This window comes from Chengkuizengella marina, assembly GCF_009910845.1.
GTDB classification, from domain to species: Bacteria; Bacillota; Bacilli; order Paenibacillales; family KCTC-33759; genus Chengkuizengella; species Chengkuizengella marina.
Window position 1 is genome coordinate 1 of record NZ_SIJB01000031.1, and the last position, 56,043, is coordinate 56,043.

Genomic DNA, 56,043 nt, shown 5'->3' on the forward strand with positions numbered 1-56,043 from the left:
CGAGGGCTTATCCAATGTATACCCCAAAAAGTGACGAAAAGGGTTGGAGTAAAATCTGATTACTTTCCGGGGACCCCATAACCAATAGGGTTCATAACACAAGTAGGGAAAACATTCCATAACTAATCTTTGTTTCGCATCTAGTTTTCAAGGAATATCCTTGAATGTTTGGTGATGATGGCGGAGGGGTACCACGCGTTCCCATACCGAACACGACCGTTAAGCCCTCCAGCGCCGATGGTACTTGGACCGCAAGGTCCTGGGAGAGTAGGACGTTGCCAAGCGAAACCAAAGACACTGTAGTGAACTTGATCACTATGGTGTCTTTTTTGTTTTTGTGGGACGTAACTCTCAAGCAACTTGATTTGATTGTTTCTCTAAATGGGCTTTGCACTCACAGTATCTGTGTTGAATATTTCAAATTCTTTTTTGTAAATTAAACTATTTTTATTCAAAATTTCAGTATAAAAAATAAATTTTTTTTAATAACCTATAATTGGTCATGAATTTTGCTATTTTTGTAAATAATAGTACACTGTGATAGAAAAAATGAACGATACATTTGCAAAATAACCATAATTGGGTATAATAGTTATAAGGTCAAAGAAAGTCAAAGTCAGTCAAACTGGAGAAGTCAAACAATGTAAATGCTTGGGGGAACTCATATATGCGTAATATTTCCGATATTATTGAACAATATCTGAAACATATTTTGCATGAAAGCGAAGAGAAGGTCGTTGAAATTCAACGGAACGATTTAGCAGATCAGTTTAATTGTGTTCCTTCTCAAATCAATTACGTCATAAGTACTCGTTTCACTTTGGAGAAAGGTTATTTAGTTCAGAGTAAACGAGGTGGTGGCGGATACATTCGAATACAAAAGGTAATGTTCCCATCTAATTCATCTCTTCAGAATCATATTTTTCAAACGATTGGTCAACAAATCGATCAATCTGCCGCGGAAGGGCTTATTTATCAACTTGAAGATACGGGCATGATTAACACCAGTGAAGCCAATTTGTTTAGAGCAGCGATAGCAAGAGATGTATTAACATTAAAGTTACCCTTAAGAGATGAAATAAGAGCAAAAATTTTAAAAGCTATGCTCATTTCTTTAATTAGTAAATAAGGGAGGTTTGGTCGTGTGATATGTCAAGAGTGCGGTAACAAACCAGCAGCATTACATTTCACTAAAATTGTAAATGGTGAAAAAACAGAGTTTCATTTATGCGAATCTTGTGCTAGAGAAAAGGGTGATTCTATACCTGGTGCTCCAAATGGATTTTCAATACACAATTTATTATCAGGCATTTTGGAATTTGAACCATCCATGGGTCAAAATGTCAAACAACAAAAAAATGTGATTCGATGTGAAAATTGTGGTTTAACTTATTCTCAGTTTAGAAAAATAGGTCGTTTTGGTTGTAGCTCCTGTTATAATCACTTTTCAGATCAATTAAACCCACTGCTTAAAAGAGTACATGGTACTTCAGTTCATGTTGGTAAAATTCCAAAGAAATCTGGTGGGAAAATAAAATATAAACGTCAAATCAAAGATCTCAAAAAAGAACTGCAATCTAAAATAGACCATGAAGAATTTGAAGAGGCCGCAAAACTTCGTGATGAAATTCGCAACTTAGAACAAAAAATATCAGAGGCATAATATAAATAAGTTCAACCTTAATTTTAGGGGGGATTAGGATTGTCTTTAGAACGATTTATTGATGATGCATTAAGTGAATGGATGAAGGGTGAAGGAGCAGACTCTGACATCGTAATTAGTAGTAGAATTCGTTTGGCTAGGAACTTAACTCAATATTCATTTCCAATGCTTTCTACCAATCAACAATCTGAAGAAGTATTAGAAAAAGTATCTGATGTAGTCCATGATGAAGATCTAAAAATGATTAGTAATTTTGAACGAATCCCGCTTTCTGAAATGAACAGTTTAGAAAGTAAAGTTTTAGTGGAGAAACACTTAATTAGTCCAAATTTAGCAGAGGAATCACGTAATGGTGCAGTGATTCTCAGTGAAAATGAGTCCATTAGTATTATGATTAATGAGGAAGACCATATTCGCATTCAATGTTTATTCCCAGGTTTTCAAATTAATGAAGCATGGGAACTAGCTAATCAAATTGATGATATTTTTGAAGCGAAGTTGAATTATGCTTTTGATGAAAAAAGAGGGTATTTGACAAGTTGTCCAACTAATGTTGGAACAGGCATCAGAGCCTCTGTTATGCTACACCTTCCTGCGTTAGTACTTACACAGCAAATTAATCGAATACTTACAGCAGTTAGTCAAGTTGGTTTGGCTGTAAGGGGATTATATGGTGAAGGAAGTGATTCATTAGGAAATCTCTTTCAGATATCTAATCAAATTACTTTGGGGCAGTCAGAGTCAGAGATTATTCACAATTTATATAGTGTAGTAAAACAAATCATTGAACACGAAAGAACAGCAAGAGCGAAGATGTTGTCTGAATCGAAAACATTTTTACTAGATCGAGTTAATCGTTCCTATGGCATTTTGTCTTATGCACAAATTATGGATTCGAATGAAGCTGCTCAGCGGCTTTCAGATGTTAGATTAGGGATAGATTTAGGTTTAATATCTAATGTATCAGCAAATGTTTTAAATGAATTAATGATTATGACTCAGCCAGGATTTTTACAACAATATGCAAGTAAGAAGCTTTCTCCTGACGAAAGAGACGTATTAAGAGCTGAGATGATTAGAGAGAGAATTACAAATTAAATAAATGAACTAAATTATATGGAGGTGTATGTCATTATGATGTTTGGTAGATTTACAGAACGAGCACAAAAAGTGCTTGCATTAGCACAGGAAGAAGCAGTTCGTTTAGGTCATAACAATATTGGTACTGAACATATTTTACTAGGTTTAATTCGAGAAGGTGAAGGGATTGCTGCTAAAGCCATTGTTTCATTAAGTTTAAGTTTGGAAAAAATACAGGATGAAGTAGAAAGCTTAATCGGTAGAGGGAAGGAGCAACCTTCAAACATAGCTTACACACCAAGAGCTAAAAAGGTGATTGAACTCTCTATGGATGAAGCAAGAAAATTAGGTCATACGTATGTAGGAACTGAACATATTTTATTAGGTTTAATCCGTGAGGGTGAAGGTGTTGCAGCAAGGGTATTAAGTAATTTAGGAATTAATTTAAATAAAGCTCGTCAAAAAGTATTACAATTGCTAGGAAGCAGTGAGAGCTCATCATCCAGTCATAATACGTCAACAAATGCAAATACACCTACACTGGATGGATTAGCTAGAGACTTAACTGCTATTGCTAAAGAGGATAATTTGGACCCTGTCATAGGGAGAAATAAAGAAATCGAACGTGTCATTCAGGTACTAAGCAGAAGAACAAAAAATAATCCAGTATTAATTGGTGAGCCAGGTGTTGGTAAAACCGCGATTGCAGAAGGGCTTGCACAAAAAATTATTCAGAATGAGATTCCTGAAACGCTTCGTGATAAAAGAGTGATGACACTAGATATGGGTTCAGTTGTAGCTGGGACCAAATACCGTGGTGAGTTTGAAGATCGATTGAAAAAAATTATGGAAGAGATTCGTCAAGCAGGCAATATTATTTTATTTATAGATGAGCTTCACACACTGATCGGAGCAGGAGGTGCTGAAGGAGCTATTGATGCATCCAACATTTTAAAGCCATCTCTAGCTAGAGGTGAATTGCAATGTATCGGTGCTACGACATTAGATGAGTATAGAAAATATATTGAAAAGGATGCTGCTTTAGAAAGACGTTTTCAGCCAATTACAGTAGATCAACCTTCACCAGAAGAAGCCATTCAAATTTTATACGGTTTACGTGATCGTTATGAAGCACATCACCGTGTAAAAATAACTGATGATGCGATTGAAGAAGCTGTTAAACTTTCAGACCGATATATTACAGATCGATTTTTACCTGATAAAGCCATTGATTTAATCGATGAAGCTGGATCCAAAGTAAGACTTCGCTCCTATACAGTTCCACCTGATTTAAAACAACTAGAAAGCAAATTAGAAGATATTCGAAAAGAAAAAGATGCAGCAGTACAAAGTCAAGAATTTGAAAAAGCAGCTGGTTTAAGAGATACAGAGCAAAAGCTACGCGAGGAATTAGATTCAACGAAAAAAGAATGGAAAGAAGAACAAAGCAGTACGGATTCTGAAGTTACTCCGGAGGATATTGCTCAGGTTGTAGCTAGCTGGACAGGAATACCTGTTAGTAAACTTGCCGAAGAAGAAACAGAACGCTTATTAAAAATGGAATCCATTTTACATGAGAGAGTGATAGGGCAAGATGAAGCAGTCAAATCAGTCAGTCGATCTATTCGTAGAGCAAGAGCAGGGTTAAAAGATCCAAAAAGACCGATGGGTTCATTCATTTTCCTAGGTCCAACAGGAGTTGGAAAAACCGAATTAGCTAGAGCATTGGCAGAAGCGTTATTTGGTGATGAAAATGCGATTCTACGAATTGATATGTCAGAATATATGGAGAAACATTCTACCTCTAGATTAGTTGGAGCACCTCCAGGATATGTTGGTTATGATGAAGGTGGTCAATTAACAGAAATGGTACGCCGTAAACCTTATTCTGTTGTATTACTTGATGAAATAGAAAAAGCACACCCAGAAGTATTTAATGTTTTATTACAAGTTTTAGAAGATGGACGTTTAACAGATTCTAAAGGTCGCGTAGTTGATTTTAGAAATACTTTAATCATTATGACTTCAAACGTAGGTGCAGATATGATTAAGAAAAATTCTTCATTAGGATTTACAGCTGCAAGTGATGCAGGTAGAGATTATAATAATATGAAGGACAAAGTGATCGAAGAATTGAAAAAAAGCTTCCGTCCTGAGTTTTTAAATCGTATTGATGAAACGATCGTGTTCCATTCACTTGAAGAAAAACACATTGCAGAAATTGTAACACTTATGGCAGAAGAACTCCGTAAACGTCTGAAAGAGCAGGAAGTAGACTTTAAATTAACAGATTCAGCCAAAGCCTTCCTTGCTAAAGAAGGGTACGATCCAACCTACGGCGCTAGACCTTTGCGTAGAGCTATTCAAAAACATATTGAGGATAGATTATCGGAAGAGCTTCTAAAAGGGAATATCACTAAAGGTGGCGCGATTGTAATAGATGAAAAAGATGGAGAGTTATTAGTTCAGAAATAAAGATGAATATGATGATTTAATTAGAACAACACAAAGTGAAACCTGAATTTTGGTCTATTTATCAATAAATTCGGGTTTCTTTCTTTTAACAATATATGATGCTTATAAGCTCAAAATCTATCGTTATAAAGTATTTGACTGTTATAAAAAAAGGTAAGCACTATCATCTATATGAGATGTGCATACCTTTTTTATTTGGGCTCAAATTTACTTACTTTGTGTAATGTTTTGGGGTATTGGATCTACTTCTGCATCATAATCCACCCCATCGAATGCAAAACCAAAAATTTGTAAAAATTCTTTGCGATAACCTTCTATATCTGAAAGCTGCTCTAGGTTTTCAGTATCAATGTCTTTCCAGAGGACAGCAACTTCTTGTTGAACCTCTTCTTTCATTTCCCAATCGTCTATACGAATACGGCCGTTTTCATCTAAAGGTTTTGGGGATGATGTATAAAGATTTTCATTATACAGTCTATACATTTGCTCAATACATCCTTCATGAAGTCCTTTTTCTTTCATTACTTTATATAAAAGAGAGATATATAATGGAACGACAGGAATGGCAGAGCTAGATTGTGTTACTAATGCTTTGTTGACGGATACAAATGCTCTTCCATTGATGGATTTAAGTTGTTCATTTAAATGATGAGCAGTCTGGTCTAAGTGTTCTTTAGCTTTACCGATTGTCCCCTTTTTATAAATGGCATGAGTAACCTCTGGACCTATGTAATTAAATGCCACAGTTTTAAATCCTTCTGCTAAGACCCCAGCAATGTCTAAGGCTTCAATCCACAGCTGCCAGTCTTCCCCACCCATGACTTTGATTGTTTGTTCTATTTCTTCTTCTGTTGCTGGATTAACTGTAATTTCAGACACGACCCCTTTTTGGGTATTTACAGTTTTATTTGTATATGCATCTTTAGTCGGTTTAATTACTGAACTGTATACCTCACCAGTTTTGGGATCAACTCTTCGAGGTGCTGCTAAACTGTATATCACTAAATCTACTTTTCCAAAATCTTTTTTAATAAGATCTATTGTTTCTTTTTTAATCTCATCAGAAAATGCATCTCCATTAAAGCTCTTAGCATAGTAACCGGCTTGACTAGCTTCATGTTCAAAAGCGATATTATTGTACCATCCAGCTGATGCTGTTTTATTTTCAGAAGCGGGTTTTTCAAAATATACACCAATCGTGTCTGCTCCGGCTCCAAAAGTTGAAACTATACGTGATGATAAACCAAAACCTTGGGATGAGCCTATGACAAGCACTTTTTTTGGTCCTTCTATTTTAGGTTGTTGTTTTACGTAATTGATTTGATTTAAAACATTTTTTTCACATCCTGTAAGGTGTGCGGTTGTACAAATGAAACCTCTAATTTTTGGTTTTACGATCATATTAAATTTCCCTCCATATACTTGCATATAATTATTATTATAATTCATTTGAAAAATAAGTCACCCTTTACTTTAATCAAATGCTCTTTTCAGTTTTTGAACAAAATGGTAAACTTTGAAGTAATATTCACTTTCTATACAAAGTGCACACGATGAATTACATTTAAGGATTGGTTTACAAAATGGCAAAAAACAAAGTGAAATATACATGTCAGCATTGCGGTTATGAATCTCCTAAATGGATGGGTAAATGTCCAGGCTGTTCTTCATGGAATAGTCTTGTTGAAGAAACAGTAAAACAAATTAAAACCAAAGGGATGAAAGAATCTAATTATAAATCACAGGAAAAAGCCACATCCATTTTAGAAATTGAAGGTGCAAAGGAGCCAAGGATATTAACAGAATTTAAAGAATTAGACCGTGTGTTTGGAGGAGGGGTTGTACCAGGTTCACTTATATTAGTAGGTGGTGATCCAGGGATAGGTAAATCCACTCTTTTATTGCAAATATCTCATGCTTTAGTGCAAAAAAAATGTAAGGTACTTTATATTTCCGGTGAAGAATCCGTGAAACAATTAAAACTTCGAGCAGATCGATTAGGTGTTCTATCCGCAGATTTATATGTTCTTTGTGAGACAAACATGGATTCAATTGAAGAAGCGGTACAACATGTGGAACCTGATTTTTTAGTTATTGATTCGATTCAGACCGTATATCAGCCTATGTTAGAATCAGCACCAGGAAGTGTTTCACAAGTTCGTGAATGTACAAGTGCATTTATGAGAATAGCTAAGAATAAAGGTATTGCAACTGTACTAGTAGGTCACGTAACAAAAGAAGGAGCTATTGCAGGTCCTAGAATGCTTGAACATATGGTGGATTGTGTGCTTTATTTTGAAGGTGAAAAACAGCACACTTTTCGAATCTTAAGAGCTGTAAAAAACCGTTTTGGTTCTACAAATGAGATGGGTATATTTGAAATGAAGGAATTGGGGCTAGTTGAGGTTAACAATCCTTCTGAGTTGTTTTTATCTGAAAGACCATTAGGTGTATCTGGCTCAATTGTGGTTTCAAGCATGGAAGGTACTCGACCTATTTTAGTTGAAATACAGGCTTTAATCTCATCAACTAATTTTCCAGCACCTCGCAGAATGACCACGGGGGTCGATCATAATAGGCTTTCACTTATTATGGCAGTTTTAGAAAAAAGAATGGGATTATTTTTGCAAAACCAAGATGCTTTTTTAAATGTAGCAGGTGGAGTGAAATTGGATGAGCCAGCCATTGACTTGGCACTCGCTGTTAGTATTGTTTCAAGCTTTAAAGATCAACCAACACGTCCATATGATGTTGTATGTGGTGAGATTGGTTTAACAGGTGAAGTAAGGGCTGTTTCTAGAATCGAAGAACGTGTGAAGGAAGCTCAAAAATTAGGTTTTAAACGAATGATTGCACCAGAAAATAGTTTGAAAGGATGGACGCCTCCTGTAAATATTGAGATAATAGGCGTTCGTAATGTGTCACAGGCACTTGAAGTAGCTTTACAATAACCAACAGTTTAGAATAGACAGAATAAGATTGCAAGGATAAGTAAGGGGGTGCGTCGTCTTATGCAAGAAGAGAAACAACTAGATGTCGTTAGCCAAATCCTAAGGTTAGTCGCTCCTGGTACTCCTTTTAGGGATGGATTAGAAAATGTGCTACGTGCAAAAACAGGTGCATTGATTGTAGTAGGTTGTACTCCCGAGATTATGGAGTTAGTAGATGGAGGATTTTCCATAAATAGTGACTTTTCGCCAAACAATTTATATGAGCTTGCAAAAATGGATGGGGCGATTATCTTAAGTGAGGATATCAAGCGGATATTATATGCAAATACACAATTAAATCCTGATCCTTCCATTCCATCAACTGAAACTGGTATTCGACATCGAACGGCGGAGAGAGTTGCGAATCAAACAAGAAAACTAGTCATATCAATATCACAAAGAAGAAACATAATCACCTTATATCAAGGGAAATTAAGATATTCCTTAAAGGATATAGGAGTGATTTTAACTAAAGCAAATCAGGCTATTCAAACGCTAGAAAAATATAAAGCAGTATTGGATCAGTCATTAACAAATTTGAGTGCTTTAGAATTTGAGGAGTTAGTGACTTTACATGATGTCACCAATGTTATTCAACGATTAGAAATGGTACTGAGAATCAAAGCAGAAATCAAAAAATATATTGTTGAATTAGGTACTGAAGGGCGTTTAATTAGCATGCAGTTGGATGAGCTGGTTGCAACGGTAGATGATGAAGCTTATTTATTGTTGAAAGATTATTGTAAAGAGATAGATGAAGATTTCATTCAAGATGTCAAACAGAATTTAAAAAAATTGACGGATGATGATTTATTAGAACACCAAAACATTTTACGTATTATAGGAACATTTAAATCCAATGTTTCTTTAGAAGAAACCATTTCTCCAAGAGGATTCCGTATGTTAAACAAAATTCCGAGAATACCACCTGTCATAGTAATGAACCTAATTAAAAATTTTAATAGTTTGCCTTATATACTAATGGCTACAATTGAGGAATTGGATGAAGTTGATGGTATTGGAGAAGTGCGTGCAAGAGCCATTAAAGAAGGTTTGAAAAGAATTCAAGAACAAGTCTTTATTGACAGACATATTTAATTTCAATACAATCACAGATGATTAGAAATTATTTTTTGAGTCCTAAAGATCTTTTTATAATGTTATTTGTCCCTGTTCGTTCCCTTACTTAGGGTAATTTAATTAGAGGTGGAAAAAGATGTTTACAAAATCACTTCCAAGTGTATTTACAGTTGCAAATTTATTTATCGGAATAACTTCCATCATTTTTGTGTTTAATGACCAACCTCAGATTGCTGCGCTCCTGGTAATCATAGCGATACTAACAGATGGAATTGATGGTCGTGTAGCAAGGGCTTTAAATGTACAAAGTGAGTTCGGTAAAGAATTAGATTCTTTATCAGATGTTATTTCCTTTGGAGTTGCGCCAGCTTTCTTGATGTATGTTGTAGCTTTCCAAGAAATGAATGCCATTGGATGGATTGCAACTGCTATTTTTCCTATCTGTGGTGCGCTTCGTTTAGCACGTTTTAATGTGGTGACAAATGATGTTAAGGAACATTTTATCGGTTTACCTATTCCAGCAGCAGGTGGAATTATGAGCTCGTTAGCATTATTTCACGAAGGGATTCATCCCATTATATTGGTCATCATTACGATTGTTTTATCTTTATTAATGGTTAGCAATGTGAAATATCCTAGCTTAAAAACAGTAGGGATTTCTAAATATACACTATTAGTGGCTATGTTTTTAGTCGTATCTGTAGTAATATTAGTGATTTTATTCCCTGAACAATTCGGAGGGTATACGAAATACTTATTCCTCCCACTGATTTTTTACGCAGTTTATGGCTTAAAAAAAAACGTTAGTGATCTTATTAAAACCGTATTAAACAAATATAAAGAAGCAAGAAATAACTCATCATAAAGAACCTTATTTAAAATGAAATAGGTTCTTTTTTTTTGAGGTCTTTAGTAAAGAATATATTAAAAAAATACCGTCCAATGTTTATGGACGGCATTCCTTTTAAGATAAATTAAAAAAACCAAGTGTCGCACATTTTTTAGATTCTTTACTTACCGTATCTTCAAGATCAATATCTAACAGATTACAAAGTGAAGACATGTAAAATAAATTTTTGCCAAGCTCTGAAACCACGGCTTCCTTACATTGATCGCACATTTGTCCCTGTAGATGGTTCTCAAGTAATTCCTTTGCCTGTTCTAGTGTCATTTCTGTAGAATAGGTTTGTTTTTGTGCCTGTATTTCAATACAGCCACATTCTGTGACTGCTTTTACAACGGCACGATGTATGGATGCATTAGATTGATCGAACTTTGACAATACATCCATAAGACTTCGGTGACGGAGAAGCAGATCTGATACTTGATTTTGAAATTGTTTTAATTGCATAACGTAAAAAGTTCACCTCATTATGCTGCATTTATTTCCATTATATAAGAAATATGCTAATAATTCAAAGGTTCAAACGAAATTATATGATGAAAAATTAGTTTAAAAAGATTAGGTTGTTAAAAATTGGTTCATAATTGTAAGGAGGGATTTTCTAAAAAAACTAGGAGGTGAAATTTTATATGTTAAAAAGGTTGATACAAATAAGCTTCGTTATCATTGGAGGTGTAATAGGAAATAGATTTAGTACCTTTTTTGAATCCTTGATTGGCTTAGAAACACAGCAAAATAGTCAATATATTATCATGGGAATGGGGATGTTGTTGTTTTTCTTAATCTCTTTAATCGCCATCTTTTTTTATAATAATGTGATTGAAAAGATGGAGGAAAAACTAGCTAGGGTTCCATTATCTCACTTGTTATCAGGTATTGTAGGACTTATCTTCGGTTTACTTGTCTCCGTTATGTTGTATCCAGCTATCTCAACAATTAATGGGATGGGTAATTTTGTTCCAATTATTTTCACTGTCATTTTAGGTTATGTAGGATTTAGAGTTGGATTTAGTAAAAAAGAGGAAATCAGTTCCATAATATCTAGAAAAGATCAGTCTAAGGAAAATGGAGAAAATGAAGGGTTTGACGGTGATCATAAAATATTAGATACAAGTGTAATTATAGATGGCAGAATAGCGGATATATGTAAAACTGGTTTTGTAGAAGGCACGTTAGTAATTCCTGAATTTGTATTAGAAGAATTACAACATATTGCTGATTCATCGGATTTATTAAAAAGAAATCGCGGTCGCAGAGGGTTGGATATTTTAAATAAAATCCAAAAAGAATTAGATGTAAAAGTGTTGATTTATGAAGGGGATTTTGAAGAGATATCAGAAGTAGATTCAAAGTTAGTGAAATTAGCTAAAGTTTTAATGGGTAAAGTGGTAACAAACGATTATAATTTAAACAAAGTATGTGAGTTACAAGGTGTTTCCGTACTCAATATTAATGATCTTGCAAATGCTGTTAAACCGGTTGTGCTGCCAGGTGAAGAAATGTTGGTGCAAGTCATTAAAGATGGAAAAGAAAATGGACAAGGTGTAGCCTATCTTGATGATGGCACGATGATAGTTGTTGAAGGTGGAAGTGACTTTATTGGAACAAATATTGAGGTACTGGTGACCAGTGTTTTGCAGACTTCTGCTGGCCGTATGATTTTTGCTAAACCAAAATTGTTGGAAAAAGCGCTATAAAAACATTATGATATATAGGAGTGTTCAAAGTTGGGAGTTATGATTTTGGACATTTCTATTTTGTTTTTAGGCGGGGATTGGATGTCAAACTTGGGTGTAGTTATTGTTTCAGCAGGCAAGGGAACAAGAATGAAAACTGAACAAAGTAAGCAGTATATCGAGTTGCAAAACAAACCTATTCTTGTACATACTTTGGAACAATTTCATAATATAAAAGAAATAAAACATATCCATGTCGTTGTAGGATCAGATGATGTGAAACAGGTTGAATCATACAAAGAAATATATCATCTTCATAAAGTAACCCGTGTGATTCCTGGGGGCAAGGAACGACAAGACTCAGTTTACAGAGGTCTACTTTCATTTGATGAATCTATTGATTGGGTCATGATTCATGATGGGGTTCGTCCATTTGTAACAGAGGATGATATTATGGCTTGCTGGAGGAAAGCAGAGGAGAAAGGAGCTGCAGTTTTGGCTGTTCCTGTGAAAGATACCATTAAACTTGTGAATGAGAATATGGATGTACTGTCAACACCAGATCGTACACAATTATGGGCGGTTCAAACCCCACAAGTTTTTCGATTAAAAGAGTTAATAAAAGCACATGAGAATGCAAAAGAACAAAAGTTACTTGGGACAGATGATGCCATGTTAATGGAGATGGTAGGTGCTTCAATTCATGTCGTTCCAGGTGACTATCAAAATATTAAAATAACAACACCTGATGATTTAGAGTATGCTCAATTTATTCTGGCAAAAAAAATAACTTCGAACAACATGGATGGGGAATAAGGTTATGTGGAGAGGGGAACATAGACATGATTCGTATAGGGCAAGGATTTGATGTACATCAGTTAGTTGAGGGAAGAGCATGTATTATTGGCGGGGTGGAAATACCGTATGAGAAAGGGCTGTTAGGGCATTCGGATGCAGATGTTCTTTTACATGCCATTACGGATGCGATCTTAGGTGCAATGGGTAAAGGTGATATTGGTACGCATTTTCCTGATACTTCAGAGGAATTTAAAGATGCTGATAGTAAGGTACTATTGAAAGAAGTTTGGAGAATGGTAAAGGATGATGGATTTAAACTGGGAAATGTAGATGCAACGATTATTGCGCAAAAGCCCAAAATGGCCCCATATATACCACAAATGGTGTCTGTTATTTCTGGATTATTAGAAACGGACCCATCACAAGTGAATGTCAAAGCTACAACTACAGAAAAACTTGGATTCACAGGTAGAGGTGAGGGGATTTCTGCTCTATCGGTTGTTTGTTTAACAAAAGATATGCTATGATTTGAAATATTGACCAGGAGAGTATATAGGAGGAGAAAGCATGTCTAGAGAAGAAGTTCGTGTTCGTTATGCACCTAGTCCAACTGGACATTTACATATAGGTAATGCCAGGGCTGCACTATTTAACTATTTATTTGCACGCAGTTTAAATGGGAAATTTATTGTGCGAATCGAAGATACAGATTTAAAAAGAAATGTAGAAGGTGGAGAAGCCAGTCAATTAAAAAACTTGGCTTGGCTAGGGTTAGATTGGGACGAAAGCATTGATAAAGATGGTGGTTATGGTCCTTACCGTCAAACTGAACGTCTTGAAATTTATAAAAAATATTGGCAGCGTCTTTTAGATAGAGATTTAGCATATCCATGTTACTGTACAGAGGAAGAACTAGAAGCAGAACGTGAACAGCAAAAAGCATCTGGTGAAATGCCAAAGTATTCTGGAAAGTGTAAACATCTGTCAGAGGAAGATAAAAAAGAATTAGAGAATAAGGGAAGAATCCCTAGTGTTCGTTTTAAAGTGCCAATAGATCAAACTTACACCTTTGATGATATTGTTAAAGGAACTGTTTCATTTGATTCCAGTGATACAGGTGATTTTGTAATCGTAAAGAAAGATGGCATTCCTACTTATAATTTTGCTGTTGTTATAGACGATTATTTGATGAAAATATCGCATGTATTAAGGGGAGATGATCATATATCCAATACCCCACGACAGTTAATGATTTATGAAGCATTGGGATGGGAAGCACCTATTTTTGGGCATATGACTTTAATCGTAAATGAACAGCGAAAAAAATTAAGTAAACGTGATGAATCAACCATTCAATTTATTGAGCAATACCATGATTTAGGATTCTTACCAGAGACATTATTTAATTTTATTGCTTTATTAGGCTGGTCTCCAGAAGGAGAGGAAGAAATTTTTTCAAAAGAGGAGTTAATTAACCTATTTGACCCTGCTCGTTTATCTAAAAGCCCAGCTGTTTTTGATACGAATAAATTAAACTGGATGAATAATCATTACATTAAAAATGCTGAACTTACTACTGTTGTAAACTTGACATTGCCTCATTTACAGAAGGCCGGGTATATTTCTGAAACGTTAGATGAAGAGGAATTGAATTGGGTTACAGATGTGATTGCACTTTTAAAAGAAAAACTAGACTTTGGAGCACAAATTGTAGAGTTATCTGAATTATTTTTTAAAGAAGAATATAAGATAGAGAAAGATGCAGAGCAGATTTTAAAAGAAGAGCAAGTGCCTGTAGTTTTACAAAGTTTCATTTACCAATTGGAACAAACTGAGGAATTTGCAGCAGATGTGATTAAAAAACTGCTTAAAAATGTCCAAAAAGAAACTGGATTTAAAGGAAAACAATTGTTTATGCCTGTCCGTGCAGCAATAACTGGGCAAATTCATGGACCTGATTTAAATCAGACCATCTTTTTATTAGGTAAAGACAAAGTAATTCAAAGACTTCAGGCATTAGACTCATTGTTTTCTGCTTGAAAATTCGTTATACTGTGATAAATATGATAATAACCTCATAATTTGAGGAAATATAAGCGTTGATCAGGAAAGTAATTTTAAGAAAGAATGATCAGAGAAGGGTAATCATGAGCATAAGCTCTGGCTGCGAGTTATCCAATTCAATTCTTAGAATGAAGTGCACCTGTGAGCTTTGCAGCTGAAAGACATTTAGGCTGTGACGATTGGCTCATGTTACGAGTTTTGAGAGGGAAAAACTTATTGTTTTTTCCAAACAGAGTGGAACCGCGTACTTTACGTCTCTGTAGCAAACATGCTACAGAGGCTTTTTTATTGGGAATTGTAAGTATTAAACCAGATTTCAATAGGAAATTTTATATATCTTAATTTTTACATTTTAATTTATGAAAGGAGAATTGACATCATGTTTGAAACAATCAGGTCTGATGTGCGTGCTGTATTTGATAACGACCCAGCTGCCCGTAGTGTTTTTGAAGTTATTTTTACTTATTCTGGGTTACATGCGTTGTGGTCACATCGAATTGCACATTGGTTTTTCAAAAGAAAACTTTTAACAATTGCCCGCATCATCTCTCAAATCAACCGTTTTTTAACTGGAATTGAAATTCATCCGGGTGCTACTATTGGAAAAAGATTGTTTATAGATCATGGCATGGGTGTTGTTATAGGAGAAACCTGTGAAATTGGGAATGATGTAGTTTTATATCAAGGTGTAACATTAGGTGGAACAGGAAAGGAAAAAGGAAAGAGACATCCTACAATAGGAAATAATGTAGTTATCAGCTCAGGTGCTAAAATATTAGGTTCCTTTAAAGTTGGTGATCATTCAAGAGTAGGTGCCAATGCGGTTGTGCTGCAGGAAGTTCCCGAGCATAGTACGGTTGTTGGGATTCCTGGAAGGATAGTGAAGCAAAATGGAGTTAGAATAAATAAGTTAGATCATTGCAATCTTCCAGACCCAGTTTATGATATTTGTCTCAAATTACAATCTGAGATTGACACATTAAAAAATGAATTAGAAGCGGTAAAAAAAAGTGGAGGTAAAAAGGACGATGGCGTTAAAAGTTTTTAATACATTATCACGTAAAAAAGAAGAGTTCCAGCCTATAGAACATGGGAAAGTAAAGATGTATGTATGTGGACCTACTGTTTACGGTTATATTCATATTGGAAACGCTAGACCACTCATTTTTTTTGATGTAGTTAGAAAGTATTTAGAAACTTTAAAATATGAGGTTGACTATATCATAAACTTTACGGATGTGGATGATAAGATTATTAAAAAAGCTAATGAAATGAAAAAACCTGTATCGGAAGTAGCAGAACAGTTTATTGAGGCATATCTTGAAGATTCTAAAAATCTTGGTGTCAAGCAAGCAACCGGTTATCCTCGTGTTACTGAAAACATGCAAGAAATTATAGCATTTATTGCTAAGTTAGTAGATGATGGCTATGCTTATGCAAATGATGGGGATGTGTTTTATAGAACAAATAAATTTGCAGAATACGGAAAGTTATCTCATCAAAAAATAGAAGAGCTTCAATATGGCAAAAGAATTGAAGTAGATGAGAGAAAAGAAAATCCTCAAGATTTTGTATTATGGAAAAAAGCAAAGCCAGGGGAGGTATTTTGGGAAAGTCCATGGGGAGACGGAAGACCTGGCTGGCATATTGAATGTTCAGCAATGGCAAGTAAATTTTTAGGGAAAACTATGGATATCCACGGTGGAGGACAGGATTTACAATTTCCTCATCATGAATGTGAAATTGCGCAATCTGAAGTTGTTCATCATGCTCCTCTTGCTAAGTATTGGCTTCATAATGGTTATGTAAATATTAATAATGAAAAAATGTCGAAGTCACTTGGTAATGGGATAAATGTTACTCAGCTGCTTTCTAAATATAGTGGGGAAGTGATTCGTTATTTTATATTAAGCACACACTATAGGAATCCACTTAATTTTTCAGATGAGATTATGGAACAAGCAGAACAGAGCTTAATTAGAATACACAATTGTATTTCAAATTTAAATTATAGATTAAAAAATACGAATGATGATAACAATGTTGAACAAGATTTAGAACAAAAAATCAGTCTTATTGAAGAGAGCTTCCATGAGCGGATGCAGGATGATTTTAATACAGCAGATGCTATTACATCCATGTTTGATTTAGTGAGTGAAACGAATCAATATCTAAATCAAGAGCAAGTCATTCAAGCCAACTTACAACGGTTAAAGGGTGTTTTTAATGAAATGAACGCTATATTAGGTCTATTCACTGAGGAAAACAATGATTTATTAGATGAAGAGGTTGAGAATCTTATCGAAGAACGTATGGAAGCGAGGAAGAGTAAAAATTGGGCAAGGGCGGATGAAATAAGAGATTTATTACAACAACAGGGGATTATATTAGAAGATACACCACAGGGAATGCGTTGGAGAAGAAAGTGAGTCAATTTGAACAAAACCAGCCTCTTTTTTCTTTTTCGCCAAACAAAGAACCTAATTTATTAAATCCACTTGTACTAGCATATTTAGGGGATGCGATATATGATACCTATATACGTATGTATTTAATTTCACGTTCCCATCATAAACCGAATCATTTGCATCATGAAGCAACCAAGTTTGTTTCAGCAAAAGCACAAGCTCAATATTTGAAAATATGGCTTCCACATCTCAGTGAAGAGGAACAAGATATTGTAAGACGGGGTCGTAACGCTAAATCTGCATCCATCCCAAAAAATGCGGATGTATTGGATTATCGTCATAGTACTGCGTTTGAATGTTTAATCGGATACTTATATTATAAACAGCAGCATGATCGGTTGAGTCAATTGCTAAAAATGATTATAGATGATTATGAAAAAAGAATATAAATGTGAACTTCTACTTAGAAAGGGAGATACCAATGGAGGCAGAATATATAGCAGGAAAACATTCTGTTTTAGAAGCAATACGTTCTCAAAGATCCATTCATAAAATATGGATTTCTGATCAAGCACAAAAATCATCCATCCAACCTATAGTAACAGAAGCAAAAACTTCTGGTGCAATTTTGCAGTATGTAGATAAGAAAAAGTTAGATCAAATGGTTCCAGGTATAAAACATCAAGGAGTAGTAGCTCAGGTAGCATCATATCAATATGCAGAAGTAGATGATATTCTTAAAGCCGCTGCAGAAAAAAATGAAGCTCCACTTATTCTTATCCTTGATGAAATCGAAGACCCTCATAATTTGGGTTCCATTTTGCGTTCTTGTGATTGTACAGGAGTGCATGGAGTAATTCTTCCTAAGAGACGTTCTGCAGGTTTAACAGCATCTGTTTCTAAAACTTCTGCTGGAGCAATGGAACATATCCCTGTTGCAAGAGTTACAAATTTAGGACAAACAATTGATAAATTAAAAAAACAAGGGATATGGATTGCTGGGGCAGATGTTTCAGCAGAAGATAATTTATATCGAACCGATTTAACTCTTCCAATAGGTATTGTCATCGGTAATGAACATAAGGGAATCGGGAGATTAATTAAAGAAAAATGTGATTTTTTAATTAAACTTCCTATGTACGGTCAGATTAATTCTCTTAATGCTTCCGTTGCAGCTGGTGTCATTATGTATGAAGTAGTTCGGCAGCGACATTAAGAAGAGTGAAAGATGATGGAAGAATATTTGATTGTGGACGGTTATAATATGGTCGGGTCCTGGCCCGAACTTATAAAAACATCTGAGACAAGTTTAGAAGAAGCACGCAATCAGTTAATTAAAATGCTAGCTGATTATCAAGGATATTCAGGCATGAAAATCATCGTTGTATTTGATGCTCATCAAGTTCCTGGAATTGGTGTGAAAGAGAAGAATTACAAAATAAAAGTCATCTATACAAAAGAAAAAGAAACTGCAGATGAATGTATTGAAAGGTTAGTTACAGAGTTGTCCCATCGAAAAAGAGATATACATGTTGCTACTTCAGACTATGTAGAACAACGTGTAACTTTTGGTAAAGGGGCATTGAGAAGATCTGCCAGAGAATTATGGATGGATATTCAAGAGAGCAGAAAGAAAGTAGAGAAAAAAATAACAAAACATACCAAAAAAAGCAGCTATTCATTTGATAGTAAATTATCTAGTGATGTGAAAGATATTTTCGAAAAGTGGCGCAGGGGAGAAAAGTAACAATTTTTCTAAAAAGGGAAATTCAATAAAGGCAAGTGGTTGACGGTTTTACTAGTAATCATGTATACTATTTTTATCTAATTTTACAGTAAAATCTCAAAATTTGACAGTATCCTTGCAGGACCGGAGGGATTATAGTGAGCGTTGACCTCAACGAAAAGTTGCACGAGTATTACCTCAAAACGGATGAAGAAATTGTCGAATCGGTCCGAGAAGGCGACAATATTGCTCTAGAATACTTAATCAATAAATACAAAAACTTTGTGAGAGCTAAAGGGCGATCCTATTTTTTAATAGGAGCTGATCGGGAAGATATTATTCAAGAAGGCATGATAGGACTTTATAAAGCTATTCGTGATTTTAGGGGAGATAAACTTGCTTCCTTTAAGGCATTTGCTGAATTATGTATCACAAGACAAATTATTACCGCAATAAAAACGGCTACTAGACAAAAACATATTCCATTAAACTCTTATATTTCTTTGGACAAGCCTATTTATGATGAAGAATCTGATAGAACTTTGTTAGATGTTATTTGTGGATCTAAGGTCACTGATCCAGAAGAATTAATGATTAATAAAGAAGAATTTAGTGGTCTTGAAGATAAAATGGGCGAAATTTTAAGTGATTTAGAACGTAAAGTGTTGATGTTATATTTAGATGGTAGATCTTATCAAGATATTGCATTGGATTTAGATCGACACATAAAATCTATCGATAATGCTTTACAGAGAGTGAAAAGAAAATTAGAAAGATATTTAGAAGTAAGAGAATTAAATCAATAAACTACTAAGCATCCTTATAGTATACATAACGGTGCTTTTTTAAGTTTTCTCTAGTATAACCACATACCCTTTTGGATAAGTTGTGTTAATATGATGTTTATTGTTTATTATTAAGAGTGAATGAGAATAATGGATAATATCATCTTTTTGTTACCTTTTCCTTGACATGGTTTATTCATTGTGATAAATTTTTTTGGGTAGCCTTATTTTGTTACGCGTATATGTTAACATAGACATAATAGACATGGATAACGAAAAGTTGTCTCGGGAGGTGACATCATGCGGGTGATTATGACTCTTGCGTGTACAGTTTGTAAACGTAGAAATTATACATCAAACAAAAACAAACGAAACCACCCTGACCGCATGGAGATGAAGAAATATTGCAGTCATTGCAATCAGCATACGGTTCATCGTGAAACTAGGTAGTTTTTGGAGGTGTTTACTGTGGCAGTCATTAATAGGATCAAACAAGGTTTTGGCTCAACCTTTTCATTTTTTTCAGGCAGCTGGTCTGAACTTAAAAAAGTGCGCTGGCCAAAACGGAAAGAATTAATTAGTTATACGATTGTTGTCATATCGACTGTGCTTTTCGTAACACTTTATTTTTACGTACTAGACTTAGGTATTTCTGGTCTAATCGAATTATTCTTTGGATCAGAGTCATAGGGTGAATATGGATATGGACAAAGGTTGGTATGTTGTGCATACTTATTCAGGGTATGAAAATAAGGTCAAAGCGAATTTAGAAAAACGCGTAGAATCAATGAATATGACAAACAAGATTTTCAGAGTGCTTGTTCCTGTTGAGGAAGAAGTAGTGAACAAAGACGGCAAAAAGAAAACAGTTCAACGTAAAGTATATCCTGGATATGTTTTAGTAGAAATGGTACAAACAGATGATTCTTGGTATGTTGTTCGTAATACACCAGGTGTTACTGGTTTTGTTGGTTCAGCAGGTGCTGGTTCTAAACCATCTCCTTTATTACCTGATGAAGCAGAATCCATTCTTAAACATATGGGCATTCAGGAGCCAAGCCCTATATTTGACTTTGATATTAAAGATAATATCAGAGTGAAAGTAGGTCCGTTTGCTGATTTTGTCGGAACAATTGAGGATATTATGCCAGACAAAAACAAAATTAAGGTCCTCGTAAATATGTTTGGTAGAGAAACTCCGTTAGAGCTTGAGTTTGATCAAGTGGAGAAAGTATAAGTACCAAACTTATAGAAATTACAGCAAGGAGGTGTTACGCATGGCAAAAAAGGTGATTAAACAAGTAAAGTTGCAAATTCCAGCTGGTAAAGCTAACCCGGCACCTCCAGTAGGTCCAGCATTAGGTCAAGCAGGAGTTAACATCATGGCATTTTGTAAAGAGTTTAATGCTCGTACGCAAGAACAAGCTGGATTAATTATTCCAGTTGAAATTTCTGTGTTTGAGGATCGCTCATTTACATTCATCACCAAGACTCCACCAGCAGCAGTATTGTTAAAGAAAGCTGCAGGGATTGAGAAAGGTTCTGGAGAACCACACAAAGTTAAGGTTGCTACGGTAAAACGCAATAAGGTGCGTGAAATTGCAGAATCAAAAATGGCTGACTTAAACGCTGCGGATGTGGAAGCAGCAATGCTTATGATTGAAGGTACAGCTAGAAGTATGGGTATTGTAGTAGAGGACTAATTATTAGTTTTGAATTCGTGGGAGGATTATCCGTTAATACCACAATAGGAGGAAAATACATCATGGCTAAAAAAGGTAAAAAGTATACAGAAGCTGCTAAACTGATTGATAGTGAAAAATTATATGAATCAGCTGAAGCAGTTGAATTAGTGAAGAAATCAGCAACTGCGAAGTTTGATGAAACAGTTGAAGTTGCAATTCGTCTGGGTGTTGACCCTAAGAAACAAGACCAAGCTGTTCGTGGAGTCACTGTACTTCCGCATGGTACTGGTAATACAAAGACAGTATTAGTTTTTGCAAAAGGTGAGAAAGCCAAAGAAGCAGAAGCTGCTGGTGCTGATTTTGTTGGTGATCAAGATATGATCAACAAAATTCAACAAGGTTGGTTTGGATTTGATGTCTGTGTGGCTACACCAGATATGATGAGTGAAGTTGGTAAATTAGGTCGTTTGCTTGGTGGTAAAGGTCTAATGCCAAATCCGAAAGCAGGTACAGTAACTTTTGATGTTGAGAAAGCAGTTAAGGAAATTAAAGCTGGTAAAATTGAATTTCGTTTAAACAAACAAGGTCAAGTTCATGCTCCAATTGGAAAAGCATCTTTTGGTGCAGAACAATTAAGTGAAAACCTTGATTCATTAATGAATTCATTATTAAGAGCTAGGCCAGCATCTGCAAAAGGAACATATTTGAAACATGTTTCCATTTCTTCAACAATGGGTCCTGGTGTGAAGGTAAATACACAAGCTTACAAATAATTACTAATGACAGTAATTAGATGTGGTCTTGACATGTATTGATCGTTCTGATAATCTTGAACCTATTGTAATCAATCAAAAATGAATATATTGATCCGTAGACAGTTGGTGCCTTTTAATGTGAGGCTTAATATCCCACCGAGGTGATGTGATAAATTGAAATTTCTTATCATTGAAATTTACGTTATCCTGCCTTCGTAAAGTCTACGAAGGTTTTTCTTATTTATTTTAATTATTGGAGGTGTGAAATTTGGCTAATGCAAAAGTACTTGAGCAAAAACAACAAGTTGTTGCTGAAGTGAAAGAAAAGTTTGAAAAAAATGCTTGTACTGTTGTTGCAGATTATCGTGGGTTGAATGTTACGGATGTAACTGAACTTAGAAAATCTCTTCGTGAAGCAGGCGTAGAATTTAGTGTTATAAAAAACACCTTAGCTAGACGTGCGACTGAAGGATCAGATTTTGAGAGTATAAATGGCCATTTTGTTGGCCCTACCGCTATTGCGTTTAGTAAGGAAGACGTAATTGCACCAGCTAAAATCTTATCAGATTTCGCTAAAAAGAACGAAAATTTAAAAATTAAAGCGGGTATTCTTGAAGGTCAAGTTGTATCTGTAGATCAAATTAATGCTCTTGCTGCTTTACCATCAAGAGAAGGTCTATTATCTATGTTGCTTAGCGTGCTCCAAGCACCAGTTCGCAACTTTGCTCTTGCTGTTAAAGCTGTTGCAGATAAAGACGAAAATGGAGAAGTACAAGAAGCTTAAACTATATCAAATTAAATGAAATGAAATTAAATTATAATAAAATTATGGAGGTTTACTCATGAGTCAAGAACAAATTTTAGAAGCAATTAAAGGTATGAGTGTATTAGAACTAAATGATCTTGTTAAAGCAATAGAAGAAGAGTTTGGTGTTACTGCTGCTGCACCAGTTGCAGTAGTTGGTGGTGCTGCAGGTGGAGATGCTGCTGAGGAAAAATCAGAATTTGATGTAATCTTAACTAGCGCTGGTTCATCTAAAATCAATGTAATCAAAGCAGTTCGTGAAGCAACTGGATTAGGTTTGAAAGAAGCAAAAGCATTAGTTGATGGTGCTCCTGCTCCGATTAAAGAAGGCGTAGCTAAAGATGACGCTGAAGCTCTTAAAGCTAAACTTGAAGAAGCTGGTGCTTCAGTAGAATTGAAGTAGAACTTCTTGGAAGCCCCTTTGGAAATTTCTTCGAGGGGGTTTCTTTTAATTGAAAGGAAGAAATGGGATGGCTGAGCATTATTACACTCAAGATCCATCAGTACAGAGTAATCGACAAGTTATTCATGTATCATTGAGAAGTAAAGAGTTTAAATTTTATACTGACGCAGGTGTATTCTCTAAAAATATGATTGACTTTGGTTCTAAGTTATTAATAGAACATATGAATATTCCAAGTGACAGTAAAATTTTAGATGTGGGTTGCGGGTATGGTCCAATAGGGATATGTGCAGCTTCTTTAGAAAAAACTTCTGAAGTGACGTTGATAGATGTTAATCAAAGAGCGATAGAGTTGGCTAGTGAAAATGCAAAGCTTAATGAAATTTCTAATATTAAACTATTACAGAGTGATATATATAGTTCGTTAGAAAATAATGAGAAATTTGATGTGATTTTAACGAACCCACCTATAAGAGCTGGAAAAGAGGTTGTATATTCTATTTTTTCAGGTGCTGCTCAAAGATTGAAAGATGGTGGATCACTGTGGGTAGTAATACAAAAGAAACAAGGGGCACCTTCAGCATTAGAGAAACTGAAAATTTTATTTTCAACAGTGGAGGAAGTCTCAAAGAAAAAGGGTTACAAAATATTTAGAGCCAAAAAAGGATAAAATAAAAAATTATTCATAAAACATTTGACCTTTACTTATCAATATGGTATGATAGGTAAATGTCAGAATTAAAGTGGGCGTAATTTCTTTAGTTCATTAAAATGTCAAGATAAAAATTATGAATATTTTTTTCTCTTTCTACGTATAATGTTAAGATTTTAGGAAAAAATCTACTTTATATGGATAAGTGTATCACACGGAGAAATATCTTGGCTACTACAACTTATATTCTGGAAGCTGCCTGAATCTGCAATTTTTAAAATTTTGCTTGATAGGGCTTTTCTTGTTTTTCTTTAAGGATAAGGATTCGACGACATCTTCGAATAGTCATCGAAAGGTGATTTTGTTGTGTTGTTATAGGTCAATTGCATGAGAGGTGAAATAGTTTGGCAGGACAACTTGTTCAATTAGGACGACGCGAGCGTAGAAGTTATGCAAGGATTAGTGAAGTGTTGGAGGTTCCAAATTTAATCGAGATTCAAAGGAAATCATATCAATGGTTTCTTGAGGAAGGTTTACGTGAAATGTTTCACGACATTTCTCCTATTCAGGATTTCACTGGAAACTTAGTATTAGAGTTTATTGACTATAGCTTAGGAGAACCTAAGTATAATGTTGATGATGCTAAGGAGCGGGATGTGACATACGCTGCACCGCTTAGAGTGAAAGTTCGTTTAATAAACAAAGAAACAGGAGAAGTGAAAGAACAGGAAGTTTTCATGGGAGACTTTCCACTTATGACAGAAACAGGTACATTCATCATTAATGGTGCTGAACGTGTTATTGTCAGTCAGCTTGTTCGTTCTCCAAGTGTTTATTTTAGTACAAAACCTGATAAAAATGGGAAACCAGCGTTCACCACAACCGTAATTCCCAATCGTGGAGCTTGGCTTGAGCTAGAAACAGACGCTAAAAATATTATTTATGTTCGTATTGATCGTACTCGTAAAATACCGGTAACGGTTCTTTTAAGAGCGCTTGGATTTAGCTCAGATCAGGAAATTATCGATTTATTAGGTGAAGACGAGTATATTCGTAATACCCTTGAAAAAGATAATACTGAAAATACTGATAAAGCGCTTTTAGAGATTTATGAGAGATTAAGACCAGGTGAGCCACCTACTGTAGAGAATGCTAAAAGTTTGTTGATTTCTCGATTTTTTGATCCGAGAAGATACGACCTTGCAAATGTAGGAAGATACAAGATTAATAAAAAGCTGCATATCAAGGATCGTTTGTTCAATCAGAGACTGGCTGAATCATTAATTGATCAGGAAACTGGAGAAATTATTGCAGAAGCAGGTCAGGTTGTTGATCGTAGACTACTTGATTCCATAATGGCAAAATTGGAAAAAAGTGTAGGTTTTAGAGAATATAGTGTTTCCACTGGAGTATTAGATGAAGATACGATACCAATTCAAGCGATTAATGTGTTTTCACCTATTGAAGATGCAAAAGTAGTAAAAGTCATTTCAAATGGAAATATTGAGAAGGATGTAAAACACATTACTCAGGCTGATATTATCGCATCTATCAACTACTTCATCAATCTGTTGCATGGTATTGGACATACAGATGATATTGACCATTTAGGGAATCGTAGACTTCGTTCTGTCGGAGAGCTTTTACAAAATCAATTCCGTATTGGGTTATCTAGAATGGAAAGAGTTGTAAGAGAACGGATGTCCATTCAAGATACAAACGCGATCACACCACAAGCGTTGATCAATATTCGTCCTGTCATTGCTTCAATAAAAGAGTTTTTTGGTAGTTCACAGTTGTCACAATTTATGGACCAAACAAATCCACTTGCAGAGCTAACTCATAAGAGACGTCTTTCTGCTCTAGGACCAGGTGGTTTAACTAGAGAACGTGCAGGCTTTGAGGTTCGAGATGTTCATAACTCTCATTATGGACGAATGTGTCCGATAGAAACTCCTGAGGGACCTAATATCGGTTTAATTAACTCACTCTCAACGTTTGCTAGAGTGAATGAATTTGGTTTCATTGAAGCTCCTTATCGCTGGGTAGACCCAGAAACTGGTCAAGTAACTGATAAAATAGATTACTTGACAGCGGATGAAGAAGATAACTATGTAGTAGCACAAGCGAATGCAAAGCTAAATGAAGATGGTACATTTGAAAATGATATGATCATTGTTCGTTACAATAAATCTGCGGATAATATTCAGACTATGCCTAAAGAACGTGTTGATTATATGGACGTATCTCCAAAACAGGTCGTGTCTGTTGCTACCGCATTAATTCCGTTTCTTGAAAATGACGATTCAAACCGTGCATTGATGGGATCGAACATGCAACGTCAGGCTGTACCATTGTTGATTCCAAGATCTCCATTTGTAGGTACAGGAATGGAGCATAAAGCAGCTAAGGATTCAGGGGTTTGTATCGTTTCAAAACATGATGGATTTATTGAAAAAGTTTCGGCTAACGAAATTTTAGTAAGACAACAACAAACGATAGATGGAAAAGTAGTAAATGGAGATTTAATTCGTCATAGAATCCATAAATTCTTACGCTCAAACCAAGGGACTTGTATTAATCAACGTCCGATTGTGAAAGTAGGAGAGCCGGTTAAGGTAGGAGACATTTTAGCGGATGGTCCTTCCACTGAAAAAGGTGAATTAGCTTTAGGTCAAAACGTTGTCGTAGCCTTTATGACGTGGGAAGGTTATAACTATGAGGATGCGATTCTTTTAAGTGAAAAACTAGTGAAAGAAGATGTGTATACCTCAGTTCATATAGAAGAATACGAATCAGAAGCTCGTGATACAAAACTAGGTCCTGAGGAAATCACTAGAGATATTCCTAACGTTGGTGAGGATGCATTAAGAAATCTAGATGAACGAGGCATTATTCGTGTAGGTGCTGAGATTTCTGCTGGAGATATTTTAGTAGGAAAGGTAACGCCAAAAGGAGTAACAGAACTTACAGCAGAAGAGAGATTGCTTCATGCTATATTCGGAGAAAAAGCACGAGAGGTAAGAGATACTTCACTAAGAGTACCACATGGTACAGATGGTATAGTAGTAGACGTGAAAGTGTTTACCCGTGAAAATGGGGATGAGCTTCCACCAGGAGTGAATCAACTAGTTAGAGTATATATAGCTCAAAAACGTAAAATCTCCGAAGGGGATAAGATGGCAGGTCGACATGGAAACAAAGGTGTTATTGCAAGAATACTTCCAGAGGAAGACATGCCTTTCTTGCCAGATGGCACACCAGTTCAAGTTGTATTAAATCCTCTAGGTGTTCCATCACGTATGAACATCGGTCAGGTGCTTGAGGTTCACTTGGGTATGGCAGCTAGGTATCTTGGTATACATGTTGCAACACCAGTTTTTGATGGGGCAACCGAAGTGGATGTATTTGATACGATGGAAGAAGCTGGCATGCAACGTAATGGTAAAACAAAATTGTATGATGGTCGTACAGGTGAACAGTTTGAACGTGAAGTTACTGTAGGTGTAATGTATATGATTAAACTTGCGCATATGGTTGATGATAAAATTCACGCTCGTTCTACTGGACCTTACTCCTTGGTTACACAACAACCATTGGGTGGTAAAGCACAATTTGGTGGTCAGCGCTTTGGTGAGATGGAAGTATGGGCACTGAAAGCTTATGGTGCAGCTTATACACTACAAGAAATTTTAACTGTAAAATCGGATGATGTTGTAGGTCGTGTGAAAACCTATGAATCCATTGTCAAAGGTGAGAATGTTCCTGAACCTGGTATTCCAGAAAGCTTTAAAGTTTTAATCAAAGAGCTTCAAAGTTTAGGAATGGATGTAAAAATGTTAACTGAAAACGAAGAAGAGATTGATTTGAAAGAATCAGATGAAGAAGATGAGGATTCAAACAAGGATAAGTTAAGCCTTCAAATTGAAGGTGCTGAAGTGAATGTGGATTAATTAAAAAACACTATAAAGGAGGGGTCGCTCCTTGATGGACGTTAATAACTTTGAATTTATGAAAATTGGATTAGCTTCACCGAACAAAATACGCTCATGGTCTCGTGGAGAGGTGAAAAAACCTGAAACGATCAACTATCGAACACTAAAGCCTGAAAAGGAAGGGCTATTTTGCGAAAAAATCTTTGGACCTACAAAAGATTGGGAATGTCATTGTGGGAAGTATAAGAGAGTACGTTATAAAGGTGTAGTATGTGATCGTTGTGGAGTTGAAGTCACTCGTGCTAAAGTACGTCGTGAACGTATGGGACACATTGAATTAGCAGCACCAGTATCTCATATTTGGTATTTTAAAGGGATTCCTAGCCGCATGGGCCTTGCATTAGATATGTCTCCAAGATCCTTAGAGGAAATTATTTATTTTGCATCCTATGTTGTTACAGATCCCGGTGAAACTCCACTTGAGAAAAAACAACTGCTATCAGAAAAAGAGTACCGTAGTTATCGTGAAAAGTATGGTTTCGGTTTTCATGCAGGTATGGGTGCAGAAGCTATAAAGAAACTTTTACAAAGTTTAGATGTCAACAAAGAGATCAGTGTACTAAAAGAAGAGCTTAAAACCGCTCAAGGTCAAAGAAGAAACAGAGCAGTAAAACGATTGGAAGTGTTGGAGGCTTTTCGAAACTCAGCGAATGACCCAGAGTGGATGATTTTGGATGTGTTGCCTGTCATTCCACCTGAACTTCGCCCGATGGTACAGTTAGACGGTGGTAGATTTGCGACTTCAGATCTAAATGATTTATATCGCAGAGTGATAAACCGAAATAACCGTTTAAAAAGACTTCTAGATTTAGGTGCACCGGATATCATCGTTCAGAACGAGAAACGTATGTTGCAAGAAGCAGTGGATGCGTTGATTGATAATGGTCGCCGTGGTAGACCGGTTACAGGCCCTGGAAATAGACCATTAAAGTCTCTTAGCCATATGTTAAAAGGGAAGCAAGGTCGTTTCCGTCAGAACCTTTTAGGTAAAAGGGTTGACTATTCAGGTCGATCTGTAATCGTTGTTGGACCTTACTTGAAAATGTATCAATGTGGTCTTCCGAAAGAAATGGCATTGGAATTGTTCAAACCTTTCGTCATGAAAGAGCTGGTTAGTAAAGGGTTTGCTCATAATATAAAAAGCGCGAAACGAAAAGTAGAAAAAGTAAGTCCAGATGTATGGGATGTTCTAGAAGATGTAATCAAAGAACACCCTGTTCTTCTAAACCGTGCACCTACGTTGCACAGATTAGGGATTCAAGCCTTCGAACCTATTTTAGTTGAAGGAAAGGCGATCAGATTACACCCATTAGTTTGTACAGCGTATAATGCCGATTTTGATGGGGACCAGATGGCAGTCCATGTTCCATTATCTGCAGAAGCTCAAGCTGAATCTAGAATATTGATGCTTGCTTCAGGTAATATTTTGAATCCGAAGGATGGCAAACCTGTGGTAACACCATCTCAGGATATGGTTTTAGGTACGTATTATTTAACGATTGATAATCCAGAAGCCAAGGGATCAGGAAGGATTTTCAGAACAGTTCATGAAACCATTTCTGCTTATCAAATGGAACACGTATCTTTACATGCAAGAGTTGCTATTCCTGTTAAGGCATTAAGAAAAGAGAACCTTTCAGAAAAGCAACAAAATGCTCTTTTAGTCACAACGGTTGGAAAAATTATATTTAATGAAATTTTTCCAAGTGTATTCCCATTCATAAATGAACCAACGAAAAGAAATTTAGAGAAAACACCAGATGAATACTTTATTTATGAAAAAGGGACAAATGTAAGAGAATACATTAAAAGCTTACCAACTGTTGGTGGCATAGGGAAAGATTATTTAGGTAATATCATCGCAGAATGTTTTAGAGAGTATAAAACGACACAAAGTTCGATTATTTTAGATAAAATAAAAGAAATTGGGTTTACTTACTCTACAAAAGCAGGAATTACAATTGCAGTATCAGATGTTACAGTTCCTGAAGAGAAGCATATGCTCATGAAAGAGAATGAAGATAAAGTAGAAACCGTAATGAAGCAGTATCGTCGTGGATTGATTACACCAGATGAGAGACATGAACGTATCATTGCGATTTGGAGTAAAGCGAAGGATGATCTTTCTGAGATATTGATGAGTAAATTTGATAAATTTAATAATATAACTTTGATGGTTGATTCCAAAGCCAGAGGTAATAAATCTCAGATTACTCAATTAGGCGGTATGCGTGGATTGATGGCAGATCCATCAGGACATATTCATGAATTGCCGATCAAATCTAACTTCCGTGAAGGATTAACTGTATTAGAATATTTCATTTCTACGCATGGTGCTCGTAAAGGTCTTGCTGATACTGCATTACGTACAGCAGATTCAGGGTACTTAACTCGTCGATTAGTTGATGTGGCACAAGATGTAGTTGTCCGTGAAGATAGTTGTAAAACCGATAAAGGTTTCTTGGTATCGAAAATACAAGATGGTAAAGAAGTTATCGAAAATCTGTATGATCGTATCGAGGGACGTTATGCATTTGCAACAGTACGTCACCCAGAAACAAACGAGATCATCGTTAAACGTGATGACATGATTGACGATAAAAAAGCACAAGAAATCATTGCAGCAGGAATTGAAAAAGTGCAAATTCGTTCTGTTTTAAGCTGTAGAGCACGCCATGGTGTTTGTAAAAAATGTTATGGTCGCAACTTAGCTACTGGGTTTAATGTAGAAATCGGAGAAGCAGTTGGGATTATAGCAGCTCAATCCATTGGTGAACCAGGAACACAGTTAACGATGCGTACTTTCCATACAGGTGGAGTTGCTGGAGATGATATTACACAAGGTTTACCTCGTATTCAGGAGTTGTTTGAAGCTAGAAATCCGAAAGGTCAAGCGCTCATTTCTGAAATAGATGGCGTTGTGAAAGATATTCGCGAGGTTAAAGATGGTCGTGAAGTTGAAATTGAAGGTGACGCGGAATCTAAGGTATACACTTTAAGTTATGGCTCTAGAATGAGAATAGCTGTAGATCAGCAAATTGAAGCTGGAGATGAGTTAACGGACGGGTCTATCGATCCTAAAGAAATGTTGCGCATTAAAGGTATTCAAGGAGTACAAAACTATATCCTACAAGAAGTACAGCGTGTGTATCGTAATCAAGGTGTTGAAATAAACGATAAACACATTGAGGTTATGGTTCGTCAAATGCTTAGAAAAATACGTATCGTGATGTCAGGTGATACAAAATTGCTTCCTGGATCTTTTACAGATGTTCATGAATATGAAGAGGAAAACAAAAAAGCGTTGTTCTCTAATCTGGAACCAGCAGTAGCAAAACCAGTACTCTTAGGTATTACAAAAGCTTCTTTAGAAACTGATTCCTTCTTATCTGCAGCATCATTCCAAGAAACAACAAGAGTTCTAACTGATGCAGCTATTAAAGGTAAGGTGGATCAGCTGCTAGGGCTTAAAGAAAATGTTATCATTGGAAAATTGATTCCTGCAGGTACAGGAATGAATCGTTATCGCAATGTCAAAATTGTCGATCAAACCAGTGAAAATGAAGAGCTAGAAGAATCACTTAAAGAAACAGTAACGGTAGAGTGAAAATAATATTGACAATGTTTTTTTCAGGTGATATTATATTCAAGTGTGCCAAAAACAAATTTCCTGATACTTTGGAGGATAATTAATGTCTTATGAAAAAGTAACGCAGGCTAATCGTTTATCGATAGGCACAAAGCAGACTTTAAAAGTGGTCGAACGTGGCAGTGCCACGGAAGTATACGTAGCGAAAGATGCAGATCCAAAAGTGACGGCCAAAGTAATTGTGCTTTGTAAGGATATGAACGTTAACATTATTTATGTAGACTCAATGAAACAGCTTGGAAAAGCTTGTGGAATTGAAGTTGGTGCTGCTGTAGCAGCCGTAATAAACGACTAATACTATGTTTTTGTTTGCCTTTGGTTTTACTAATTGATAGACCAAGGGCGGACAAAAACATTTCCTTTGTTCATTTTTGAACCACCTGGATCTGTGGACATAACAATCAATATTTCCAGTTACTATTTTAGGAAGGAGGTGCGGGAATGCCAACAATTAATCAATTAGTTAGAAAAGGACGTCAAGCAAAAGTTGTAAAATCAACATCACCTGCTTTACAGAAAGGGTATAATGCGCTAAGAAGAGAAGAAACTAATCTAAGTGCACCTCAAAAACGTGGAGTTTGTACGCGTGTAGGAACGATGACACCGAAAAAACCAAACTCAGCCTTGAGAAAGTATGCTCGTGTACGTCTTACAAATCGTATTGAGGTTACTGCTTATATACCTGGTATTGGTCACAACTTACAGGAGCACAGTGTTGTTTTAGTGCGCGGTGGTAGAGTTAAAGATCTTCCGGGGGTTCGTTATCATATTGTTCGTGGTGCTTTAGATACAGCAGGTGTTAACGATCGTAAACAGGGAAGATCAAAATACGGTGCTAAAAGACCGAAATCATAATTATATCACATCAAAAGAAACTACTTGGAAAGGAGGATGACCATGCCTCGTAAAGGACCTGTAACTCGTAGAGATGTATTACCTGATCCTATATATAGCAGTAAGCTTGTAACAAGATTAATCAATAGAATTATGATTGATGGTAAAAAAGGTGTTGCCCAGTCAATTTTATATAATGCATTTGACATTGTTAAAGATCGTACTGGTAACGATCCAATGGAAGTTTTTGAGCAAGCAATCAAAAACATCATGCCAGTTCTAGAAGTTAAAGCTCGTCGTGTTGGTGGATCAAACTATCAAGTACCGATAGAAGTGAAGCCTGAGCGACGTACTGCATTAGGACTACGTTGGTTAGTAAATTATTCACGTCTTCGCGGAGAAAAAACAATGGAAGAGCGTTTAGCTGCTGAAATTATGGATGCTAGTAACAATACTGGTGCTTCAGTGAAGAAACGTGAAGATACTCATAAAATGGCGGAAGCAAATAAAGCATTTGCTCACTATCGCTGGTAATATTAATATGAACTTATGAAAGGAGATTATATAATGACTAGAGAATTCTCCTTAAAAGATACACGTAATATTGGGATCATGGCACATATTGATGCTGGTAAAACCACTACTACAGAACGTATATTGTTTTACACTGGTCGTACTCACAAAATTGGTGAGGTTCACGAAGGTGGAGCGACAATGGACTGGATGGAACAGGAGCAGGAGCGCGGTATTACAATTACCTCTGCTGCTACAACAGCTCAGTGGAAAGATCACCGCATTAACATCATTGATACCCCGGGACACGTTGACTTTACTGTTGAGGTAGAACGTTCCCTTCGTGTATTGGATGGAGCAGTTGGTGTATTTTGTGCAAAAGGTGGAGTTGAACCACAATCTGAAACCGTTTGGCGTCAGGCTGACCGCTATAAAGTTCCACGTATAGCATATGTGAACAAAATGGACATCATTGGTGCTGATTTTGAAGGTGCCGTTGCACAAATGCGTGAAAGACTTCAAGCAAATGCAGTACCTATTCAATTCCCAATTGGTGCAGAAGATCATTTTCAAGGGTTTGTAGATCTCATTGAAAATGTAGCTTGGATCTATAAAGATGATTTAGGTAAAGAGATTGAGAAATCAGAAATACCTGCAGACTTAACAGATAAAGTAGAAGAGCTTCGTACGGAAATGATTGAAAAAATCTCCGAGCTAGATGAAGAATTGATGATGAAATACTTAGAGGGAGAAGAAACTACAGTTGAAGAGCTAAAAGCAGCCCTTCGAAAAGGTGTAGTAGATGTTCAAATCACACCAGTACTTTGTGGTTCTTCCTATAAGAACAAAGGAGTTCAAGCAGTTTTAGATGCAGTTGTTGACTATCTACCTGCTCCTATCGATGTTCCTGCTATTAGTGGGGAGCTAGAAGACGGTACAGAAGTTGTTAGAAAGTCTTCTGATGAAGAACCTTTCTCTGCACTTGCATTTAAGATTATGACTGACCCGTTTGTTGGTAAGTTGACGTTCTTCCGTGTGTATTCAGGAACATTGGATTCAGGTTCATATGTTTTAAATACGACAAAAGGAAAACGTGAAAGAGTTGGGCGTATCTTGATGATGCATGCAAACAGTAGAGAAGAAGTAGGCACTGTTTATGCAGGAGATATTGCAGCAGCTGTTGGTTTAAAAGATACTACTACAGGAGATACATTAAGTGATGAGAAGAGTCCAGTTATTCTGGAATCTATGACGTTCCCTGATCCAGTTATCTCAGTAGCAATTGAGCCAAAAACGAAATCTGACCAAGATAAAATGGGTATCGCATTAGCTAAATTAGCTGAGGAAGATCCTACTTTTAAAACAGAAACGGATGAGGAAACAGGTCAAACGATCATTAAAGGAATGGGTGAACTTCACCTTGAAATTATCGTAGATCGTCTTATGCGTGAGTTTAAAGTAGAAGCGAATGTAGGTAAACCGCAGGTTGCTTATAGAGAAACATTTAAAACTGCGGCAAAAGTTGAAGGGAAATTTGTACGTCAATCTGGTGGTCGTGGACAATTTGGTCACGTGTGGGTTGAATTTACTCCACTTGAACCAGGTGAAGGTTTTGTATTTGAAAACAAAATTGTCGGTGGGGTAGTTCCAAGAGAATATATTCCTGCAGTTCAAAACGGTATCGAAGAATCTATGCAAAGTGGTGTGCTAGCTGGTTATCCACTTGTTGATGTAAAGGCTACTTTATTTGATGGCTCGTACCATGATGTCGATTCAAGTGAAATGGCATTTAAAATTGCAGGTTCCATGGCATTAAAAGGAGCAAAAGGAAAGTGTGACCCTGTTATCCTAGAACCACTCTTTAAGGTCGAAGTTACTGTACCTGAAGAATATATGGGTGATATTATGGGTGATGTAAGCTCTCGTCGTGGACGTGTAGAAGGTATGGATACACGTGCTGGTGCACAAGTAATCCGCGCTAAAGTACCTTTATCTGAAATGTTTGGATATTCCACAACACTACGTTCTAAGACACAAGGTCGTGGAACTTACTCTATGGAATTATCTCATTATGAAGAAGTACCTAAGTCTATAGCAGAAGAAATTGCTGCTAAAAACCAAGGTGCATAATAAATATAAATAAATATTATTGAATGATTTGAGGAGGAAAATTTAAAATGGCTAAAGCTAAATTTGAACGTAATAAACCACATTTAAATGTTGGTACTATTGGTCACGTTGACCATGGTAAAACTACTTTAACAGCAGCGATCACTACTGTATTAACTAAAACTTACGGTGGAGGAGAAGCTCAAGCATTTGATCAAATTGATAATGCTCCTGAGGAAAGAGAACGCGGTATTACAATCGCAACTTCCCACGTTGAGTATGAGTCTGAAAATCGTCACTATGCACATGTAGATTGCCCTGGACATGCTGACTATGTTAAAAACATGATCACTGGAGCAGCACAAATGGATGGAGCGATTCTTGTTGTATCTGCAGCAGACGGTCCAATGCCGCAAACTCGTGAGCACATCTTACTTTCACGTCAAGTTGGCGTACCTTACATTGTAGTATTCATGAACAAATGTGATATGGTTGAAGATGAAGAGTTATTAGAGTTAGTAGAGATGGAAATTCGTGATCTATTAAACGAATACGAATTCCCTGGTGACGATACTCCAATCGTTCAAGGATCTGCATTAAAAGCTTTAGAAGATCCAGATGGTGAGTACGGACAAAAAATCATTGAATTATTTAAAATCATTGATGAGTATGTTCCAGAACCTGAACGTCAAACTGACAAACCTTTCTTAATGCCTGTTGAGGATGTATTCTCAATTACAGGTCGTGGTACAGTTGCTACTGGTCGTGTTGAGCGTGGTACTGTAACTGTAGGTGAAGAAATTGAAATCGTAGGTATCGAAGAAGAAACTAAGAAAACTACGGTTACTGGTGTTGAAATGTTTAGAAAACTTCTTGACTCAGCTCAAGCAGGTGACAATATTGGAGCATTGCTTCGTGGTGTTGATCGTGCTGACATTGTTCGTGGTCAAGTATTAGCTAAACCTGGATCCGTTAATCCACACACAAAGTTTACTGCTCAAGTATATGTATTAACTAAAGAAGAAGGTGGACGTCATAAGCCATTCTTTACTGGATACCGTCCTCAATTCTACTTCCGTACAACTGACGTAACTGGTATCATTGAACTTCCAGAAGGTACTGAAATGGTTATGCCTGGTGACAACATTACTGTAACAGTTGAATTAATTAACCCAATCGCAATCGAAGAAGGTACTCGCTTCGCGATTCGTGAGGGCGGACGTACAGTAGGTGCTGGTGCGGTAGCAACGATCGAAAAGTAATAAAAAATATTCTTTTAGATCTAAGTCCTTGTCATAATTGACAAGGACTTTTTTCTATCATTCTTTTAGAAAAGTTTTAAAAATATGATGGTAGAAAGAATAAAATTTCATTTTTCTAGATATATTAAAAGATTTTACTTGCAATTTGTATGTATATTTTATATAATATTGGAGTTGGTCTGCGACAGTGCGATGATGTGAGAGGTTGCTGACACACACGGCTCCTTTGCCATGAGTCATGTGTTAGGATATTTTCACGGAGTAGGTCCGATTAAAAATTTGGGCGATAGAAGGAGGGAATTTGAATGGCAAAGCAAAAGATTAGAATTCGATTAAAGGCGTATGATCATAGAGTGTTAGATCAATCTGCTGAAAAAATTGTTGAAACAGCTAAGCGTTCCGGTGCAAGTGTTTCTGGTCCGATACCATTACCGACAGAGAAACAAATTGTTACTATTTTAAGAGCTGTCCACAAATACAAAGATTCAAGAGAACAATTTGAAATGCGTACACATAAACGTCTGATCGATATTGTGAATCCAACGCCGCAAACAGTAGATGCACTTATGCGTCTGGATTTGCCATCCGGTGTGGATATTGAAATAAAATTATAATATTAAACGTAACTTTACATTTAGAAACGAGGTGTCAAAATGACTGCGAAAGGTATCTTAGGTAAGAAATTAGGTATGACTCAAGTTTTCACACCAGAAGGGATCGTAATCCCTGTAACTGTTGTTGAAGCTGGGCCAAACGTAGTTCTTCAAAAGAAGGATCTTGAAACGGATGGGTACGAAGCGATCCAACTTGGTTTCGGAGATAAAAAAGAAAATAACGCAATTAAACCTGAAAAGGGTCATGCGAAAAAAGCAAACGCAACACCTAAGCGCTACGTGAAAGAATTTCGCGGAATTAATTCAAGCGAATATGAAGTAGGGCAAGAAGTGAAAGCAGACATATTTGCTGAAGGTGAGTTTGTTGATGTTACAGGAACTTCAAAGGGTAAAGGGTTTCAAGGTGCTATCAAAAGACATGGACAGCGAATAGGTCCTAAGAGTCACGGGTCTCATTATCATCGTAAGCCAGGTTCAATGGGTGCCATTGTAAATCGTGTATTTAAAGGAAAAAAATTACCTGGACACATGGGTTCAGAAACTGTGACTTTGCAAAATCTTGAAGTAGTTAAAGTGGATGCTGAAAAGAACATTCTTTTAGTAAAAGGATCAATTCCTGGTGCTAAAAATAGTTTTGTAAGAGTTCAAGCATCTGTTAAAAAATAGAGGGTATGCAGAAAGGAGGATTTCATAATGCCAAAGGTTGCCTTATATGATGTGAATGGCTCACAAGTAGGTGATGTAGAATTATTAGATGCAGTGTTTGGGATTGAACCAAACAAGCATGTTCTTCATCAAGCTGTAGTGATGCAACAAGCATCTTTACGTCAAGGAACTCACAAAGTAAAAGGACGTTCTGAAGTGCGTGGTGGCGGACGCAAACCATGGAAACAAAAAGGAACGGGTAGAGCACGTCAAGGTACGATCAGAGCACCTCAATGGAAAGGTGGCGGTGTTGTATTTGGACCAACACCAAGAAGCTATGCTACTAAATTACCTAAAAAGGTACGTCGTTTAGCTATCAAATCTGCACTTTCTTCAAAAGTGATTTCTAATGAAATTATCGTATTAGATCAATTAGTATTGGAACAACCAAAAACAAAACAATTCGCTTCTATTTTAAATAAATTAAAAGTTGAACGTAAAGCACTAGTAGTTGGATTGGATACTGATAATAATGCAGCGTTATCCGCTCGCAATATTCCAGGTATTAAATTCATTGCTGCTGATGGTATTAATGTTTTGGACGTTCTGGCTTATGATAATTTAATTATTACTAAAGAAGCTGTTGAGAAAGTAGAGGAGGTGCTTGCGTAATGAAATATGCTCACGATATTATCAAGCGCCCTATCGTTACTGAACGTTCTAGCGATATGATGGCAGACAATAAATACGTTTTTGAAGTAGATTTACGTGCGAATAAAACGGAAATCAAACAGGCTGTTGAGGAAGTATTCAAAGTGAAAGTCGTGAAAGTTAACACGATTAGAATGCCTAAAAAACCTAAAACTTATGGGCGTCACAGAGGATATACATCCGAATGGAAAAAAGCGATCATCACTTTAAGTGATGACAGCAAACCATTGGAGTATTTTGAAACTGTATAAGAAATCTTTTTACGTAAGGAGGGAAAATGCAAAATGCCGATTAAAAAATATAAACCGACGAGTCCAGCTCGACGTGGGATGTCCGTTTCTACATTTGAAGAAATTACAACATTAGAACCGGAAAAATCCTTACTTGCTCCTTTGAGCAAAAAGGCTGGTCGTAACAATCAAGGGAAAATCACTACTAGACATCATGGTGGTGGACATAAGAGAAAATATCGAATCATTGACTTTAAACGTTTGAAAGACGGAATACCAGGACGCGTTGCTACAATCGAATATGATCCAAACCGTTCTGCTAATATCGCGCTTATCCATTACTTAGATGGAGAAAAACGTTACATTTTAGCTCCTAAAGGTTTAACTGTAGGTACTGAAATTGTGTCTGGTCCTGATGCAGATATTAAAGTAGGAAATACGCTACCACTTGAAAATATACCTGTAGGTACAGTGATTCACAACATTGAGTTACAACCAGGTAAAGGTGGACAATTAGTTCGTGCTGCTGGAACAGAAGCTCAATTGTTAGGTAAAGAAGAACAATACGTCATCATTCGTTTAACATCAGGGGAAGTAAGAAAAATTCTTAAAACTTGCCGCGCTACAATAGGTACTGTTGGTAACGAAGATCATGAACTTATAAACATTGGTAAAGCGGGTCGTACACGTTGGTTAGGTAAAAGACCTACTGTTCGTGGATCTGTTATGAATCCGAATGACCATCCACACGGTGGTGGTGAAGGTAAATCACCAATCGGACGTAAGTCTCCAATGTCACCATGGGGTAAACCAACATTGGGTTACAAAACTCGTAACAAAAACAAAGCTTCAGATCAATATATTGTTCGTAGACGTAAGCAGAAATAATTTTGCAGGAAGGGAGGATCATAAATGGGACGCAGCTTAAAAAAAGGGCCATTTGTAGATGAGTACTTATTGAAGAAAGTTGAAGAAGCCGATCAATCAAAGAAAAAAGTAGTCATTAAAACTTGGTCTCGCCGCTCAACGATTTTTCCGCAATTTGTTGGTCAGACATTTGGCGTGTATGATGGTCGTAAACATGTTCCGGTTTATGTGACTGAGGATATGGTTGGACATAAATTAGGTGAATTTGCTCCAACTCGTACTTTTAAAGGTCATGATGATGATAAGAAAACAGGAAAAAGATAAATAAATCTATAAAAAATTGAACATTGTTTGAGAGGAGGTTTTACTTCCATGCAAGCAAAAGCACAAGCGAAATATATTCGTATTGCTCCTCGTAAAGTTAAGTTGGTTATTGACTTAATTCGTGGGAAGGAAGTTGGTGAAGCGATTTCTATCTTAAGACATACACCAAAAGCATCTTCACCAGTTATTGAAAAAGTCTTAAACTCAGCTATTGCAAATGCAGAGCACAATTATGAAATGGATCCAAATAGCTTGGTAGTTAGCGAAGCATATGTTAATGCAGGTCCAATCATGAAAAGATTCAGACCACGTGCAATGGGACGTGCGTCTCGTATAAATAAACGTACTAGCCACATCACATTAGTGGTTACTGAAAATAAATCATAAGGAGGGATGACGTGTGGGACAAAAGGTAAGCCCAATCGGCTTAAGAGTCGGAGTAATCAGAGACTGGGAATCCAAATGGTACGCTGATAAAGAGTATGGTGATTATCTAGTAGAAGACGTGAAAATTCGTGATTATTTAAAACAAAAATTACAAGATTCTGCCGTTTCTCATTTCGATATTGAACGTGCTGCAAATCGAGTAAACATAACAATTCACACTGCAAAACCTGGTATGGTTATTGGTAAAGGTGGATCTGAAGTAGAAAATCTTCGTAACCAAATTACAAAGTTAACGAATAAAAAAGTTCACATTAATATTACAGAAATTAAAAACCCAGATGTTGTAGCAACACTAGTTGCTGAAAATATTGCACAACAACTAGAACGTCGTGTTTCTTTCCGTCGTGCAATGAAACAAGCGATCCAAAGATCAATGCGTTCAGGCGCAAAAGGAATTAAAACAATGGTCAGCGGACGTCTTGGTGGTGCTGAAATCGCTAGAAGTGAAGGGTATAGTGAAGGAACTGTTCCTCTTCATACTCTACGTGCGGATATCGATTATGGTACTGCTGAAGCACATACAACATATGGTCGTCTTGGAGTAAAGGTTTGGATCTATCGTGGTGAAGTTTTACCAGCTGCGAAGAAAAGAGCTTCTCAGGAAGGAGGCAACTAATCATGTTAATGCCTAAACGTACAAAACATCGTAAAGAGCATCGCGGTTCTCTAAAGGGTCGTGCAAAAGGTGGTACTGAAGTTGCTTTCGGTGAATATGGTATTCAAGCAACAACAGCTTGTTGGATAACAAACCGTCAAATTGAAGCAGCTCGTATTGCAATGACACGTTATATGAAACGTGGTGGTAAAGTATGGATCAAAATTTTCCCTGCTAAGCCGATTACTGCTAAACCTTTAGAAGTTCGTATGGGTAGTGGTAAAGGTAACGTTGAGAAATGGGTTGCCGTTGTTAAACCTGGTAAGGTATTATTTGAAATTGCTGGTGTGGAAGAGGAAGTTGCTCGCGAAGCTTTGAGACTTGCTTCTCACAAATTACCTTGTAAAACAACTTTTGTTAAACGCAAAGAAACGGGTGGTGAAGTAAATGAAAGCTAATGATTTTCGTAACTTAACCACTGCTGAAATAGAGCAAAAAATAACAGGTTTTAAAGAAGAGCTTTTTAATCTTCGTTTTCAAATGGCTACTGGTCAACTTGATAACCCTGGACAAATAAGAATCGTGCGCAAAGCAATTGCACGCGCTAAAACGGTTTTAAGAGAAAGAGAACTTGGGATAAATTAAAGCAGTGAAAAGCTGCATGATATATCCAGAGAGGAGGGCACTGAATGAGTGAACGTAATGAACGCAGAGTCCAAATTGGTAAAGTAGTCAGCGATAAAATGGACAAAACAGTTGTTGTTGCTGTGGAAACTTATAAAAAACACTCTCTTTATCATAAAAGAATAAAGTATACTAAAAAATTCAAAGCGCATGATGAGAACAATGAAGCAAAAATCGGTGATACGGTTAGAATCATGGAGACTCGTCCGCTATCAAAAGATAAGCGCTGGAGATTAGTAGAAATTACTGAAAAAGCTGTAATTATATAAGCAAGTATGATAGACGGAAGGAGGGACTAACATGATCCAAGCATTTACTCGCTTAAAAGGCGCTGACAACTCTGGTGCAAAGGAATTAATGTGTATTCGAGTGTTAGGTGGTACTGGACGTCGTACAGCTAACATCGGAGATATGATCGTCTGTTCAGTGAAACAAGCAACGCCAGGTGGAGTTGTCAAAAAAGGTGATGTCGTTAGAGCCGTTATAGTTCGTACTAAACGAGGATCTAGACGTAATGATGGTTCATATATTACTTTTGATGAAAATGCTGCAGTTATTATTAAAGATGACAAGACTCCGAGAGGAACACGTATCTTTGGTCCTGTAGCACGTGAACTTCGTGATCGGAATTACATGAAGATTGTATCTCTAGCTCCAGAAGTAATTTAATGAAAATAGCTTTTAAAAGCCAGGAGGTGTAAAGAAGAGATGCCAAAGCCAAAAAAATTAGAAAGTCATAACAATAAATTACACGTAAAAAAAGAAGACACAGTTATTGTTATCTCTGGTAAAGATAAAGGTAAAAAAGGTCGCATCATTCAAGCTTTACCTAGACAAAACAAAGTACTTGTTGAAGGGGTAAACTTGATAAAAAAACATGCAAGACCAACTCAAGATAATCCACAAGGTGGTATTATCACACAAGAGGCTCCCATTCATGTATCAAACGTGATGTTGGCAGATCCTAAGAGCGGAAAACCAACTCGTATTGGTTATAAAGTGTTGGACAATGGGAAAAAGGTTCGTGTGGCAAAGAAATCAGGTCAAGTGATTGACTAATTGTTTGTAGGAAGGAGGTTAAAACAATTATGGCAGCTAGATTAAAGGATCGTTATTTAAACGAAATAACACCGTCTTTAATTCAAAAATTTAACTATACTACAGTGATGCAGGTTCCAAAAATTGAGAAAATCGTTGTCAATATGGGTGTTGGAGAAGCGATCTCTAATTCAAAAGTTTTAGATTCAGCTGTTGAGGATTTACAAACGATTACAGGTCAAAAACCAGTAATTACAAAAGCAAAAAAATCAATTGCAGGATTTAAACTTCGTGAGGGAATGCCTATTGGAGTTAAAGTAACTCTTCGCGGCGATCGTATGTATCACTTTTTAGATAAATTAGTTAATGTTACTTTACCTCGTGTACGTGACTTCCGTGGTGTATCTAAAAAGTCATTTGATGGTAGAGGAAACTATACTTTAGGACTAAAAGAGCAAATCATATTCCCTGAGATTGAATATGATCAAATTGATAAAGTACGCGGTATGGATATTGTAGTTGTAACTACAGCCAATACTGATGAAGAAGCTAGAGAATTACTAGCACAAGTGGGAATGCCTTTTGCAAAATAAAGGAACCACATATAAAAATCGGATTGCTTAGAAGAATCCAATATCGGAGGTGTATACAAGTGGCCAAAACTTCGATGGTCGTCAAGCAAAAACGTAAACCAAAATTTAAAGTACGTGCATATACACGTTGTGAACGTTGCGGAAGACCGCATTCCGTTTTACGTAAATTCAAAATATGTAGAATTTGTTTTCGTGAGTTAGCATACAAAGGTCAAATCCCAGGTGTTAAAAAAGCAAGCTGGTAATAACCTATTTCGGGAAGGAGGTTACTTAATATGTCTATGTCAGATCCAATTGCTGATATGTTAACACGTATTCGTAACGCAAATACTGTTCGTCATGAAACGGTAGAAATTCCAGCATCAAAAATTAAAAAGGATATTGCTGAAATTTTAAAAAATGAAGGTTTTATCCGAGATGCTGAGTATATAGATGATAATAAACAAGGTTTAATCCGTATTTTCTTAAAATATGGAATTGAAAACGAACGTGTTATTACTGGATTGAAAAGAATCAGTAAACCAGGGTTACGCGTTTATGCTAAAAATGAAGAATTACCACGTGTTCTTGGTGGTTTAGGGATTGCTATCATCTCTACTTCCAAAGGTTTAATGAGCGACAAAGGAGCTCGTCAAGCTAAATCAGGTGGAGAAGTATTATGTTACGTATGGTAAAAATGAATTTTTATGTACGAACGGAGGTGTAAACAACATGTCAAGAATTGGAAACAAAGTAATTGAAATTCCAAACGGAGTTACAATTAATTTAAAAGATAAATCAATTCAAGTTAAAGGACCAAAAGGTGAGCTTTCAAGAGACTTTCATAAAGATATGAATGTTATCGTAGAGGAAAAGGAAGTTCGTATTGAACGTCCATCTGATAATAAATTACATCGTTCTTTACATGGAACAACTCGTAGTGTCATTTCTAACATGGTAAGTGGAGTAACTGAAGGATTTACAAAATCTTTAGATCTTGTAGGTGTTGGATACCGCGTAAATAAATCTGGGAAAAAGATTGTTCTTAACGTAGGTTATTCGCATCCAGTTGAAATCGAACCAGAAGCTGGTATCGAATTTGATGTTCCTTCCAATACAAAAATTATTGTAAAAGGAATTGACAAAGAGCGTGTAGGCGCAGTTGCTGCAAATATTCGTTCTGTACGTGAGCCTGAACCTTATAAAGGTAAAGGGATTAAGTACGAAAATGAGCGTATTCTTCGTAAAGAAGGTAAAACAGGTAAATAAAAAAATCGCATAAAGTCTTTTGTTAACATTATTCAGAAGGGAGTGTTAACGGTATGATCACTAAACCTAATAAAAACAAAATGCGTTTAAAAAGACATCTTCGTGTTCGGAAAAAAATAAACGGAACGACTCTAAAACCTCGCTTATGTGTTTTTCGTTCTTCAAAACATATTTATGCACAGGTTATTGATGACATGAATGGTGTCACTCTAGTTTCAGCTTCTACTTTAGATAAAGGCATCGAAATCTCAAACGGTGGAAATGTTGAGTCTGCAAAAAAAGTAGGAGAGCTAGTTGCGAAGAAAGCGAAAGAAAAAGGAATAGAAGAAGTTGTTTTTGACCGTGGCGGATATATATATCATGGCAGAGTGAAAGCATTAGCTGATGCTGCTAGAGAAGCTGGATTAGATTTTTAAAAAAATTATTAAAAGGAGGTTTATCCTTTGCGCGTAGATCCCAATGCTTTAGAATTAAACGAAAAAGTCGTTAATATAAATCGAGTTGCTAAAGTAGTTAAAGGTGGACGTCGTTTTAGTTTCAGTGCATTAGTTGTTGTAGGAGATGGAAACGGCTGGGTAGGTGCAGGAATCGGTAAAGCTTCTGAAGTTCCAGATGCAATAAGAAAAGGAATTGACGATGCTAAGAAGAATTTAGTCAAAGTACCGATTATTGACACTAGTATTCCACATTTAGTAACTGGTCGCTTTGGTGCAGGTAGAGTATTATTAAAACCAGCATCAAAAGGTACAGGTGTTATTGCAGGCGGTCCTGTTCGTGCGGTATTAGAACTTGCAGGTGTAGGAGATATCCTAACAAAATCTTTAGGTTCTTCTAATCCCATTAATATGGTGAATGCAACACTTGAAGGTTTAGGACGTTTAAAAAGAGTTGAAGATGTTGCAAAATTACGTGGTAAAACTGTGAAAGAAATTTTAGGTTAGGAGGGGAACATTTTGGCGAATAAAATTGAAATTACCCTCAAACGCAGTTTGATTGGTCGTCCGGAGGATCAAAGAGTTACAGTTAAAACGTTGGGTTTAGGAAAATTAAACTCATCTGTAGTTCAACCAGACAATCCGGCAATCAGAGGAATGGTTAAAAAAGTAGCTCATTTAATCGAAGTTAAAGAAGTATAAGCATCAACCTGAAATAACCATATGAATCAATTAAGGAGGTGCGACAATGAAACTACACGAACTATCTCCAGCTCCAGGATCACGTCATACTCGTAAACGTGTAGGACGAGGTACTGGAAGTGGTAAAGGAAAAACTGCTGGTCGTGGACATAAAGGACAAAATTCACGTTCTGGTGGCGGAGTTCGCCCAGGATTTGAAGGTGGACAAAACCCGATCTTTAATCGTTTACCTAAACGAGGGTTCACTAACATTCACCGTAAAGAATATGCAGTAGTTAACGTGGATGAGTTGAACAAATTTGCGGCAGGTACCGAAATTACTCCTGAAACATTAAAAGAATCCGGAATTGTTAAAAATGCAAAAAGCGGAATCAAAATTTTAGGAACTGGCGAGATTACTGTAAGTCTTTCAGTTAAAGCAAATAAGTTTTCTCAAACTGCCGTGGCTAAGATCGAAGCTGCTGGCGGCAAAACCGAGGTGATTTAATGTTTAGAACAATTTCGAATATCATGAAGGTTGAAGATTTACGTAAAAAAATACTATTCACTTTATTAATATTAATTGTCTTTAGAATTGGTAATTTCATACCAGTACCGAACATTAATGTTGATGCACTAAAGAGCTTTGGTGAAGCTCAAGAAGGTATATTCGGTTTGATCAATACTTTTTCTGGTGGAGCGTTGTTTAATTTCTCTATCTTTGCAATGGGAATCATGCCTTACATTACGGCTTCCATTATCGTTCAATTATTGACGATGGATGTGATTCCTAAATTTGTACAGTGGGCAAAAGAAGGCGAAGCTGGAAAAAGGAAATTGGCTCAAGTAACAAGATATGGAACGATTATATTAGGTTTAATTCAAGCGTATGGTTTATCTATTGGATTTAACACACAGTATAACATGGTTATTAATCCAAGCTTTATGATTTACACAATTATTGCGATTGTATTAACTGCTGGTACAGCATTTTTAATGTGGATTGGTGAGCAAATCACTGAAAAAGGGATTGGTAATGGAATTTCCATTATTATCTTTGCTGGTATCGTCGCAGGGATTCCTGATATGTCAAAGCAAATTTACACTTCTCTTTTTGTTGCTGAAGACGTTACTATGTTTTTAAGTGTATTGAAACTTGTTTTAATTCTAATTTCAGTGTTAGCTATTGTAGTTGGCGTAATCTTTGTTCAACAAGGGGTTCGTAGAATTCCAGTTCAATATGCGAAACGTGTTGTAGGAAGAAAAATGTATGGTGGACAATCCACTCATATTCCTTTAAAAGTTAATGCTGCAGGGGTAATACCTGTCATTTTTGCACTTTCACTTATTATCTTCCCTACTACAATTGCTAGCTTTTTTGCAGGCAATGGAGTAGCAGATTGGATTTTAGCAAATTTATATTATGATCAACCACTTGGCATGTTTTTATATGTTGTACTAATTATAGGGTTTACTTACTTCTATACTTTTGTACAAATAAATCCAGTACAAATGGCAGATCAAATGAAGAAAAACGGTGGTTATATTCCAGGTATCCGACCTGGGAAAACAACAGCTGCATATATTACGAAATTGATGACTAGAATCACATTATCAGGTGCTATTTTCTTAGCGTTAATTTCTATTCTACCTGTGATTTTTATTAAAATAGCAGGTTTGCCTGCATCTGTGACGATTGGTGGTACGTCATTGCTTATCGTAGTAGGTGTTGGTCTTGAAACAATGAAACAAGTAGAAAGTCAGTTAATTAAACGACACTACAAAGGTTTCATCAATAAGTAAGTGTCTGTGTGGTCAGCAAATAGGAGGTTATCATAGTTGAATATTATTTTCATGGGTCCTCCTGGTGCAGGTAAAGGGACTCAAGCCGAGAGGATTGTAGAAGAATTAAATATTCCTCATATCTCTACTGGGGATGCCTTTCGCTTGGCTATGAGTCAAGGCACTTCACTAGGATTGAAAGCCAAAGAATATGTAGATCAAGGACTCTTAGTTCCTGATGAAATAACAATTGGAATTGTTACTGAACGTTTGTTGCAGGAAGATTGCAACAATGGTTTCCTTTTGGATGGTTTTCCAAGAACAATTCCACAAGCAGAAGCGTTAGACTTATTTTTAAAAGAAAATGGAAAAACGATAAATCATGTGATTAATCTTTCTGTTAACCGCGAGTTTCTGTTAGCAAGATTAACTGGGCGTAGAATTTGTAAAAATTGTGGTTCCACTTATCATGTTATGTTTAATCCTCCAAAACAAGAAAACGTATGTGATAAATGTTCTGGTGATTTGTATCAGCGTTCTGATGATACGGAGGAGAAGGTAGGAACTCGCCTTGATGAATATATGAATAAAACGGCTCCGTTGCTTGATTTTTATGATAAAAAAGATTTATTGAGACAGGTAGATGGAGAACAATCCATTGATGAAGTTACTGGTGATATCATTTCTTTAATGAGAGGTCAAAATAAATGATCATTTGCAAATCTGAAGCAGAATTAAATTATATGCGTGAGGCAGGTCGTATCGTAGCAGAAACTCATCGTGAAATTGCGAAGGTGATTCAGCCAGGTATTACGACATTGGAAATTGACCGAATCGCTGAAAAATTTATTCGAAGTCAGAATGCATCGCCTTCCTTTAAAGGTTATAATGGCTTTCCTGCCAGTGTATGTGCTTCAGTAAATGAAGAATTGGTACATGGTTTTCCTAGTGAAAGAGTATTAAATGAAGGAGATATCATTAGCATTGATATTGGTGCTGAATACAATGGGTATCATGGTGATTCTGCTTGGACTTATCCAGTTGGCAGCATATCAAATGAGGCACAGAGACTGTTGGATGTCACTGAAAAATCATTATATGCTGGGTTAGAAGAAGCCAAACCAGATGTTCGTTTATATACGATCTCACACGCTATTCAAAAATGCATTGAAGATGAAGGTTTTTCTGTTGTTAGAGAATATGTCGGACATGGCATAGGAGCCAATCTACATGAAGAACCACAGATCCCAAATTTTGGTATACCTAACAGAGGTCCTCGTTTGAAACCTGGTATGGTATTGGCTATTGAACCAATGGTTGTTGCAGGTGAACGTTATGTTAAAACGTTAGATGATGATTGGACAGTTGTTAGTGAAGATGGAACATTATGTGCACACTTTGAGCATACAATTGCGATTACAACTGACGGTTATGAAATATTAACCAAAGTTGATATGTAGGTGATATTAAAGTGGATGAATCGAGTATACCAAGGCTGGGTCAAATCGTAAAAGTGATTCGTGGTAGAGACATTGACAAATATGCTGTAGTGATCGATGTAGTGGATGAACGATATGTGCTTATTGCTGATGGTGATAAACGCAAATTTGACAGTCCAAAAAAGAAAAATATTCTTCATCTTGAATTGCAGGACGATATTAGTAAAGAAGTAGTTAACAGTTTGAATGAAACGAGTAGAGTTACGAATGGGAAATTAAGATTTTCTATTAGTCGATATTTAGAAAACATTCAACCTGATGAAGACTTGAAAGGAGAATGATTGTGGCCAAGGAAGATGTAATTGAAGTTGAAGGAACAGTGATTGAACCTTTACCGAATGCGATGTTTAGAGTTGAACTCGAAAATGGACATGAAATACTTGCTCATATATCAGGCAAACTAAGAATGAATTTTATTCGTATTTTAACAGGAGACAGAGTGGTCATACAGCTCTCCCCATATGATCTTTCAAGGGGACGTATCACTTATCGGAAATAATGAGGATTTTACGTTTGTAAATCTCTTAGGAGGGAATGAATATGAAGGTAAGACCATCGGTCAAGCCGATTTGTGAAAAATGTAAAGTCATTCGACGCAATGGAAATGTGATGGTAATCTGTCAAAATCCAAAACATAAACAAAAACAAGGATAATAGGAGGTGTTCGCTAAATTATGGCTCGTATATCTGGTGTAGATTTACCTCGTGATAAAAGAATTGTTATTGCGCTAACTTATATATACGGTATCGGAACTACAACTGCGCAAAAAATTATAAACGAATCAGGTTTAAATGCTGATACTCGTGTTCGTGATCTTACGGAGGATGAAGTAAGTAAACTACGTGATGCTATTGATCAAATTAAGGTAGAAGGGGATCTTCGTAGAGAAGTTGCTCTAAATGTTAAACGCCTTATGGAAATCGGTTGTTACCGTGGAATTCGTCATCGTCGTGGTTTACCTGTTAGAGGTCAGAAAACAAAAACGAATGCACGTACACGCAAAGGTCCTCGTAGAACAGTGGCGAATAAGAAAAAATAATAAATAAAAAGGAGGGATAAAGATGGCAAAACCTAAAACTAAAGTGGCACGTACCAAACGCCGTGATCGTAAAAATATTGAAAATGGAGTTGCACATGTACGTTCCACTTTTAATAATACAATTGTTACGATTACAGATCCTCATGGTAATGCAGTATCATGGGCAAGTGCAGGTAATTTAGGTTTTAAAGGTTCTAAAAAAAGCACTCCGTTTGCTGCGCAAATGGCTGCAGAAGCTGCTGCTAAAACAGCAATGGAGCATGGAATGAAACATGTTGAAGTCATGGTTAAAGGTCCAGGTGCAGGACGTGAAGCTGCTATTCGTTCTTTGCAAGCTGCTGGATTAGAAGTAAGCATGATTAAAGATGTGACTCCAATTCCACATAACGGATGTCGTCCACCAAAACGTCGTCGTGTGTAAACATGGATGAATGAGTGGTATAATTATCCTATACGAGTGAATAATAATTGTAGAGGATTGGAATACTACAAAGTTTATGATTTATGGAGATCCATTTTTAACGACGTTTTGAAGGAGGGTTCATTTTTATGATAGAAATTGAAAAGCCAAAAATTGAGACGGTATCTGTAAGTGAAGACGGAACCTATGGTAAGTTTGTTGTAGAGCCATTAGAGCGCGGGTATGGAACTACACTAGGGAATTCATTACGTCGAATTTTACTGTCCTCACTTCCAGGTGCTGCAGTATCATCAGTACAAATTGATGGAGTACTTCATGAGTTTTCAACGATTCCTGGGGTTATGGAAGATGTAACAGAAGTTATTCTTAATCTAAAGGGTTTATCTTTAAAAATTCATTCAGATGAAGAAAAGATTCTTGAAATTGATGCTGATGGTGAAGGTGACATATTAGCAGGAGATATTCGTGCAGATAGTGATGTTGAAATCTTAAATCCTGATTTACACATTGCTACTTTATCGTCAGATGCAAGATTGCACATGCGTATTTTTGCCAATAAAGGTCGTGGATATGTACCTGCAGATAGTAACAAATCAGAAGGACAACCAATTGGAGTTATTCCAACGGATTCTATTTATACTCCAATTACTAGAGTAAACTATAAAGTAGAAAATACTCGTGTCGGTCAAGTGACAAACTATGATAAATTGACCCTCGAAGTTTGGACCGACGGCAGTATTCGTCCTGAGGAATCAGTAAGTTTAGGTGCTAAAATCATGAATGAACATTTAATGTTATTTGTGGGACTTACTGATGAAGTTAAAGAAGTAGAAATTATGGTTGAAAAAGAAGAGGACAAAAAAGAAAAAGTTCTGGAAATGACAATCGAGGAACTAGATCTATCTGTTCGTTCTTACAACTGTCTAAAACGTGCCGGAATAAATACAGTTCAAGAGTTAATTACAAAAACGGAAGAGGATATGATGAAAGTTAGAAACCTCGGACGTAAATCCTTGGAGGAAGTCCAAGAAAAATTATCTGAACTGGCTTTAGGATTACGCACTGAAGAATAATACTAACACGATCAAACAACAAAAGGAGGGAAGAGAAGATGGCATATCAAAAACTAGGACGAAATTCTAGTCAACGTAAAGCTTTATTCCGTGATTTAGTCACTGATCTTTTTATCAATGAACGTATTCAAACAACTGAAGCGAAAGCAAAGGAAGTTCGCTCAATTGCTGAAAAAATGATTACATTAGCTAAACGTGGAGACCTTCATGCTCGTCGTCAAGCTGCTGCATTTGTTCGTAGAGAGCAAGCTGGCGATCAGGAAGTTCTACAAAAGCTATTTTCTGAATTAGCCACTCGTTACTCTGAGCGCCCAGGTGGATACACTCGCATTCTAAAACTTGGACCTCGCAGAGGAGATGCTGCTCCTATGGTTTATTTGGAATTAGTGGATCAGGCGTAAATAGCAGAAGTAAAAGGGTGGACAGAATTATATTCTGATGAAGCCCTTTTTTTCGTTATCAATTTTTTTTAGTACAGCCTTATGGGTACTGAAAGCGATGCTTTTTAAACCTAGATTAGAAGTAGAAGTTTTAAAAGTACCACCGGAGGTATTATGCGGAACATTTGTATGATTGTAAGTTATGATGGAACATCTTATAGCGGGTTTCAAACACAAATTAACCAAAAAACAATCCAAGATGTCATTGAAGAAAAACTTGAAAGAATTACAGGTGAGAATATCAAAATTATTAGTTCTGGGCGTACAGATGCAGGAGTACATGCTAGGGCTCAGGTTTTTAACTTTCACACAAATTCATCCATTTCATCAGAACGATGGTGTTTGGCAATCAACGATTGGTTACCTAAGGATATTATAGTTCGTGCAGCATTTGATGTACCTCTTGACTTTCATGCGAGAAAATATGCAAAATCAAAAACGTACGTATACTCTATTAATAACCATCGATATAAGGACGTTTTTAAACAAAAGTATCAATTGCATTTTCCTAGAAAACTTAATGTTGAAGAGATGAAGACTGCTCTAGAAGCCATTAAAGGCGAGCATGATTTTACGTCTTTTTGTTCTTTGAAATCAGATAAAACTTCTCATATAAGAACAATTCATCGAGCTACTTTAGAGGAGTATAAACACTCAGACTTAGAACATAGAATTGATATTACGATTTCTGGCAATGGTTTTTTACGTCAAATGGTTCGAATCATTGTAGGTACATTATTAGAAATAGGGGCAGGAAAAAAGAAAAGTGAAGATATGATAACTATATTAAATGCTAAAGATAGATTAAAGGCTGGTCCAACTGCCTTACCAGATGGTTTGACCTTATGGGAAGTTCAGTATGATATCATTGATAAAAAAATGTTGTAAAAACCATTTTTTTTCTTGATTACGTACTTATAATATAGTATAGTAGTTAATGGTGTTCTTTAGCTGGCTTCCCACGCCCCGAGTTAAAGAATGAACCTCAAATATAAAAATTAAATGAAATATAAAAGAATAGATTTTATTGTTTTAATAGTGATTTTAATCATTGTTTTAACAGTTATAAGGAGGATATACAGTGCGTACTACTTATATGGCGAAGCCAAACGAAATTGAACGTAAATGGTTCATCATTGATGCGACTGATAAAACATTAGGACGTTTAGCGAGTGAAGCAGCAACTCTTATTCGCGGTAAACATAAACCTCAATTTACACCGCATGTAGATACAGGTGATTTTGTTATTATCATCAATGCTGAAAAGATTGTATTAACAGGTAAAAAATTAACGGACAAGAAATATTACCGTCATTCCATGCATCCAGGTGGTTTGAAAGTCACTACAGCTGGTGAAATGTTGGATAAGAAACCTGAAAAAATGATGGAATTAGCGGTTCATGGTATGTTACCTAAAACTCGTTTAGGTGAAAAAATGAAATTGAGACTAAAAGCTTATGCTGGAAGCGAGCATCCGCATGAAGCACAACAACCTGAAGTTTACGAACTAAAAGGATAATATAAAGGGAGGTTAGATTCGTGGCACAAGTACAATACTACGGAACAGGTCGACGTAAACATTCTGTTGCACGTGTTCGTTTAGTTCCTGGTGAGGGACGTATAATTATCAATAATGAAGATATCAATCAATATTTTGGATTAGAAACTTTAAAATTAATTGTGAAGCAACCATTAAATTTAACTGATACTCTAGGTAATTATGATGTTTTAGTTAATACTCATGGTGGTGGTTATTCTGGTCAAGCAGGTGCAATTCGTCATGGAATTTCTCGAGCATTATTAAAAGTAGATCCAGAGTACCGTTCTGAGCTTAAAAAAGCTGGATTCTTAACTCGTGATCCTCGTATGAAGGAACGTAAGAAGTATGGATTAAAAGCAGCACGTCGTGCTCCACAATTCTCAAAACGTTAATATTATTTTATATAAAAAACCAGTGTTGTTTTGCAACGCTGGTTTTTTGCGTTCAGTTCACCGGTTATTTCCTTTTTCTATTGAAGCTCGCCAATCGGCGAGTTTTTTATACTTTAATTATTAACAATGATAGGTGCTTTTGTTTTATTTTTTGTTGTATTGATGATGATTTTAGTTTTAAGAGCCATTAATCAATATAGATGCATAGTATAATTTCATATATGATTTTAGGCATCTATATCTAATATTAAAAAATTTATTAATTTAGTTCATTTATTTATAAAAAAAATATTGACATTCTATATAAAATTTTTATAATTAAAGAATAAGTTAATAATTCATATCGATTTACTCGGAATTAATAAATGGAGGTTCATTTTAATGAATTTACTGGAGAAGGAATCATTAATTGAAAAAGCAAGTATAGAATTTGAAGACAAAACACCGCAGGAGTTATTAAAATATGCCGCGGATACATTCCCAAGCTTAACTTTAGCGAGTAGCTTTGGAGCTGAAGATGTAGTTTTGGTTGACATGTTATTCAAAACAAATCCTGAAGTAGATATTTTTTATCTAGATACCGATTTTCATTTTAAAGAAACATACGAAACAATTGAGAAAATTAAAGAACGTTATAAGGGGATTAAATTAATCAGGATTCAACCAGAATTAACACCTGAAGAGCAGGGTGAAAAGTTTGGTGAAAAACTTTGGGAATCAAGTCCGGATAAATGTTGCGACATTAGAAAAGTTAAGCCTCTGACCAATATTTTAGGGAAATACGACGCATGGATTACTGGAATTAGAAGGGATCAGGCTCCAACAAGAGCAAATGCAAAAAAAGTAGAATATGATAACAAATTTGGATTAGTTAAGTTTAATCCATTAGCAAGCTGGACATCTGAAGATGTTTGGAACTATATTCATGAAAATGATGTAATTTATAATCCTTTACATGATCAAAACTATCCAAGTATCGGTTGTGTATACTGTACTCGTCAGGTTCAACCAGGAGAAGATCCTAGAGCAGGGCGTTGGTCAGATACAAGTAAAACGGAATGTGGTTTACACAAATAAATTTAATCACACAAATAAATGCAACAAAAACATTTGGAAGTAAAAAGTTAATATAAATAAATCTTAAGGAGAGCTGTAAAATGACAATAAATGCTCATGGAGGCGAACTAATTAATCGCTTAATTACTGGGCAAGAAAGAGAAGACTTGTTAAATCTTGTTCCTTTTTTACCGCAAATTAAAGTAAATACCTGGGCAATATCTGATATTGATCTGATTGGTGTAGGTGCATTTTCTCCTTTAACTGGATTTTTAAACGAAGATGACTATAAATCTGTTGTTGAAGACATGCGTTTAGCTAATGGTACAGTTTGGAGTATACCTATTACATTAGGTGTTGAAAAAGATATTGCAAGGAAATTAGAAATTGGAAAACAAGTTGCTTTAATAGGAGAGCAAGATGGTGTTCCTTATGCAATTATTCAAGTAGAGAGTGTTTATGATGTAGATCAATCTTTTGAAGCTGAACAAGTATTTAAGACAAGTGAAAATGAGCATCCAGGTGTACAAAAATTATATACAAAACCTTCTACATATGTAGGGGGGGATATACAAGTATTAAATCGACCAAAGCCACAAAAATTTAATGAATTTTATTTTGATCCAATTGAAACTAGAGCACTATTTCAGGAAAAAGGTTGGAAATCAGTATGTGGATTTCAAACAAGAAACCCTGTTCATAGAGCTCATGAATATATTCAAAAAAGTGCAATGGAAATTGTAGACGGTTTGTTTCTAAACCCATTAGTTGGAGAAACTAAATCGGATGATATTTCTGCAGATGTACGTATGAGAAGTTATCTTGTTTTATTGGAAAACTACTATCCACAAGATCGTGTTCATTTAGGTGTTTTCCCTGCTGCAATGAGATATGCAGGACCTAGAGAGGCAATTTTTCATGCACTTGTACGTAAAAATTACGGCTGCACACATTTTATAGTGGGTAGAGATCATGCAGGTGTTGGTGATTATTATGGGACCTATGAAGCACAGGAGATCTTTAGTCAATTTACGAGTGAAGAAATTGGAATAACACCACTCTTTTTTGAACATAGTTTTTATTGTAAAAAATGCGGTAATATGGCTTCAAGTAAAACTTGTCCACATGATAAAATAGAGCATCTTCATTTATCAGGTACAAAGGTAAGAGCAATGTTAAGAGAAGGTAACTGTCCTCCCCCAGAGTTTTCTCGACCGGAGGTTGCAAAGGTATTAATTGAAGGTATGTCAGAGAATTTAGTTTCCTCGAATTAAGACAGCACGACTTACAAATTAAAAATAAACATGGACTAGACATAAAAACATGTTTACTTCATGTAATATTTGTCCACCCTACTCCATATAGATATATAAGTCAT

70 protein-coding genes, 1 rRNA gene and 2 other annotated features are annotated in these 56,043 nt (G+C 36.1%); of the genes, 69 read left to right on the forward strand and 2 right to left on the reverse strand.

Features of this window, described 5'->3' with window-relative positions:
- The first annotated feature begins 167 nt into the window (after window positions 1-167).
- The 5 genes from rrf (at window position 168) to clpC (ending at window position 5,218) form a co-directional block, all read left to right on the forward strand.
- A 5S ribosomal RNA gene (gene rrf / locus ERL59_RS15420) occupies window positions 168-284 on the forward strand.
- Between the two features lie 383 nt (window positions 285-667).
- Window positions 668-1,129: a CtsR family transcriptional regulator gene (locus ERL59_RS15425; protein ID WP_160647128.1), complete on the forward strand. Its 462-nt coding sequence runs from the start codon at window positions 668-670 to the stop codon at window positions 1,127-1,129.
- Window positions 1,130-1,144: 15 nt separating this feature from the next.
- Window positions 1,145-1,663 carry a UvrB/UvrC motif-containing protein gene (locus ERL59_RS15430; RefSeq protein ID WP_160647129.1) on the forward strand — a complete coding sequence of 173 codons (519 nt, stop codon included), beginning with the start codon at window positions 1,145-1,147 and terminating at the stop codon, window positions 1,661-1,663.
- A gap of 81 nt (window positions 1,664-1,744) precedes the next feature.
- A complete protein-coding gene (locus ERL59_RS15435; RefSeq protein ID WP_407925726.1) occupies window positions 1,745-2,761 on the forward strand; it encodes a protein arginine kinase in 1,017 nt (338 codons plus the stop codon).
- A 36-nt stretch (window positions 2,762-2,797) separates the two neighbouring features.
- Window positions 2,798-5,218, forward strand: coding sequence for an ATP-dependent protease ATP-binding subunit ClpC (gene clpC, locus ERL59_RS15440; RefSeq protein WP_160647131.1), 2,421 nt, complete (start codon window positions 2,798-2,800; stop codon window positions 5,216-5,218).
- 207 nt (window positions 5,219-5,425) lie between these two features.
- Here the strand turns inward: clpC and fabV are convergent, their stop codons facing one another.
- A complete protein-coding gene (fabV, locus tag ERL59_RS15445) occupies window positions 5,426-6,619 on the reverse strand; it encodes an enoyl-ACP reductase FabV (RefSeq protein ID WP_160647132.1) in 1,194 nt (397 codons plus the stop codon).
- A gap of 182 nt (window positions 6,620-6,801) precedes the next feature.
- On the opposite strand from fabV, the gene radA reads away from it, so the two are divergent.
- The 3 genes from radA (at window position 6,802) to pssA (ending at window position 10,153) form a co-directional block, all read left to right on the forward strand.
- Window positions 6,802-8,169: a DNA repair protein RadA gene (gene radA, locus ERL59_RS15450; protein ID WP_160647133.1), complete on the forward strand. Its 1,368-nt coding sequence runs from the start codon at window positions 6,802-6,804 to the stop codon at window positions 8,167-8,169.
- 60 nt (window positions 8,170-8,229) lie between these two features.
- A complete protein-coding gene (disA, locus tag ERL59_RS15455; protein WP_160647134.1) occupies window positions 8,230-9,306 on the forward strand; it encodes a DNA integrity scanning diadenylate cyclase DisA in 1,077 nt (358 codons plus the stop codon).
- A gap of 118 nt (window positions 9,307-9,424) precedes the next feature.
- The gene (gene pssA, locus ERL59_RS15460; RefSeq protein ID WP_160647135.1) at window positions 9,425-10,153 is read left to right on the forward strand and encodes a CDP-diacylglycerol--serine O-phosphatidyltransferase; all 729 of its coding nucleotides are present in this window, start codon (window positions 9,425-9,427) and stop codon (window positions 10,151-10,153) included.
- 99 nt (window positions 10,154-10,252) lie between these two features.
- Here the strand turns inward: pssA and ERL59_RS15465 are convergent, their stop codons facing one another.
- Window positions 10,253-10,639, reverse strand: coding sequence for a nucleoside triphosphate pyrophosphohydrolase family protein (locus ERL59_RS15465; protein ID WP_160647136.1), 387 nt, complete (start codon window positions 10,637-10,639; stop codon window positions 10,253-10,255).
- A 182-nt stretch (window positions 10,640-10,821) separates the two neighbouring features.
- On the opposite strand from ERL59_RS15465, the gene ERL59_RS15470 reads away from it, so the two are divergent.
- The 61 genes from ERL59_RS15470 (at window position 10,822) to sat (ending at window position 55,939) form a co-directional block, all read left to right on the forward strand.
- Window positions 10,822-11,889, forward strand: coding sequence for a PIN/TRAM domain-containing protein (locus tag ERL59_RS15470; RefSeq protein ID WP_160647137.1), 1,068 nt, complete (start codon window positions 10,822-10,824; stop codon window positions 11,887-11,889).
- Between the two features lie 39 nt (window positions 11,890-11,928).
- On the forward strand, window positions 11,929-12,684 hold the full coding sequence (ispD, locus tag ERL59_RS15475; protein ID WP_407925727.1) for a 2-C-methyl-D-erythritol 4-phosphate cytidylyltransferase: 756 nt from the start codon (window positions 11,929-11,931) through the stop codon (window positions 12,682-12,684).
- A gap of 26 nt (window positions 12,685-12,710) precedes the next feature.
- The gene (gene ispF / locus ERL59_RS15480; protein WP_160647138.1) at window positions 12,711-13,193 is read left to right on the forward strand and encodes a 2-C-methyl-D-erythritol 2,4-cyclodiphosphate synthase; all 483 of its coding nucleotides are present in this window, start codon (window positions 12,711-12,713) and stop codon (window positions 13,191-13,193) included.
- A 40-nt stretch (window positions 13,194-13,233) separates the two neighbouring features.
- Window positions 13,234-14,706 carry a glutamate--tRNA ligase gene (gene gltX / locus ERL59_RS15485; protein WP_160647139.1) on the forward strand — a complete coding sequence of 491 codons (1,473 nt, stop codon included), beginning with the start codon at window positions 13,234-13,236 and terminating at the stop codon, window positions 14,704-14,706.
- A gap of 50 nt (window positions 14,707-14,756) precedes the next feature.
- Window positions 14,757-14,992: a binding site (T-box leader), on the forward strand.
- Between the two features lie 117 nt (window positions 14,993-15,109).
- A complete protein-coding gene (gene cysE / locus ERL59_RS15490) occupies window positions 15,110-15,778 on the forward strand; it encodes a serine O-acetyltransferase (protein ID WP_160647140.1) in 669 nt (222 codons plus the stop codon).
- The gene (cysS, locus tag ERL59_RS15495; RefSeq protein ID WP_160647141.1) at window positions 15,759-17,159 is read left to right on the forward strand and encodes a cysteine--tRNA ligase; all 1,401 of its coding nucleotides are present in this window, start codon (window positions 15,759-15,761) and stop codon (window positions 17,157-17,159) included. Before cysE ends, cysS begins: the two co-directional genes overlap by 20 nt.
- Entirely contained in the window at window positions 17,156-17,587 is a 432-nt protein-coding gene (locus ERL59_RS15500; RefSeq protein WP_160647142.1) for a Mini-ribonuclease 3, read from the forward strand. The genes cysS and ERL59_RS15500 overlap by 4 nt, the downstream gene beginning before the upstream one ends.
- Before the next feature lie 32 nt (window positions 17,588-17,619).
- Complete coding sequence (gene rlmB / locus ERL59_RS15505) at window positions 17,620-18,354, forward strand: 23S rRNA (guanosine(2251)-2'-O)-methyltransferase RlmB (protein WP_160647143.1); 735 nt, start codon at window positions 17,620-17,622, stop codon at window positions 18,352-18,354.
- 15 nt (window positions 18,355-18,369) lie between these two features.
- The gene (locus ERL59_RS15510; protein WP_407925725.1) at window positions 18,370-18,885 is read left to right on the forward strand and encodes an NYN domain-containing protein; all 516 of its coding nucleotides are present in this window, start codon (window positions 18,370-18,372) and stop codon (window positions 18,883-18,885) included.
- Between the two features lie 137 nt (window positions 18,886-19,022).
- Window positions 19,023-19,670 carry an RNA polymerase sporulation sigma factor SigH gene (gene sigH, locus ERL59_RS15515; protein ID WP_160647145.1) on the forward strand — a complete coding sequence of 216 codons (648 nt, stop codon included), beginning with the start codon at window positions 19,023-19,025 and terminating at the stop codon, window positions 19,668-19,670.
- 279 nt (window positions 19,671-19,949) lie between these two features.
- On the forward strand, window positions 19,950-20,099 hold the full coding sequence (rpmG, locus tag ERL59_RS15520) for a 50S ribosomal protein L33 (RefSeq protein ID WP_160647146.1): 150 nt from the start codon (window positions 19,950-19,952) through the stop codon (window positions 20,097-20,099).
- A gap of 18 nt (window positions 20,100-20,117) precedes the next feature.
- Window positions 20,118-20,339, forward strand: coding sequence for a preprotein translocase subunit SecE (secE, locus tag ERL59_RS15525; protein ID WP_160647147.1), 222 nt, complete (start codon window positions 20,118-20,120; stop codon window positions 20,337-20,339).
- 13 nt (window positions 20,340-20,352) lie between these two features.
- Entirely contained in the window at window positions 20,353-20,886 is a 534-nt protein-coding gene (nusG, locus tag ERL59_RS15530) for a transcription termination/antitermination protein NusG (protein WP_160647148.1), read from the forward strand.
- Window positions 20,887-20,926: 40 nt separating this feature from the next.
- Window positions 20,927-21,352: a 50S ribosomal protein L11 gene (gene rplK, locus ERL59_RS15535; RefSeq protein ID WP_160647149.1), complete on the forward strand. Its 426-nt coding sequence runs from the start codon at window positions 20,927-20,929 to the stop codon at window positions 21,350-21,352.
- Window positions 21,353-21,414: 62 nt separating this feature from the next.
- Window positions 21,415-22,107, forward strand: coding sequence for a 50S ribosomal protein L1 (gene rplA, locus ERL59_RS15540; protein ID WP_160647150.1), 693 nt, complete (start codon window positions 21,415-21,417; stop codon window positions 22,105-22,107).
- Window positions 22,108-22,184: 77 nt separating this feature from the next.
- Window positions 22,185-22,336 (forward strand) — a sequence feature (ribosomal protein L10 leader region).
- Between the two features lie 21 nt (window positions 22,337-22,357).
- Window positions 22,358-22,873 carry a 50S ribosomal protein L10 gene (gene rplJ, locus ERL59_RS15545; protein WP_160647151.1) on the forward strand — a complete coding sequence of 172 codons (516 nt, stop codon included), beginning with the start codon at window positions 22,358-22,360 and terminating at the stop codon, window positions 22,871-22,873.
- A 58-nt stretch (window positions 22,874-22,931) separates the two neighbouring features.
- The gene (rplL, locus tag ERL59_RS15550) at window positions 22,932-23,297 is read left to right on the forward strand and encodes a 50S ribosomal protein L7/L12 (protein ID WP_160647152.1); all 366 of its coding nucleotides are present in this window, start codon (window positions 22,932-22,934) and stop codon (window positions 23,295-23,297) included.
- A 49-nt stretch (window positions 23,298-23,346) separates the two neighbouring features.
- On the forward strand, window positions 23,347-23,967 hold the full coding sequence (locus tag ERL59_RS15555) for a class I SAM-dependent methyltransferase (protein WP_328699960.1): 621 nt from the start codon (window positions 23,347-23,349) through the stop codon (window positions 23,965-23,967).
- A 386-nt stretch (window positions 23,968-24,353) separates the two neighbouring features.
- Complete coding sequence (gene rpoB / locus ERL59_RS15560) at window positions 24,354-27,902, forward strand: DNA-directed RNA polymerase subunit beta (RefSeq protein ID WP_160647153.1); 3,549 nt, start codon at window positions 24,354-24,356, stop codon at window positions 27,900-27,902.
- 31 nt (window positions 27,903-27,933) lie between these two features.
- Window positions 27,934-31,551: a DNA-directed RNA polymerase subunit beta' gene (gene rpoC / locus ERL59_RS15565; RefSeq protein WP_160647154.1), complete on the forward strand. Its 3,618-nt coding sequence runs from the start codon at window positions 27,934-27,936 to the stop codon at window positions 31,549-31,551.
- A gap of 85 nt (window positions 31,552-31,636) precedes the next feature.
- The gene (locus ERL59_RS15570; RefSeq protein ID WP_160647155.1) at window positions 31,637-31,888 is read left to right on the forward strand and encodes a 50S ribosomal protein L7ae-like protein; all 252 of its coding nucleotides are present in this window, start codon (window positions 31,637-31,639) and stop codon (window positions 31,886-31,888) included.
- A gap of 146 nt (window positions 31,889-32,034) precedes the next feature.
- Entirely contained in the window at window positions 32,035-32,448 is a 414-nt protein-coding gene (gene rpsL, locus ERL59_RS15575; RefSeq protein WP_160647156.1) for a 30S ribosomal protein S12, read from the forward strand.
- A 42-nt stretch (window positions 32,449-32,490) separates the two neighbouring features.
- Entirely contained in the window at window positions 32,491-32,961 is a 471-nt protein-coding gene (gene rpsG / locus ERL59_RS15580; RefSeq protein ID WP_160647157.1) for a 30S ribosomal protein S7, read from the forward strand.
- Window positions 32,962-32,994: 33 nt separating this feature from the next.
- Window positions 32,995-35,070 carry an elongation factor G gene (gene fusA, locus ERL59_RS15585; protein WP_160647158.1) on the forward strand — a complete coding sequence of 692 codons (2,076 nt, stop codon included), beginning with the start codon at window positions 32,995-32,997 and terminating at the stop codon, window positions 35,068-35,070.
- A 47-nt stretch (window positions 35,071-35,117) separates the two neighbouring features.
- Window positions 35,118-36,311, forward strand: coding sequence for an elongation factor Tu (tuf, locus tag ERL59_RS15590; protein WP_160647159.1), 1,194 nt, complete (start codon window positions 35,118-35,120; stop codon window positions 36,309-36,311).
- A 305-nt stretch (window positions 36,312-36,616) separates the two neighbouring features.
- Window positions 36,617-36,925 (forward strand): 30S ribosomal protein S10, encoded by a 309-nt coding sequence (gene rpsJ / locus ERL59_RS15595; protein WP_160647160.1) that lies wholly within the window; start codon window positions 36,617-36,619, stop codon window positions 36,923-36,925.
- A 39-nt stretch (window positions 36,926-36,964) separates the two neighbouring features.
- The gene (gene rplC, locus ERL59_RS15600; RefSeq protein WP_160647161.1) at window positions 36,965-37,591 is read left to right on the forward strand and encodes a 50S ribosomal protein L3; all 627 of its coding nucleotides are present in this window, start codon (window positions 36,965-36,967) and stop codon (window positions 37,589-37,591) included.
- Window positions 37,592-37,618: 27 nt separating this feature from the next.
- On the forward strand, window positions 37,619-38,242 hold the full coding sequence (gene rplD / locus ERL59_RS15605; RefSeq protein WP_160647162.1) for a 50S ribosomal protein L4: 624 nt from the start codon (window positions 37,619-37,621) through the stop codon (window positions 38,240-38,242).
- The gene (gene rplW / locus ERL59_RS15610) at window positions 38,242-38,532 is read left to right on the forward strand and encodes a 50S ribosomal protein L23 (RefSeq protein ID WP_160647163.1); all 291 of its coding nucleotides are present in this window, start codon (window positions 38,242-38,244) and stop codon (window positions 38,530-38,532) included. Before rplD ends, rplW begins: the two co-directional genes overlap by 1 nt.
- 33 nt (window positions 38,533-38,565) lie before the next feature.
- A complete protein-coding gene (gene rplB, locus ERL59_RS15615) occupies window positions 38,566-39,399 on the forward strand; it encodes a 50S ribosomal protein L2 (protein ID WP_160647164.1) in 834 nt (277 codons plus the stop codon).
- Between the two features lie 24 nt (window positions 39,400-39,423).
- On the forward strand, window positions 39,424-39,702 hold the full coding sequence (gene rpsS / locus ERL59_RS15620; RefSeq protein ID WP_160647165.1) for a 30S ribosomal protein S19: 279 nt from the start codon (window positions 39,424-39,426) through the stop codon (window positions 39,700-39,702).
- Window positions 39,703-39,750: 48 nt separating this feature from the next.
- Window positions 39,751-40,089 carry a 50S ribosomal protein L22 gene (rplV, locus tag ERL59_RS15625; RefSeq protein ID WP_160647166.1) on the forward strand — a complete coding sequence of 113 codons (339 nt, stop codon included), beginning with the start codon at window positions 39,751-39,753 and terminating at the stop codon, window positions 40,087-40,089.
- A gap of 13 nt (window positions 40,090-40,102) precedes the next feature.
- On the forward strand, window positions 40,103-40,765 hold the full coding sequence (gene rpsC / locus ERL59_RS15630) for a 30S ribosomal protein S3 (RefSeq protein WP_160647167.1): 663 nt from the start codon (window positions 40,103-40,105) through the stop codon (window positions 40,763-40,765).
- 2 nt (window positions 40,766-40,767) lie between these two features.
- Window positions 40,768-41,202: a 50S ribosomal protein L16 gene (gene rplP / locus ERL59_RS15635; protein WP_160647168.1), complete on the forward strand. Its 435-nt coding sequence runs from the start codon at window positions 40,768-40,770 to the stop codon at window positions 41,200-41,202.
- Window positions 41,192-41,389, forward strand: a complete 198-nt coding sequence (rpmC, locus tag ERL59_RS15640) for a 50S ribosomal protein L29 (protein ID WP_160647169.1) — start codon at window positions 41,192-41,194, stop codon at window positions 41,387-41,389. The genes rplP and rpmC overlap by 11 nt, the downstream gene beginning before the upstream one ends.
- 44 nt (window positions 41,390-41,433) lie before the next feature.
- Window positions 41,434-41,697: a 30S ribosomal protein S17 gene (rpsQ, locus tag ERL59_RS15645; RefSeq protein WP_160647170.1), complete on the forward strand. Its 264-nt coding sequence runs from the start codon at window positions 41,434-41,436 to the stop codon at window positions 41,695-41,697.
- Window positions 41,698-41,728: 31 nt separating this feature from the next.
- Window positions 41,729-42,097 (forward strand): 50S ribosomal protein L14, encoded by a 369-nt coding sequence (rplN, locus tag ERL59_RS15650; protein ID WP_160647171.1) that lies wholly within the window; start codon window positions 41,729-41,731, stop codon window positions 42,095-42,097.
- A 39-nt stretch (window positions 42,098-42,136) separates the two neighbouring features.
- On the forward strand, window positions 42,137-42,487 hold the full coding sequence (rplX, locus tag ERL59_RS15655; protein ID WP_160647172.1) for a 50S ribosomal protein L24: 351 nt from the start codon (window positions 42,137-42,139) through the stop codon (window positions 42,485-42,487).
- A gap of 29 nt (window positions 42,488-42,516) precedes the next feature.
- Entirely contained in the window at window positions 42,517-43,059 is a 543-nt protein-coding gene (gene rplE, locus ERL59_RS15660) for a 50S ribosomal protein L5 (protein ID WP_160647173.1), read from the forward strand.
- A gap of 59 nt (window positions 43,060-43,118) precedes the next feature.
- On the forward strand, window positions 43,119-43,304 hold the full coding sequence (locus ERL59_RS15665; RefSeq protein ID WP_160647174.1) for a type Z 30S ribosomal protein S14: 186 nt from the start codon (window positions 43,119-43,121) through the stop codon (window positions 43,302-43,304).
- Window positions 43,305-43,334: 30 nt separating this feature from the next.
- A complete protein-coding gene (rpsH, locus tag ERL59_RS15670) occupies window positions 43,335-43,733 on the forward strand; it encodes a 30S ribosomal protein S8 (RefSeq protein WP_160647175.1) in 399 nt (132 codons plus the stop codon).
- Between the two features lie 37 nt (window positions 43,734-43,770).
- Window positions 43,771-44,307 (forward strand): 50S ribosomal protein L6, encoded by a 537-nt coding sequence (gene rplF / locus ERL59_RS15675; protein WP_160647176.1) that lies wholly within the window; start codon window positions 43,771-43,773, stop codon window positions 44,305-44,307.
- 53 nt (window positions 44,308-44,360) lie between these two features.
- The gene (rplR, locus tag ERL59_RS15680) at window positions 44,361-44,723 is read left to right on the forward strand and encodes a 50S ribosomal protein L18 (protein ID WP_160647177.1); all 363 of its coding nucleotides are present in this window, start codon (window positions 44,361-44,363) and stop codon (window positions 44,721-44,723) included.
- 27 nt (window positions 44,724-44,750) lie between these two features.
- On the forward strand, window positions 44,751-45,248 hold the full coding sequence (gene rpsE / locus ERL59_RS15685) for a 30S ribosomal protein S5 (protein ID WP_160647178.1): 498 nt from the start codon (window positions 44,751-44,753) through the stop codon (window positions 45,246-45,248).
- Between the two features lie 12 nt (window positions 45,249-45,260).
- On the forward strand, window positions 45,261-45,443 hold the full coding sequence (rpmD, locus tag ERL59_RS15690) for a 50S ribosomal protein L30 (protein ID WP_160647179.1): 183 nt from the start codon (window positions 45,261-45,263) through the stop codon (window positions 45,441-45,443).
- A gap of 46 nt (window positions 45,444-45,489) precedes the next feature.
- Window positions 45,490-45,930, forward strand: a complete 441-nt coding sequence (rplO, locus tag ERL59_RS15695; RefSeq protein ID WP_160647180.1) for a 50S ribosomal protein L15 — start codon at window positions 45,490-45,492, stop codon at window positions 45,928-45,930.
- Window positions 45,930-47,225 carry a preprotein translocase subunit SecY gene (gene secY, locus ERL59_RS15700; RefSeq protein WP_160647181.1) on the forward strand — a complete coding sequence of 432 codons (1,296 nt, stop codon included), beginning with the start codon at window positions 45,930-45,932 and terminating at the stop codon, window positions 47,223-47,225. The genes rplO and secY overlap by 1 nt, the downstream gene beginning before the upstream one ends.
- A 36-nt stretch (window positions 47,226-47,261) precedes the next feature.
- On the forward strand, window positions 47,262-47,915 hold the full coding sequence (locus ERL59_RS15705; protein ID WP_160647182.1) for an adenylate kinase: 654 nt from the start codon (window positions 47,262-47,264) through the stop codon (window positions 47,913-47,915).
- Entirely contained in the window at window positions 47,912-48,664 is a 753-nt protein-coding gene (map, locus tag ERL59_RS15710; protein WP_160647183.1) for a type I methionyl aminopeptidase, read from the forward strand. The genes ERL59_RS15705 and map overlap by 4 nt, the downstream gene beginning before the upstream one ends.
- Before the next feature lie 11 nt (window positions 48,665-48,675).
- A complete protein-coding gene (locus ERL59_RS15715; RefSeq protein ID WP_160647184.1) occupies window positions 48,676-48,984 on the forward strand; it encodes a KOW domain-containing RNA-binding protein in 309 nt (102 codons plus the stop codon).
- Between the two features lie 2 nt (window positions 48,985-48,986).
- The gene (infA, locus tag ERL59_RS15720; RefSeq protein WP_160647185.1) at window positions 48,987-49,202 is read left to right on the forward strand and encodes a translation initiation factor IF-1; all 216 of its coding nucleotides are present in this window, start codon (window positions 48,987-48,989) and stop codon (window positions 49,200-49,202) included.
- A 41-nt stretch (window positions 49,203-49,243) separates the two neighbouring features.
- A complete protein-coding gene (gene rpmJ / locus ERL59_RS15725) occupies window positions 49,244-49,357 on the forward strand; it encodes a 50S ribosomal protein L36 (protein WP_160647186.1) in 114 nt (37 codons plus the stop codon).
- 20 nt (window positions 49,358-49,377) lie between these two features.
- A complete protein-coding gene (gene rpsM, locus ERL59_RS15730) occupies window positions 49,378-49,743 on the forward strand; it encodes a 30S ribosomal protein S13 (RefSeq protein WP_160647187.1) in 366 nt (121 codons plus the stop codon).
- A 22-nt stretch (window positions 49,744-49,765) separates the two neighbouring features.
- Entirely contained in the window at window positions 49,766-50,164 is a 399-nt protein-coding gene (gene rpsK, locus ERL59_RS15735; protein ID WP_160647188.1) for a 30S ribosomal protein S11, read from the forward strand.
- Window positions 50,165-50,292: 128 nt separating this feature from the next.
- Window positions 50,293-51,237, forward strand: a complete 945-nt coding sequence (locus ERL59_RS15740) for a DNA-directed RNA polymerase subunit alpha (protein WP_160647189.1) — start codon at window positions 50,293-50,295, stop codon at window positions 51,235-51,237.
- Between the two features lie 38 nt (window positions 51,238-51,275).
- Window positions 51,276-51,638 carry a 50S ribosomal protein L17 gene (gene rplQ / locus ERL59_RS15745; RefSeq protein ID WP_160647190.1) on the forward strand — a complete coding sequence of 121 codons (363 nt, stop codon included), beginning with the start codon at window positions 51,276-51,278 and terminating at the stop codon, window positions 51,636-51,638.
- Between the two features lie 153 nt (window positions 51,639-51,791).
- Window positions 51,792-52,565 (forward strand): tRNA pseudouridine(38-40) synthase TruA, encoded by a 774-nt coding sequence (gene truA / locus ERL59_RS15750; protein WP_160647191.1) that lies wholly within the window; start codon window positions 51,792-51,794, stop codon window positions 52,563-52,565.
- Window positions 52,566-52,758: 193 nt separating this feature from the next.
- Entirely contained in the window at window positions 52,759-53,196 is a 438-nt protein-coding gene (rplM, locus tag ERL59_RS15755) for a 50S ribosomal protein L13 (protein WP_160647192.1), read from the forward strand.
- A 20-nt stretch (window positions 53,197-53,216) separates the two neighbouring features.
- Window positions 53,217-53,609 (forward strand): 30S ribosomal protein S9, encoded by a 393-nt coding sequence (rpsI, locus tag ERL59_RS15760; RefSeq protein WP_160647193.1) that lies wholly within the window; start codon window positions 53,217-53,219, stop codon window positions 53,607-53,609.
- Between the two features lie 381 nt (window positions 53,610-53,990).
- A complete protein-coding gene (locus ERL59_RS15765) occupies window positions 53,991-54,686 on the forward strand; it encodes a phosphoadenylyl-sulfate reductase (protein WP_160647194.1) in 696 nt (231 codons plus the stop codon).
- 80 nt (window positions 54,687-54,766) lie between these two features.
- The gene (sat, locus tag ERL59_RS15770) at window positions 54,767-55,939 is read left to right on the forward strand and encodes a sulfate adenylyltransferase (RefSeq protein WP_160647195.1); all 1,173 of its coding nucleotides are present in this window, start codon (window positions 54,767-54,769) and stop codon (window positions 55,937-55,939) included.
- Window positions 55,940-56,043 lie beyond the last annotated feature (104 nt).

What these genes read in the sequence shown, in the direction of transcription:
- ERL59_RS15425 (WP_160647128.1), top strand. Translation starts at nt 668, where the DNA reads ATGCGTAATATTTCCGATATTATTGAACAATATCTGAAACATATTTTG.
- ERL59_RS15435 (WP_407925726.1), top strand. Translation starts at nt 1,745, where the DNA reads ATGAAGGGTGAAGGAGCAGACTCTGACATCGTAATTAGTAGTAGAATT.
- clpC (WP_160647131.1), top strand. Translation starts at nt 2,798, where the DNA reads ATGATGTTTGGTAGATTTACAGAACGAGCACAAAAAGTGCTTGCATTA.
- fabV (WP_160647132.1), bottom strand. Translation starts at nt 6,619, where the DNA reads ATGATCGTAAAACCAAAAATTAGAGGTTTCATTTGTACAACCGCACAC.
- radA (WP_160647133.1), top strand. Translation starts at nt 6,802, where the DNA reads ATGGCAAAAAACAAAGTGAAATATACATGTCAGCATTGCGGTTATGAA.
- disA (WP_160647134.1), top strand. Translation starts at nt 8,230, where the DNA reads ATGCAAGAAGAGAAACAACTAGATGTCGTTAGCCAAATCCTAAGGTTA.
- pssA (WP_160647135.1), top strand. Translation starts at nt 9,425, where the DNA reads ATGTTTACAAAATCACTTCCAAGTGTATTTACAGTTGCAAATTTATTT.
- ERL59_RS15465 (WP_160647136.1), bottom strand. Translation starts at nt 10,639, where the DNA reads ATGCAATTAAAACAATTTCAAAATCAAGTATCAGATCTGCTTCTCCGT.
- ERL59_RS15470 (WP_160647137.1), top strand. Translation starts at nt 10,822, where the DNA reads ATGTTAAAAAGGTTGATACAAATAAGCTTCGTTATCATTGGAGGTGTA.
- ispD (WP_407925727.1), top strand. Translation starts at nt 11,929, where the DNA reads ATGATTTTGGACATTTCTATTTTGTTTTTAGGCGGGGATTGGATGTCA.
- ispF (WP_160647138.1), top strand. Translation starts at nt 12,711, where the DNA reads ATGATTCGTATAGGGCAAGGATTTGATGTACATCAGTTAGTTGAGGGA.
- gltX (WP_160647139.1), top strand. Translation starts at nt 13,234, where the DNA reads ATGTCTAGAGAAGAAGTTCGTGTTCGTTATGCACCTAGTCCAACTGGA.
- cysE (WP_160647140.1), top strand. Translation starts at nt 15,110, where the DNA reads ATGTTTGAAACAATCAGGTCTGATGTGCGTGCTGTATTTGATAACGAC.
- cysS (WP_160647141.1), top strand. Translation starts at nt 15,759, where the DNA reads ATGGCGTTAAAAGTTTTTAATACATTATCACGTAAAAAAGAAGAGTTC.
- rlmB (WP_160647143.1), top strand. Translation starts at nt 17,620, where the DNA reads ATGGAGGCAGAATATATAGCAGGAAAACATTCTGTTTTAGAAGCAATA.
- ERL59_RS15510 (WP_407925725.1), top strand. Translation starts at nt 18,370, where the DNA reads ATGGAAGAATATTTGATTGTGGACGGTTATAATATGGTCGGGTCCTGG.
- rpmG (WP_160647146.1), top strand. Translation starts at nt 19,950, where the DNA reads ATGCGGGTGATTATGACTCTTGCGTGTACAGTTTGTAAACGTAGAAAT.
- nusG (WP_160647148.1), top strand. Translation starts at nt 20,353, where the DNA reads ATGGACAAAGGTTGGTATGTTGTGCATACTTATTCAGGGTATGAAAAT.
- rplK (WP_160647149.1), top strand. Translation starts at nt 20,927, where the DNA reads ATGGCAAAAAAGGTGATTAAACAAGTAAAGTTGCAAATTCCAGCTGGT.
- rplA (WP_160647150.1), top strand. Translation starts at nt 21,415, where the DNA reads ATGGCTAAAAAAGGTAAAAAGTATACAGAAGCTGCTAAACTGATTGAT.
- rplL (WP_160647152.1), top strand. Translation starts at nt 22,932, where the DNA reads ATGAGTCAAGAACAAATTTTAGAAGCAATTAAAGGTATGAGTGTATTA.
- ERL59_RS15570 (WP_160647155.1), top strand. Translation starts at nt 31,637, where the DNA reads ATGTCTTATGAAAAAGTAACGCAGGCTAATCGTTTATCGATAGGCACA.
- rpsL (WP_160647156.1), top strand. Translation starts at nt 32,035, where the DNA reads ATGCCAACAATTAATCAATTAGTTAGAAAAGGACGTCAAGCAAAAGTT.
- rpsG (WP_160647157.1), top strand. Translation starts at nt 32,491, where the DNA reads ATGCCTCGTAAAGGACCTGTAACTCGTAGAGATGTATTACCTGATCCT.
- fusA (WP_160647158.1), top strand. Translation starts at nt 32,995, where the DNA reads ATGACTAGAGAATTCTCCTTAAAAGATACACGTAATATTGGGATCATG.
- tuf (WP_160647159.1), top strand. Translation starts at nt 35,118, where the DNA reads ATGGCTAAAGCTAAATTTGAACGTAATAAACCACATTTAAATGTTGGT.
- rpsJ (WP_160647160.1), top strand. Translation starts at nt 36,617, where the DNA reads ATGGCAAAGCAAAAGATTAGAATTCGATTAAAGGCGTATGATCATAGA.
- rplC (WP_160647161.1), top strand. Translation starts at nt 36,965, where the DNA reads ATGACTGCGAAAGGTATCTTAGGTAAGAAATTAGGTATGACTCAAGTT.
- rplD (WP_160647162.1), top strand. Translation starts at nt 37,619, where the DNA reads ATGCCAAAGGTTGCCTTATATGATGTGAATGGCTCACAAGTAGGTGAT.
- rplW (WP_160647163.1), top strand. Translation starts at nt 38,242, where the DNA reads ATGAAATATGCTCACGATATTATCAAGCGCCCTATCGTTACTGAACGT.
- rplB (WP_160647164.1), top strand. Translation starts at nt 38,566, where the DNA reads ATGCCGATTAAAAAATATAAACCGACGAGTCCAGCTCGACGTGGGATG.
- rpsS (WP_160647165.1), top strand. Translation starts at nt 39,424, where the DNA reads ATGGGACGCAGCTTAAAAAAAGGGCCATTTGTAGATGAGTACTTATTG.
- rplV (WP_160647166.1), top strand. Translation starts at nt 39,751, where the DNA reads ATGCAAGCAAAAGCACAAGCGAAATATATTCGTATTGCTCCTCGTAAA.
- rplP (WP_160647168.1), top strand. Translation starts at nt 40,768, where the DNA reads ATGTTAATGCCTAAACGTACAAAACATCGTAAAGAGCATCGCGGTTCT.
- rpmC (WP_160647169.1), top strand. Translation starts at nt 41,192, where the DNA reads ATGAAAGCTAATGATTTTCGTAACTTAACCACTGCTGAAATAGAGCAA.
- rpsQ (WP_160647170.1), top strand. Translation starts at nt 41,434, where the DNA reads ATGAGTGAACGTAATGAACGCAGAGTCCAAATTGGTAAAGTAGTCAGC.
- rplN (WP_160647171.1), top strand. Translation starts at nt 41,729, where the DNA reads ATGATCCAAGCATTTACTCGCTTAAAAGGCGCTGACAACTCTGGTGCA.
- rplX (WP_160647172.1), top strand. Translation starts at nt 42,137, where the DNA reads ATGCCAAAGCCAAAAAAATTAGAAAGTCATAACAATAAATTACACGTA.
- rplE (WP_160647173.1), top strand. Translation starts at nt 42,517, where the DNA reads ATGGCAGCTAGATTAAAGGATCGTTATTTAAACGAAATAACACCGTCT.
- rpsH (WP_160647175.1), top strand. Translation starts at nt 43,335, where the DNA reads ATGTCTATGTCAGATCCAATTGCTGATATGTTAACACGTATTCGTAAC.
- rplF (WP_160647176.1), top strand. Translation starts at nt 43,771, where the DNA reads ATGTCAAGAATTGGAAACAAAGTAATTGAAATTCCAAACGGAGTTACA.
- rplR (WP_160647177.1), top strand. Translation starts at nt 44,361, where the DNA reads ATGATCACTAAACCTAATAAAAACAAAATGCGTTTAAAAAGACATCTT.
- rplO (WP_160647180.1), top strand. Translation starts at nt 45,490, where the DNA reads ATGAAACTACACGAACTATCTCCAGCTCCAGGATCACGTCATACTCGT.
- secY (WP_160647181.1), top strand. Translation starts at nt 45,930, where the DNA reads ATGTTTAGAACAATTTCGAATATCATGAAGGTTGAAGATTTACGTAAA.
- map (WP_160647183.1), top strand. Translation starts at nt 47,912, where the DNA reads ATGATCATTTGCAAATCTGAAGCAGAATTAAATTATATGCGTGAGGCA.
- rpmJ (WP_160647186.1), top strand. Translation starts at nt 49,244, where the DNA reads ATGAAGGTAAGACCATCGGTCAAGCCGATTTGTGAAAAATGTAAAGTC.
- rpsM (WP_160647187.1), top strand. Translation starts at nt 49,378, where the DNA reads ATGGCTCGTATATCTGGTGTAGATTTACCTCGTGATAAAAGAATTGTT.
- rpsK (WP_160647188.1), top strand. Translation starts at nt 49,766, where the DNA reads ATGGCAAAACCTAAAACTAAAGTGGCACGTACCAAACGCCGTGATCGT.
- ERL59_RS15740 (WP_160647189.1), top strand. Translation starts at nt 50,293, where the DNA reads ATGATAGAAATTGAAAAGCCAAAAATTGAGACGGTATCTGTAAGTGAA.
- rplQ (WP_160647190.1), top strand. Translation starts at nt 51,276, where the DNA reads ATGGCATATCAAAAACTAGGACGAAATTCTAGTCAACGTAAAGCTTTA.
- truA (WP_160647191.1), top strand. Translation starts at nt 51,792, where the DNA reads ATGCGGAACATTTGTATGATTGTAAGTTATGATGGAACATCTTATAGC.
- ERL59_RS15765 (WP_160647194.1), top strand. Translation starts at nt 53,991, where the DNA reads ATGAATTTACTGGAGAAGGAATCATTAATTGAAAAAGCAAGTATAGAA.
- sat (WP_160647195.1), top strand. Translation starts at nt 54,767, where the DNA reads ATGACAATAAATGCTCATGGAGGCGAACTAATTAATCGCTTAATTACT.